Source organism: Paraburkholderia pallida (genome assembly GCF_004524855.1).
Classification (GTDB): domain Bacteria; phylum Pseudomonadota; class Gammaproteobacteria; order Burkholderiales; family Burkholderiaceae; genus Paraburkholderia; species Paraburkholderia oxyphila.
Genome location: NZ_CP038150.1, coordinates 346,030 through 403,700 on the forward strand (window position 1 = coordinate 346,030; position 57,671 = coordinate 403,700).

Annotated in this window: 48 protein-coding genes (2 of these 48 only partly in view); 20 read left to right on the forward strand and 28 right to left on the reverse strand. The window is 65.0% G+C overall.

Features of this window, described 5'->3' with window-relative positions:
• Nucleotides 1-237, reverse strand: partial view of a GNAT family N-acetyltransferase gene (locus tag E1956_RS28210; RefSeq protein ID WP_134755434.1) — the 5' end (the start) only. It extends 279 nt beyond the left edge of the window; the window shows 237 of its 516 coding nt (coding positions 1-237); its start codon is at nt 235-237; its stop codon lies beyond the left edge, outside the window.
• A 36-nt stretch (nt 238-273) separates the two neighbouring features.
• Between E1956_RS28210 and E1956_RS28215 the strand changes: the two genes are divergently transcribed.
• The 3 genes from E1956_RS28215 to modA all read left to right on the forward strand — a co-directional run bounded on the left by E1956_RS28215 (nt 274) and on the right by modA (nt 4,152).
• Nucleotides 274-843 (forward strand): helix-turn-helix domain-containing protein, encoded by a 570-nt coding sequence (locus E1956_RS28215; RefSeq protein WP_134755436.1) that lies wholly within the window; start codon nt 274-276, stop codon nt 841-843.
• Between the two features lie 335 nt (nt 844-1,178).
• Entirely contained in the window at nt 1,179-3,308 is a 2,130-nt protein-coding gene (locus E1956_RS28220) for a TonB-dependent receptor (protein WP_134755438.1), read from the forward strand.
• A gap of 1 nt (nt 3,309) precedes the next feature.
• Nucleotides 3,310-4,152, forward strand: a complete 843-nt coding sequence (gene modA, locus E1956_RS28225; RefSeq protein ID WP_197732954.1) for a molybdate ABC transporter substrate-binding protein — start codon at nt 3,310-3,312, stop codon at nt 4,150-4,152.
• An 840-nt stretch (nt 4,153-4,992) separates the two neighbouring features.
• Here the strand turns inward: modA and E1956_RS28230 are convergent.
• On the reverse strand, nt 4,993-6,228 hold the full coding sequence (locus tag E1956_RS28230; protein ID WP_134755441.1) for an NADH:flavin oxidoreductase/NADH oxidase family protein: 1,236 nt from the start codon (nt 6,226-6,228) through the stop codon (nt 4,993-4,995).
• A 68-nt stretch (nt 6,229-6,296) separates the two neighbouring features.
• Between E1956_RS28230 and E1956_RS28235 the strand changes: the two genes are divergently transcribed.
• Complete coding sequence (locus E1956_RS28235) at nt 6,297-6,761, forward strand: MerR family transcriptional regulator (RefSeq protein ID WP_134755443.1); 465 nt, start codon at nt 6,297-6,299, stop codon at nt 6,759-6,761.
• 15 nt (nt 6,762-6,776) lie between these two features.
• Here the strand turns inward: E1956_RS28235 and E1956_RS28240 are convergent, their stop codons facing one another.
• The 3 genes from E1956_RS28240 to E1956_RS28250 all read right to left on the reverse strand — a co-directional run bounded on the left by E1956_RS28240 (nt 6,777) and on the right by E1956_RS28250 (nt 8,169).
• A complete protein-coding gene (locus E1956_RS28240) occupies nt 6,777-7,025 on the reverse strand; it encodes a hypothetical protein (protein WP_134755445.1) in 249 nt (82 codons plus the stop codon).
• Nucleotides 7,026-7,312: 287 nt separating this feature from the next.
• Nucleotides 7,313-7,675: an ArsR/SmtB family transcription factor gene (locus E1956_RS28245; RefSeq protein ID WP_134755447.1), complete on the reverse strand. Its 363-nt coding sequence runs from the start codon at nt 7,673-7,675 to the stop codon at nt 7,313-7,315.
• Nucleotides 7,672-8,169 carry an SRPBCC family protein gene (locus E1956_RS28250; protein ID WP_134755449.1) on the reverse strand — a complete coding sequence of 166 codons (498 nt, stop codon included), beginning with the start codon at nt 8,167-8,169 and terminating at the stop codon, nt 7,672-7,674. The genes E1956_RS28245 and E1956_RS28250 overlap by 4 nt, the downstream gene beginning before the upstream one ends.
• Before the next feature lie 146 nt (nt 8,170-8,315).
• Between E1956_RS28250 and E1956_RS28255 the strand changes: the two genes are divergently transcribed.
• Nucleotides 8,316-8,993 carry a heavy metal response regulator transcription factor gene (locus E1956_RS28255; protein WP_134757863.1) on the forward strand — a complete coding sequence of 226 codons (678 nt, stop codon included), beginning with the start codon at nt 8,316-8,318 and terminating at the stop codon, nt 8,991-8,993.
• A complete protein-coding gene (locus tag E1956_RS28260) occupies nt 8,993-10,408 on the forward strand; it encodes a heavy metal sensor histidine kinase (RefSeq protein WP_134755451.1) in 1,416 nt (471 codons plus the stop codon). The genes E1956_RS28255 and E1956_RS28260 overlap by 1 nt, the downstream gene beginning before the upstream one ends.
• Here E1956_RS28260 and E1956_RS28265 read toward each other — a convergent pair.
• Genes E1956_RS28265 through E1956_RS28275 form a run of 3 tightly spaced genes read right to left on the reverse strand, consistent with a single transcriptional unit; the run spans nt 10,383 to nt 16,503 of the window.
• Nucleotides 10,383-11,957 (reverse strand): efflux transporter outer membrane subunit, encoded by a 1,575-nt coding sequence (locus E1956_RS28265; RefSeq protein WP_134755453.1) that lies wholly within the window; start codon nt 11,955-11,957, stop codon nt 10,383-10,385. The two genes, E1956_RS28260 and E1956_RS28265, sit on opposite strands and share 26 nt — an antisense overlap.
• Before the next feature lie 12 nt (nt 11,958-11,969).
• Entirely contained in the window at nt 11,970-13,271 is a 1,302-nt protein-coding gene (locus E1956_RS28270; RefSeq protein ID WP_134755455.1) for an efflux RND transporter periplasmic adaptor subunit, read from the reverse strand.
• Between the two features lie 13 nt (nt 13,272-13,284).
• Nucleotides 13,285-16,503: an efflux RND transporter permease subunit gene (locus E1956_RS28275; protein WP_134755457.1), complete on the reverse strand. Its 3,219-nt coding sequence runs from the start codon at nt 16,501-16,503 to the stop codon at nt 13,285-13,287.
• A gap of 313 nt (nt 16,504-16,816) precedes the next feature.
• Here E1956_RS28275 and E1956_RS28280 point away from each other — a divergent pair, with 313 nt between their 5' ends.
• The 5 genes from E1956_RS28280 (at nt 16,817) to E1956_RS28300 (ending at nt 25,304) form a co-directional block, all read left to right on the forward strand.
• Nucleotides 16,817-17,161, forward strand: coding sequence for a DUF4148 domain-containing protein (locus E1956_RS28280; protein ID WP_134755459.1), 345 nt, complete (start codon nt 16,817-16,819; stop codon nt 17,159-17,161).
• 215 nt (nt 17,162-17,376) lie between these two features.
• Nucleotides 17,377-19,260, forward strand: coding sequence for an AMP-binding protein (locus E1956_RS28285; protein WP_232072045.1), 1,884 nt, complete (start codon nt 17,377-17,379; stop codon nt 19,258-19,260).
• Nucleotides 19,261-19,418: 158 nt separating this feature from the next.
• On the forward strand, nt 19,419-22,262 hold the full coding sequence (locus E1956_RS28290) for a LuxR C-terminal-related transcriptional regulator (RefSeq protein ID WP_167760144.1): 2,844 nt from the start codon (nt 19,419-19,421) through the stop codon (nt 22,260-22,262).
• A 109-nt stretch (nt 22,263-22,371) separates the two neighbouring features.
• Nucleotides 22,372-23,940, forward strand: coding sequence for a class I adenylate-forming enzyme family protein (locus tag E1956_RS28295; RefSeq protein WP_134755461.1), 1,569 nt, complete (start codon nt 22,372-22,374; stop codon nt 23,938-23,940).
• Nucleotides 23,941-24,149: 209 nt separating this feature from the next.
• Nucleotides 24,150-25,304, forward strand: a complete 1,155-nt coding sequence (locus E1956_RS28300; RefSeq protein WP_134755463.1) for a CaiB/BaiF CoA transferase family protein — start codon at nt 24,150-24,152, stop codon at nt 25,302-25,304.
• A 99-nt stretch (nt 25,305-25,403) separates the two neighbouring features.
• Here E1956_RS28300 and E1956_RS28305 read toward each other — a convergent pair whose 3' ends face one another.
• The 6 genes from E1956_RS28305 to E1956_RS28330 all read right to left on the reverse strand — a co-directional run bounded on the left by E1956_RS28305 (nt 25,404) and on the right by E1956_RS28330 (nt 30,760).
• The gene (locus tag E1956_RS28305; RefSeq protein ID WP_134755465.1) at nt 25,404-26,465 is read right to left on the reverse strand and encodes an MBL fold metallo-hydrolase; all 1,062 of its coding nucleotides are present in this window, start codon (nt 26,463-26,465) and stop codon (nt 25,404-25,406) included.
• Nucleotides 26,466-26,637: 172 nt separating this feature from the next.
• Nucleotides 26,638-27,462: an SDR family NAD(P)-dependent oxidoreductase gene (locus E1956_RS28310; RefSeq protein ID WP_134755466.1), complete on the reverse strand. Its 825-nt coding sequence runs from the start codon at nt 27,460-27,462 to the stop codon at nt 26,638-26,640.
• Nucleotides 27,463-27,495: 33 nt separating this feature from the next.
• Nucleotides 27,496-27,915 carry a MaoC family dehydratase gene (locus E1956_RS28315; protein ID WP_134755468.1) on the reverse strand — a complete coding sequence of 140 codons (420 nt, stop codon included), beginning with the start codon at nt 27,913-27,915 and terminating at the stop codon, nt 27,496-27,498.
• Nucleotides 27,916-27,929: 14 nt separating this feature from the next.
• On the reverse strand, nt 27,930-28,370 hold the full coding sequence (locus tag E1956_RS28320) for a MaoC family dehydratase N-terminal domain-containing protein (protein ID WP_134755470.1): 441 nt from the start codon (nt 28,368-28,370) through the stop codon (nt 27,930-27,932).
• 28 nt (nt 28,371-28,398) lie between these two features.
• Nucleotides 28,399-29,589: a lipid-transfer protein gene (locus E1956_RS28325; protein ID WP_134755472.1), complete on the reverse strand. Its 1,191-nt coding sequence runs from the start codon at nt 29,587-29,589 to the stop codon at nt 28,399-28,401.
• 31 nt (nt 29,590-29,620) lie between these two features.
• On the reverse strand, nt 29,621-30,760 hold the full coding sequence (locus E1956_RS28330) for an acyl-CoA dehydrogenase family protein (protein WP_134755474.1): 1,140 nt from the start codon (nt 30,758-30,760) through the stop codon (nt 29,621-29,623).
• Between the two features lie 367 nt (nt 30,761-31,127).
• On the opposite strand from E1956_RS28330, the gene E1956_RS28335 reads away from it, so the two are divergent.
• Both E1956_RS28335 and E1956_RS28340 read left to right on the forward strand, forming a co-directional pair.
• Entirely contained in the window at nt 31,128-32,354 is a 1,227-nt protein-coding gene (locus E1956_RS28335) for a porin (protein WP_134755476.1), read from the forward strand.
• A gap of 12 nt (nt 32,355-32,366) precedes the next feature.
• Entirely contained in the window at nt 32,367-32,756 is a 390-nt protein-coding gene (locus tag E1956_RS28340) for a BON domain-containing protein (RefSeq protein WP_134755479.1), read from the forward strand.
• A gap of 137 nt (nt 32,757-32,893) precedes the next feature.
• On the opposite strand, the gene E1956_RS28345 is transcribed toward E1956_RS28340, so the two are convergent.
• The 3 genes from E1956_RS28345 to E1956_RS28355 form a co-directional block, all read right to left on the reverse strand.
• Nucleotides 32,894-33,193: a hypothetical protein gene (locus E1956_RS28345; RefSeq protein WP_134755480.1), complete on the reverse strand. Its 300-nt coding sequence runs from the start codon at nt 33,191-33,193 to the stop codon at nt 32,894-32,896.
• A 207-nt stretch (nt 33,194-33,400) separates the two neighbouring features.
• Entirely contained in the window at nt 33,401-34,699 is a 1,299-nt protein-coding gene (locus tag E1956_RS28350; RefSeq protein WP_134755482.1) for an MFS transporter, read from the reverse strand.
• 454 nt (nt 34,700-35,153) lie between these two features.
• Nucleotides 35,154-36,359, reverse strand: a complete 1,206-nt coding sequence (locus tag E1956_RS28355) for a tyrosine-type recombinase/integrase (protein ID WP_418789318.1) — start codon at nt 36,357-36,359, stop codon at nt 35,154-35,156.
• A gap of 231 nt (nt 36,360-36,590) precedes the next feature.
• On the opposite strand from E1956_RS28355, the gene E1956_RS28360 reads away from it, so the two are divergent.
• Nucleotides 36,591-38,255: an ABC-F family ATP-binding cassette domain-containing protein gene (locus E1956_RS28360; RefSeq protein ID WP_134755486.1), complete on the forward strand. Its 1,665-nt coding sequence runs from the start codon at nt 36,591-36,593 to the stop codon at nt 38,253-38,255.
• Nucleotides 38,256-38,304: 49 nt separating this feature from the next.
• Nucleotides 38,305-38,838, forward strand: coding sequence for a GNAT family N-acetyltransferase (locus tag E1956_RS28365; RefSeq protein WP_232072049.1), 534 nt, complete (start codon nt 38,305-38,307; stop codon nt 38,836-38,838).
• 272 nt (nt 38,839-39,110) lie between these two features.
• On the opposite strand, the gene E1956_RS28370 is transcribed toward E1956_RS28365, so the two are convergent.
• From E1956_RS28370 to E1956_RS28400, 7 genes are all read right to left on the reverse strand, one after another.
• Nucleotides 39,111-40,121 carry a peptide ABC transporter ATP-binding protein gene (locus E1956_RS28370; protein ID WP_134755490.1) on the reverse strand — a complete coding sequence of 337 codons (1,011 nt, stop codon included), beginning with the start codon at nt 40,119-40,121 and terminating at the stop codon, nt 39,111-39,113.
• Nucleotides 40,118-41,116: an ABC transporter ATP-binding protein gene (locus E1956_RS28375; RefSeq protein WP_134755492.1), complete on the reverse strand. Its 999-nt coding sequence runs from the start codon at nt 41,114-41,116 to the stop codon at nt 40,118-40,120. Before E1956_RS28375 ends, E1956_RS28370 begins: the two co-directional genes overlap by 4 nt.
• 2 nt (nt 41,117-41,118) lie before the next feature.
• The gene (locus E1956_RS28380) at nt 41,119-42,036 is read right to left on the reverse strand and encodes an ABC transporter permease subunit (RefSeq protein ID WP_134750333.1); all 918 of its coding nucleotides are present in this window, start codon (nt 42,034-42,036) and stop codon (nt 41,119-41,121) included.
• A 54-nt stretch (nt 42,037-42,090) separates the two neighbouring features.
• Nucleotides 42,091-43,104 carry an ABC transporter permease subunit gene (locus E1956_RS28385; RefSeq protein ID WP_134755494.1) on the reverse strand — a complete coding sequence of 338 codons (1,014 nt, stop codon included), beginning with the start codon at nt 43,102-43,104 and terminating at the stop codon, nt 42,091-42,093.
• A gap of 147 nt (nt 43,105-43,251) precedes the next feature.
• Complete coding sequence (locus tag E1956_RS28390) at nt 43,252-44,886, reverse strand: ABC transporter substrate-binding protein (protein WP_134755496.1); 1,635 nt, start codon at nt 44,884-44,886, stop codon at nt 43,252-43,254.
• A gap of 226 nt (nt 44,887-45,112) precedes the next feature.
• On the reverse strand, nt 45,113-46,279 hold the full coding sequence (locus E1956_RS28395) for a porin (RefSeq protein ID WP_134755498.1): 1,167 nt from the start codon (nt 46,277-46,279) through the stop codon (nt 45,113-45,115).
• Nucleotides 46,280-46,427: 148 nt separating this feature from the next.
• Nucleotides 46,428-47,003, reverse strand: coding sequence for a cupin domain-containing protein (locus E1956_RS28400; RefSeq protein ID WP_134757866.1), 576 nt, complete (start codon nt 47,001-47,003; stop codon nt 46,428-46,430).
• 489 nt (nt 47,004-47,492) lie between these two features.
• On the opposite strand from E1956_RS28400, the gene E1956_RS28405 reads away from it, so the two are divergent.
• On the forward strand, nt 47,493-49,337 hold the full coding sequence (locus E1956_RS28405; RefSeq protein ID WP_134757867.1) for an EAL domain-containing protein: 1,845 nt from the start codon (nt 47,493-47,495) through the stop codon (nt 49,335-49,337).
• A gap of 201 nt (nt 49,338-49,538) precedes the next feature.
• Here E1956_RS28405 and E1956_RS28410 read toward each other — a convergent pair whose 3' ends face one another.
• Together E1956_RS28410 and E1956_RS28415 are read right to left on the reverse strand one after the other, a co-directional pair.
• Nucleotides 49,539-49,805 (reverse strand): hypothetical protein, encoded by a 267-nt coding sequence (locus tag E1956_RS28410; protein WP_134755500.1) that lies wholly within the window; start codon nt 49,803-49,805, stop codon nt 49,539-49,541.
• Between the two features lie 184 nt (nt 49,806-49,989).
• Entirely contained in the window at nt 49,990-50,280 is a 291-nt protein-coding gene (locus E1956_RS28415) for a hypothetical protein (RefSeq protein WP_134755502.1), read from the reverse strand.
• A 197-nt stretch (nt 50,281-50,477) separates the two neighbouring features.
• Between E1956_RS28415 and E1956_RS46330 the strand changes: the two genes are divergently transcribed.
• The 4 genes from E1956_RS46330 to E1956_RS28430 all read left to right on the forward strand — a co-directional run bounded on the left by E1956_RS46330 (nt 50,478) and on the right by E1956_RS28430 (nt 53,581).
• A complete protein-coding gene (locus E1956_RS46330; protein ID WP_167760145.1) occupies nt 50,478-50,975 on the forward strand; it encodes an HXXEE domain-containing protein in 498 nt (165 codons plus the stop codon).
• Nucleotides 50,972-51,586 carry a TetR/AcrR family transcriptional regulator gene (locus tag E1956_RS46335; RefSeq protein WP_167760146.1) on the forward strand — a complete coding sequence of 205 codons (615 nt, stop codon included), beginning with the start codon at nt 50,972-50,974 and terminating at the stop codon, nt 51,584-51,586. Before E1956_RS46330 ends, E1956_RS46335 begins: the two co-directional genes overlap by 4 nt.
• A gap of 88 nt (nt 51,587-51,674) precedes the next feature.
• Complete coding sequence (locus E1956_RS28425; RefSeq protein ID WP_232072051.1) at nt 51,675-52,553, forward strand: SDR family NAD(P)-dependent oxidoreductase; 879 nt, start codon at nt 51,675-51,677, stop codon at nt 52,551-52,553.
• On the forward strand, nt 52,553-53,581 hold the full coding sequence (locus E1956_RS28430; protein ID WP_134755506.1) for an AraC family transcriptional regulator: 1,029 nt from the start codon (nt 52,553-52,555) through the stop codon (nt 53,579-53,581). The genes E1956_RS28425 and E1956_RS28430 overlap by 1 nt, the downstream gene beginning before the upstream one ends.
• 65 nt (nt 53,582-53,646) lie before the next feature.
• Here the strand turns inward: E1956_RS28430 and E1956_RS28435 are convergent, their stop codons facing one another.
• Nucleotides 53,647-56,466 carry an MGH1-like glycoside hydrolase domain-containing protein gene (locus E1956_RS28435; protein ID WP_232072053.1) on the reverse strand — a complete coding sequence of 940 codons (2,820 nt, stop codon included), beginning with the start codon at nt 56,464-56,466 and terminating at the stop codon, nt 53,647-53,649.
• Between the two features lie 136 nt (nt 56,467-56,602).
• A protein-coding gene (locus E1956_RS28440; protein WP_134755508.1) for an amylo-alpha-1,6-glucosidase crosses the window boundary here: on the reverse strand, nt 56,603-57,671 show its 3' portion. The gene runs 938 nt beyond the window's last position; the window shows 1,069 of its 2,007 coding nt (coding positions 939-2,007); the start codon falls outside the window, past its right edge — the gene reads right to left on this strand; its stop codon occupies nt 56,603-56,605.

The following is a 57,671-nucleotide window of genomic DNA, read 5'->3' on the forward strand; positions in this document are numbered from 1 at the left end:
CCGATAGCCGTCGAAGGCACGCCAGTCGCCGAATGAGGCATAGCCGAGCACGGGCCCGTCGCCGTCGACGGCGACCAGCACCGGGTAGCCGGCCTTTTGGCGGTCGGCGAGCCATGCCGTGCGGTTGGCCGCGTCGACCATCAAATCGTTCCAGATCGCGGTCGTGTTCAGCACGGCGTCGTTATAGATTGCCGTGATACCGTCGATGTCCGCTGGACCCGCATCGCGGATTTCCATGGCAACTCCTTCGTCTAATCCACTATAATGGATCGAGTGTACACGATATTAGACACCATAGATCAACGGATCGGTGCTCGCATTCGAGGCGAGCGCGAGGGTCGCGGCTGGTCGCTCACCGACCTCGCCGGCAAGTCCGGCGTCTCGCGGGCCATGATCCACAAGATCGAGCGCGGGGAGAGCAGCCCGACGGCGTCGCTGCTGGCGAAGCTGGCCGGGGCGTTCGGCATGAGCATGTCGGCGCTGCTTGCGCTCGCGGAGCTCGAAGAGGGGCGCTTGCTGCGCGCGGCCGACCAGCCGGTGTGGGTCGATCCGCAGAGCGGGTATGTGAGGCGCCATGTGTCGCCGAAGTCGGCGGCGCCGCTGAACCTCGTGGAGATCGACCTGCCGCCGGCCGCGGAAATCCCGATGCCGGCGTCGGCCTATTTGCAGACCCGGCAATTGATCTGGGTGCTGGCCGGCGATCTGGTGTTCATCGAAGGCGGGGAGCGTCACGAGCTGGGCGCGGGCGATTGCCTCGAACTGGGGCCGCCGAGCGATTGCGTCTTCAAGAACGAAAGCCAGCGCACGTGCAGATATGCGGTGGTCGTGTTTCAGAAAGCGTGATTTGCGTGCTCAGGCGTTTTTCGTGAAGTCGCCTTGCGGCTTGACCTGAGAGCGGTCGAGGCGGCAAGAAGAACTTGAGGTCGGCGCCGCGTGCGCTGGACCTGGCGCTGTCCCGCCTCGATAAGTTCGCGCATTTTATTTTGGAATCCTGATCGATCCGTTTTCCCTCGGGCATCTCCGTTCGCCAGTGCGACCACTATTGCGTCATTGACATAAGCAGTATTCGCCTATCCGCGCAGCATAACTGCAACAACGGCGCCTCGCGTCCTTGTCGGGGCTTGCCCCTCACGTTATATTTCGAGCGATATAACGATATGCTCCGTAAAGAAATTGCAATGACATCGCGCTCCCGCATCGCATTACCCACTCTCGCACTCGTCTCCACAGGAATCGGCACCGCCCTCCCGGCTCAGGCGCAGGACAACGAAGCCCAGCTTGCTCCAATTGTCATCACGGGCGTCATGCCCGTGACCTGGCCGTCGTATCAGGTCAAGCAGACCGTGGTCGGGCCGCTCGGCGAAAAGAAGCTGCTCGATACGCCTTATTCGATCGACGTCATTCCGCAGTCGCTGGCCCAGAATCAGCAACTGCGCAGCGTGCAGGAGGCGTTCACCTATATTCCTTCGGTGCAGGGCTGGAATATCCGGCCCCAGACGCGCGGCATGCAGGCGGGCGTCGTCCAGAACACGCGCATTGACGGCATGAACATCGCCGCGACAACCGATTATCCGATCGAGCAGTTCGACCGCATCGAGGTGCTGAACGGACTCTCTGGCGCGCTTTACGGCCCGGCGAGCCCGGCCGGCACGTTCAACTACGTGCTCAAGCGTCCGACCGATGAGCCCCTGCGTGAATTCACGCTAGGCTATGAGTCCAACGATTTGTGGACCGAGCATATCGACCTTGGCGGCCACTTCGGCAACGACGACCGCTTCGGCTACCGGCTCAATCTGCTCAACCAGGACGGCGAGGGCTATGTCTCGGACAGCCGTTTGCGCAGACGCCTCGCGAGCCTCGCCTTCGATATCCGCTTTACGCCGGACACGCGGCTCGAAACGAATTTCAGCACGTACCACTACCTGGACACGGGTTTCCCCGGGACCTTCGCGCTGGCGAAGAACGTGCTGCTTCCCGCCGCGCCGAACCCGGCAACGGTCGGGCTCGGCCAGTCATGGGCCGGTGATGACAACGTCACGAACATGATGGGCGCGACGCTGAAGCACGACTTCAATCAGGACTGGCACCTGAGCGCCGGCGTGCAGCGCGAAACGAACGACCGCGCCTCGACCGTGCCGACCCTCACGCTCACCAATAACAAAGGCGCGTACACGGAAACCACCGCGACGACGACCTACAGTCTCGACCAGATCATCAGCAACACGATCGCGTTGAACGGCCACGTCGCGCTCGCCGGCATGACGCACGACGTGTTCGTCTCGACCACCGGTTTCTACTGGAACCGCTATACGCCATACCAGACCGGTGCGATCACGCTCGGCACCGGCAACCTCAGCAATCCGGCGATCTTTGCCGAGCCGACGCTGCCGGATTTTTCGGACCGCTATCGATCGGTCGGCACGTTCCAGCAAGCGATCAGCGTGGGCGACACGATCAGCTTCAACGAGCACTGGTCGACGCTACTGGCTGCCAGCCAGAGCTGGATCCATGCCGAGAACTACAACGCGGCGGGAGCGGTCAAGAGCAAGTACAGCGCCGATGGCTTCAGCCCGACGGCTAGCCTGATGTACAAGCCGCTGAAAAACATGACCGCCTATGTCACCTACGCGGACAGTCTGCAGCAGGGCGATATTGCGCCGTCGGGCACCGTCAACGCGGGTGACGAACTCGCTCCGTACCGCAGCAAGCAGTGGGAGCTCGGCTACAAGGTCGATCTCGGCAGCGCCACGCTGGGCGCGGCGCTCTACCGGATCGAGCGGCCCTATGCCATGGTGAGCGCCGACAACGTCTATGCGGAGCAGGGCGAGCAGGTGAACCGCGGGATCGAGCTGACCGCGACGGGCGCCGTCACGCGCGACATCAACATCTACGCGGGGCTTTCGCTGCTGGATCCGCGTCTGCACGACACCGGTGTGGCCGCTACCGAGGGCACGCAGATTCTCGGGCTGTCGCGCGTCGTGTTCGACGCACTGGTCGATTACTCGGTGCCGACCGTGGCAGGCCTCGGCTTCAACGTGGACTTGAACTACGCGAGCCGCCGCGCCGCGAACTATTCGAACACCGATTACGCCGACGGCTACACGGTCGTCAACCTCGGCGCGCGCTACCTGACAAAAATCGCCGGCAAAGCCGTGGCGCTGCGAGTGGGGGTCGACAACGTCGCCAACCGCCACTACTGGGCCAACATCACACCTGCCGGCCAGAACGGCTACACCGGCACCGATAGCGGCACCGCCACACTCGGCGCACCGCGCACGGTTCGCGCATCCATCCAGGTCGATCTCTGAAATGAAAAAAACGTCTTCTTTCCTGCTTCAGGCGCTGCTGTCTTCCGTCACCGGCATGAGCGCCTGTCTCGCGGTGGCCCAGCAGGCACCCACTGTGCCAACCATCAAGGTTTACGCGGCCGGCAGCATGAGCGGGGCGCTCGGCGCCATTACGCGCCAGTACACGAGCGAGACCGGCCAGCCGGTGCAACTCGTGACCGGACCCGCGGGGACCTTGCTCGAGAAGATCGAGCACTCGGGAGGGGCGGACATTTTCGTTTCCGCGAACATGGCGCATCCGCAACGGCTTGCGTCGGAGGGGAAGGCTGCGCCCGTTGTCGTATTTGCGCGAAATCGGCTGTGTGTCGAGGCGCGTCCCGACGTCGGGCTGACCAGTGCGAACTTGCTCGACAAGCTGCTCGATCCGGCCATCAAGATTGGCACGTCGACGCCGAAGGCGGACCCTGGCGGCGATTACGCATGGGCGCTGTTTGAAAAGGCCGGCACGGTTCGGCCGGGAGCCACGCAGACGCTGGAAGCGAAGGCGCGGCAACTGGTGGGTGGGGCCGTCGCGCCGCCTGTGCCGGCCGGGCAGAGTCCGGTGAAGTACTTTCTCACGATGCACTATGTCGATGTGTTTATCGGATATTGCAGTTCGCACGAACTGAAGCGCGATACGACGTTTACGCAAGTTGAATTGCCGGGCGATCTGGATTTTCCCGTTGATTACGGGATGACTGTGGTTGAGTCGCCGCAGAATGCCGCGACGCGTAGTGCCGCTTACCGGCTTGCGATGTATCTGATGAGTCCGGCGGCGCAGGACGTGCTTTCCAGGTATGGGTTTATGCCAGTTGCGCGGCAGTAGGTGCGAGCGGCCGCCGCTCGGGGCGGTGTCTTTGCGCGTGCTCTACGCGTGCGTGTTCCAACGCTTACGGGTGTGATTTCCAGGCGTCGATCCAGGATGGCTTTGGCCTTAACTTGTTTTCGCGGCGGGCCGCAGGCGTTGCCCCTGTGCGGGGCGGCACCTACTTTTCTTTGCAGCCGCAAAGAAAAGTAGGCAAAAGAAAGCGGCTCACACCGCTAGTGTGACGCCGTCCCCCACTGCGCTTCCAATCGGAGCGGCTCCGGGGCATCCGTCGCCTCGCACACTCCGCGTAAGTGACAAAGGGCTCATCCATCCCGCCACGCGCTACGCGCGGGCGGAAGGGGATGCAAGGAAAACCGGGCGTGCTGCGTGGCGAATGCGCGAAGTTCTGCCGGGCAAACTGGCGATTGCGCAGGAATAGTTCCCGGCGAATATGCTGGAGTCCTACTGATATGCGAGAGTGCTTCCACTTGAATACACTGTAGTTCCACGAATACGTGTATATCCCAATGGTATTGGTAATGCCCCACGGCGCGCGGAGCGCCGCCGGATGAATGAGCCCTTAGTCACTCCGATAAACGGCGAGTGGTGACAGACGCTCCGGAGCCGCTCCGATATAAGGTTAGTGGTCCACTGCGTCACACTAGCGGTTTGAGCGGCTTTCTTTTGCCTACTTTTCTTTGCCGCGGCAAAGAAAAGTAGGTGCCGCCCCGCACAGGGGCAACGCCTGCGGCCTGCCGCGAATACAAGTTAAGGCCAACGCATATGGAGCCCCACCAAAACTCAGAACTCCAAACGACCTAATGAAAATCACGCGTCAACCCGCGTATCAATCCAGCATCAACCCCGCGCCTGCCGCCACTGCAAATACCGTGCAGTCAACCTCCGCGTCCGCATCTGATCAACCACAAGACTATAAACAGCCGAATAACGACTCCCCGGCAGCCCGCCTGCCGCAATCACCCGCAGCCTGCGCTTGACAAGCGCCATAGTCGCCAGCCCAGCCATGGCCTTATCTCGCCACCCCACGGCAATCACCGGCGCATCGACACTTTGCCCCTCTCGCCAGCGCCGCGGCAAATCCGGCACCGCAGCAAGCGCACTCGCCATACCCACAACAGCCACGCCTTGCTTCAGCACGGCCTGGGCCACCGATTTCCTCCGAATGCCCCCAGTCGTCATGATCGGCATCCGGGCAACCGCGGCAATCTCCTGCGCAAACGTCAAGAAATAAGCCTCGCGCGCAAGCGTCCTGCCATCCGCCGTGCGCCCCTGCATCGCAGGACTCTCATAACTCCCGCCAGACAGCTCAACGAGATCCACCGCCTCGTCATTGAGCCACAGCACGATCTGCCGCGCGTCCGCCTCGGAGAACCCGCCGCGCTGAAAGTCCGCGGAATTGATCTTGACCGCCACGCTAAACGAAGCACCAACACGTTCACGTACCGCACGCACAACCGAAAGCAGCAGCCTCGCCCGGTTCTCAAGCGAGCCGCCCCACACATCGTCACGCCGATTGGTCAGCGGCGAGAGAAACTGCGACAGCAAATAACCATGCGCAGCATGAATCTGCACCCCATCGAACCCGGCTTGCTCCGCGGCCCGCGCGGTATCCGCGAAACGCTCGATCACTTCGTGAATTTCCGCTTCCGTCATCGCGCGCGGTTCGGCAAACATCTTGCTGTGCTTCCCCATATCGAGCGGAACGGCCGAGGGCGCCCACGCATCGCGCCCCATCGCCGCAATGACCTGACGGCCCGGATGATTGATCTGCATCCAGATCCGCGCGCCGTGCTTGCGCGCGCCGGTCGCCCAGCGTCTGAACGGTTCGAGCGGCGTGCCGCGCTCCAGCACGACGCCGCCAGGTCCGGTCAGCGCCCGCGCGTCGATCATCACGTTGCCCGTGATCAGCAGGCCGGTCCCGCCCGCGCCCCATGCCTCGTAGAGGCGCCACAGCGCCGTGCCCGGCAGTTGGCCGGCATCGGCCAGGTTTTCTTCCATCGCTGCCTTGGCGAGGCGATTGGGCAGGGTGCCGCCATTGGGCAGCGTGAGCGGAGTAAACAGTGTGGTTGCCATCGAAAGACCTTTTCGGCGCTGGAGACCGGCGTATACTAAGTTTCAAGTTCACTTGAAGGTCAAGCGCGATGAAGATTGGAGAATTGGCGGCTCGCACGGGCATCGCCGCCTCGGCAATCCGCTTTTACGAGCAAAGCGGCCTGCTGCCGCCGGCAAGCCGCGGCGCGAATGGGTACCGGATCTATGACGCAGCGGCCGAGGAGCGGTTGAGGCAGATTCAGCTCGCGCAGCGGCTCGGCTTTTCGCTCGAGGACATGCGCGCGAGTGTCGAGCAATTGCAGGGCTTCTCGAAGGAAGGGCTGCTCGAGCGCATCGAGCAACGCTTGCACGAGATCGACGCGTTGCGCGTGCGGCTCGACGAGCAGCGCACGGCGCTGCTGGGCGTGCGCGAGGCGCTCGAGGCCGAATGGGCGGCGGGGCGGTGTTTCAAGGTGGACCGGCTCGAAACGCCGGCGCCGGCTGCCGAAAAGGGGCGCCGCGAGAAGCGGGCGCCGGCGCAGCGCGCCCCGGCCGCGCGGGCTCGGGGCGCGTGAGCGCGCGTCAGCATTTCAGGCTGCAAGCAGGTAGCGGTTCGACGCATGGCGTGCCAGCCTGGGCGGAAATACGCACCAGCGCCCATCGTCGTGACGAAAGAAAAAGATGGCGCGCGAGCCGTTCGCAGCGGCAACCTCTACGTGGACATAAGGCCCTCCGCCTTCGCGCAGATGGCCGAACGCGACGACGTGAACCCGCATAGGCGAAGCAGGCGCGAGCCACTTGTCCACCAGGTCATGCAGGGACGTTCCGCCGGTGTTCATGCTTGCCTCCTGTCGACGGGACTGCGCACTTCGGCGCCGGGTCCCATCCCATGCCACGCGCATTCGCGCTCCCCAGTCTGCGGCCGGTCGGGTGTTGTCGAGGGGATTGCTGTTTGCGCCTGTCTCGACCGGTGCAATTACAGCGTAGATGGGGCGATCGATTTACGACAGTTAATGTTTTTTACGGTAACGATAAATCATCATCTATGGGCAAGGCACTTAAACCCGCCGGCCGCGCCCCGAGCCCATAGCCGCTTTTGAGCGCGGCCTGAATACAGCGAGCGTGCTCAAGCCTCGTCGCGATCCTCGCGCTCCACAAGGGCCGCCAGCCGCACGAGTGCCTGATCCCAGCGCGCGGAGATCTGGCCAAGGTAGCGTTGCGCCTCCTCCAGCCGCAATGGCTCGAGCCGCCACACGCTTTCGCGGCCGCTACGCTCGCTGCATACGAGACCGGCGTCCGAGAGCGCGTGCAAATGCTTCGTCACGGCCTGGCGCGAGATGTCCGCGCCCTCGGTCAGCCGCACGATCGACAGGGGCCCCGACTCGCACAGCCTCGAGACGATCCGCAGACGCGCCGGGTCTCCGAGGGCCGCGAATACAGGCGCCGCACTGAGAAGCCTCTTGGCGGCAGTTGATGAGGAGTGCGTCACGATGAGAATCGCTCGAGGTACTTCGCGATGAGCTGCGACTGATGCGTCCAGCCGCCGTCGTTGCTCGTGAAGGCCTTGGCCCGGCGCTCGAGCGGGATCGCATCGAAGCCCGATTCCGTGATCGTCAGCAGCGTGCCTTCGCTCGCGTCCTGCAGCCGGAATTCGACTAGCGTCATGGGCTCGGCCGAATAGTCCGTGTTGCGGTCGACCGCGTTCGGATGCCAGCGAAACGAGAACAGGTTCATCGGCTCGATCCGCTCGATATGGAAATCGAACGGAATGCCGGCACAGGGCTCCTGCAGCTTCGCCACCTCGGGATCGACCTGGGTTGGGGCGATACGCCCGGTGATGCGGGCGCCGGCCGCAAATTCGCCGTCGAAGGCGACACCGAACCAGGTGCCGAATTGCCTGGCCTCGCTGATCGCGCGCCAGACGCGCTCGCGCGGCGCGCGCAGGACGATACGTTTTTCGATACGGTCAGAAACAGAGCTCATAGCGCAACCTCCAGGTTGCATGAAGACTAGCATGGGGTTTCTGGAATTGCAACCTGCGGGTTGCGTGATTTCCATGCCGTTTGAGTGAGCCTGGAGCGCGGGCGAGCGCATACAATCGAGCCATATGGATGAAAGGACGAGCGGCAATGCGGATTCTCGTGATCGAAGACGAACCCAAGACCGGTGCCTACCTGAAAAAAGGCTTCGAGGAATCGGGCTACGCCGTTGACGTGGCCGCGGACGGCGCCGAAGGCCTGATACTCGCAAGGGAAGAAGCGTACGACGTGATCGTGCTCGATGTGATGCTGCCGGCCATGGACGGCTGGTCGGTGCTCAAGGTGCTGCGCACGACGCACACCACGCCCGTACTGTTCCTCACCGCGCGCGACGACGTGAACGACCGCGTCAAGGGGCTGGAGCTGGGCGCCGATGATTATCTCGTCAAGCCGTTTGCGTTCGTCGAGCTGCTCGCGCGCGTGCGCACGCTCGCACGGCGCGGTCCGCCGCGCGAGACCGACGTGATGACGCTGGGCGACCTCGAAATCGACGTAACGCGGCGGCGCGTGCGCCGCGGCACCGCGCGCATCGACCTCACGCCGCGCGAGTTCTCGCTGCTGCAACTGCTCGTGCGCCGCCAGGGCGAAGTGCTCACGCGCACACAGATCGCCTCGTACGTGTGGGACATGAACTTCGACAGCGACACCAACGTGGTCGAAGTCGCCATCCGCCGCCTGCGCGCCAAGGTCGACGACGACTATCCCGTCAAGCTGATCCACACCGTGCGCGGCGTGGGCTACGTGGCCGAAATCAAAGAGAGCGCCTGATGGCGGCGCGCTCGCTGACCACGACGCTCGCGCTCTGTTTCGCGGGGACCACGCTCGCCGTGTTCGCGCTGGTGGGCAGCACGCTCTACTTCACGCTCGGCCGCGAAATCCGCCAGCAGGACGATCTGGACATCGTGCTGATCGCCCGCCACATGCGCCGGCTTGCCGCCGAGCTGCACAACGTGGCGGACGTGCGCGAGCACGCGCCGCGTCTCACGAGCCAGGTGCTGGGCAATTCGGCGCTGGCCATGGAAGTGCTCGGCGCCGATGGCGCGCCGCTCGTCGAGCACAACACGCAGGGCATTGCCGACGGGAAGTTTCCCGCCACGCCGCTTGCGGCGCGCCTCGATGCGGCGCAACGCATCGTCGAAGCGGACGTGCAGGAGTGGCGCAACACGCGCGACGTGCCGGTGCGCGGGCTCGCCGCCGACGCGACGCTCGGCGACGGCACGCCCGTCACCGTCGTCATCGCGCGCGACATGTCCGACCGCTGGCGCGTGCTCGACCACTATCGCGAGCGGCTCTATGCATTCGGCTTCGCGGGCATGCTGCTCGCGTTCCTGATGAGCTGGCTGCTCGTGCGCGAGTCGCTGCGTCCGCTGCGCGAGATGGCCGCGCGTGCAGCGACGGTCACGGTCGACCGGCTCGATACCGCCATCGAAGTGGACGACGCGCCGAGCGAGCTCGATGCGCTCGTGAAGTCGCTCAACGCGATGCTCGAGCGGCTGCACGGCGGCTTCGAGCGCATGTCGCAATACACGGCCGATCTCGCGCACGACATGCGCACGCCGATCGGCAATCTGCGCGGCGCGACCGAGGTGGCGCTCGCGCGCGAGCGCACGGTGCCAGAATATGAGGCGTTGCTCGAATCGAATCTGGAGGAGTGCGCGCGGCTCTCACGCATGATCGAGAGCGTGATCTTTCTCGCGCGCGCGGAACATCCGCAGTTCATCACGACGCTCGCCGAATTCGACGCCGTGGAGGCCCTCGCGCAGATCGCCGACTACTTCGAGGGCCTGGCCGACGAGGCCGGCGTGCGCATCCGCGTGACGGGCGAGGGGCGGCTGCGCGCGGACAAGGAGCTGTTCCGGCGCGCGGTCAGTAACCTGCTCGCCAACGCGCTGCGCTATACGCCGCGCGGCGGCGAGATCGTGCTGAGCGCCGCGCTCGAGCCCGCGACGCTCGACGTCACGGTGGCCAATCCGGGGCCGCCCATCGACGCCGCGCTGCTCGAACGCATCTTCGACCGCTTCTACCGCGTGGACGCCTCGCGCCACAGCGAACCGCAAGCGGCGGGCTCGGCGGGCCTTGGGCTCGCGATCGTGCGCACGATCATGACGCTGCACGGCGGCAGCGCGCGCGCGGAAAGCGACGCCGCCGGCACGCGCTTCATTCTTTCGTTTGTGCGGCGCTGAGGGACTCGCTTGCAGCCTCGCTTTTTGTCTCGCTGTTGGCGTTGCCATTGGCCTTGCTGTTCGCTTTGCTATTTGCCGCAGTGTCGGCCTTGAGCGATTCGCTATTGCCGTTCAGCGCCGCGCGGTCCCATCCGCCGCCAAGCGCTTCGAGCAGATGCACGCTCGCATCGAGCCGGCGCTGCGCGATCTGGTCCTCGTTGCGCTCGTTCTGCAGTGCGATGGTCTGCGCCGTCACCACGTCGAGATAGTTCACGGCGCCCGCCTGGTAGCGGTTGGTCGTGAGCTTGAGCGAGAGCTCTGCCGCAGCGGTTGCGCGCTGCTGGCTGTCCGCTTCGCCCGCGAGCGTGCCGAGCGCGCTGAGGTTGTCCTCGACCTGCTGGAACGCCGTGAGCACCGTTTGCCGATAGGCGGCCACCGACGCGTCGTATTGCGCATTCGCGCCCTTGAGCGTGGCCTCGCGCCGGCCGCCGTCGAACAGCGTGCCCGCGAGCTGCGAGCCGAGCGACCAGAAGAGGCTCGGCGCCGTGAGCCACGGTGCGAAGAACGTGCTTTCGAGTCCCGCCGATGCCGAGAGCGTGAGATCCGGATAGAAGGCCGCGTGCGCCTCGCCGATGCGCGCATTGGCGGCGGCCACGCGGCGCTCGGCAGCGGCGATGTCGGGGCGCCGCTCGAGCAGCGCGGAGGGCACGCTCGCGGGAATCGCCGGCACCATGGCCGGTTCGACCAGTGGCGGCAGCGTGAACGTCGAGGCCGGCTCGCCGATCAGCGTCGCGATCGCGTGCTGGAGCTGCGCGCGCTGCACGTCGATGTCCTGGTCCGCCGTGCGCGCGCTTTCGAGCTGCGTCTGTGCCTGCGCGACCGCCGAGGCGTCGATGGCGCCATCGGCGAGCTGCTGCTGGACGATGCGCAGCGCGGCGCCATAGGCGGTCACGGTGTCGTCGAGCAGCTTCTTCTGGCGATCGATCGAGCGCAGATCGAAGTAGTCCGAGGCGAGATCGCTCGCCACCGAGAGGCGCACCGATTCGAGATCGGCCTGGCTCGCCTGGGCGTTGTCGCGCGCTTCGACAGTGGCGTCCTTCACACGCCCGAACAGGTCGGGCTCCCAGCTCGCGCCCACGCCCACCGAATAGTCGGGGATCGTCTTGCCCGCGAGCGAGCGGTCCACCACGTTCTGCGAAGTCCGGTAGCGCTGTTGCGCAACGCCCGCCGTCACGACGGGCGAGTAGCCCGCGTGCTGGTAGTCGACCATCGCACGGGCGGCCTGAAGCTGCGCCACGGCCTGCTTCACGGTCTGGTTCGAAACGTCCACGCGCGCTTCGAGGCGATTCAATTCGTCATCCTGAAAGAGGGTCCACCAGGGGCCGCGCGGCTGGCCGTCGGCGGGCGCAGCGACGGCCCAGCCTGACGCCGCTGTTGGCGCGCTTGCGTAGTGCGCGGGCACGGCGACCTCGGGCACGCTGTAATGGGGTAACGTCGAGCAGGCGGTCAGCGTTGCCGCCGTGCAAACCACGACGATCCTGCGCAGCGGGGCGGAAAAAGTGTCGAGCATGATGGACCTCGCCTAAGCCTTGCCGCCGGGTGCGGACGCAGCCACAGCCGCAGCGGGCTTGGCGGCGGCATCGGTAGCGCCAGCCGCCACGCGCACGCTCTGGCCGTTCGCGATGGCGTCGCCGGGATTGTTGATCACGCGGTCGGTGGCCGCGAGCCCCGTGGCAATCTCAACGTAGGTGCCGAAGTCGCGGCCGATGCTCACCTGGCGCAACTGCACCTTGTTTTGGGCATCCACCACGGCGACGGTCACGCCGTCGGGGCGGAACAGCAGCGCGCTCACCGGCACTTCGAGCGCGGGCGTGGCCGTCGTGAGCGCGAGATGGACCTGCGCGTAGGCGCCGGGCATCAGTGCGCCGTCGGCGTTGTCGACGTCGACTTCCACATGCAGCGTGCGGCTCACCGGATCGATGGCGTTGGCGCTGCGCGCCACGGTCGCCGGGAAGCGCCGCCCGGGATACTGCTGCGTCGTGAGCCAGACGGCGGTGCCGGGCGTGACGCGGCTCGCGTCGTCCTGCGGCACGTCCACGTAGACGCGCAGCCGGTCGGTCTGCTCGATATGGAACAGCTCGCCGGGCATCGTGGCGAGACCGGGCGTGCCGCCCGCGGTCACGAGCGCGCCCACCTGCACGTTGCGCACGGTAATGACGCCGTCGAACGGCGCCGTCACGTTCTGGTAAGCGACCATCTCCTGGAGCCGCGCGACATTGGCCTGCGCGGCCTGGAGCGTGGCCAGCTTCGCGGCCGCGTCGCTCGTTTTCGCGTCGGCGTCCTGCTGGGCGACCGACTGTGTCTGCAGCATCGTCTGCCAGCGCTGCGCGGTGCTGCTCGCGAAGCGGTAGTTCGCCTGTGCCGTGGCTTCGTCGGCGCGCGCCTGCTGCAATTGCGCGTCGAGTTCGGGCGTGTCGATCTGCGCGAGCGTCTGGCCCGCCTTCACGTGTGCGCCAATGTCGGCATACCAGTGCTGCACGTAGCCGCTCGTGCGCGCGTAGATCGACGCGTCGGCCCACGGCATGACCGCGCCCGGCAGCAGCAGGTCCTGGGTCGCGGGCGCGGGCGTGGGCGCGACCGTGGCAACGGTCAGTTCGCGCTGCACGGCCACCTGCGCGGCCTGCGCCTTGCGCGCGTCGAGCTTCGGCACGATGCCGGCCGCGAGCAGGGCGAGCACGAGGCAGCCGAGGCCGAGCACGAGCGCGTGACGCTTGCGCGACGAAGGCGCGGCGGAAGACGAAGGCGGGTGAGGCCGTTCCGGACCGGTATGCACCGCCGGCGCTTGATCGGCGTCGCGATCCTCGAGTGGGGTTTGCGTGGTCATCTGGATTCCTTATTTATTCAACGTGAGTAGCAGCCGTGGCATCGGAGCCGGCATCGGCGTCCGCATCACCGGCGCGCGCCGCACGGCGCTTCGCGAGCCAGCCATGCACCATGCCGAACACGACGGGCACGAACACGAGCGTCGAGAGCGTGCCGATCGCAAGGCCGCCAATCACGGCACGACCGAGCGGGGCGTTCTGCTCGCCGCCATCACCGAGACCCAGCGCCATCGGCAGCATGCCGATCAGCATGGCCAGCGCCGTCATGACCACGGGGCGAAAGCGGTTGAAGCCGGCGTCGAGCGCGGCGGCGAGCGGCGCCATGCCGCCGGCGAGCGACTCGCGCGCGGCGTTGATCACGAGAATGCTGTTGGCCGTCGCAATCCCGATACACAGGATCGTCCCTGTGAGCGCCGGCACGGAGAGTGTCGTTTGCGTGACGAACAACATCCACGCGATGCCGGCAATCGACGAGGGCAGGCCGCTGATGATGATGAGCGGATCGAGCCACGACTGGAAATTCACGACCATCAGCAGATAGACGAGCGCGATCGCGAACACGAGACCGAGCGCGAGCCCGCTGAACGAGGCGTTCATCGACTGCACCTGGCCGCGCATCACGATCGACGAGCCCGGCGGCAACTGGGCGCGCGCGGCATTCACGAGTTTCGTCACGTCGGCGGCCACGCCACCGAGATCGCGCCCCTGCGTGGAGGCGAAGATGTCGAGCACGGGCTGCACGTTGTAGTGCGAAACCACGGCTTCCTGTTCGCTGCGCGTGACCGTGCCGAGCGTGCCCAACTGGTTCTGCGGGTTGGCGGTGACCGACTGCGTGGTGATGGGAATATTGGCGAGCGTCTGCAGCGAATGGATGTCGTACTGCGGCACCATCGCCATGAGCGGGTAGCTCACGCCGTTCTTCGGATCGAGCCAGAAGTTCGGCGTGGTCTGCGAGCTGCCCGAGAGCGCGATCAGCAGGTTCTGCGCGACGTCGCGCTGCGTGAGGCCGGCCTGCATCGCCTTGGTGCGGTCGACGTTCACATTGAGGGTGGGCTCGTCGCCGGGCTGCTGGATGCGCGCGTCCACCAGGCCGCGCACGCCGCGCATCTGGTCGAGCAGCCGGTTCGCCACCACGCGGTTCTGCGCGAGCTTGTTGCCGACGATCTGCACGTCGATGGGCGCGGGCAGGCCGAAGTTGAGGATCTGGCTCACGATGTCGGCGGGCAGGAACGAGAAGGTCACGCCCGGAAACGACGCGTTGAGCACGGTGCGCAGCTTCGCGACGTATTGCGCGGTGGGCGGGTGCTTCGGCGTGAGCGTGATGAGGATATCCGCGTCCTCGGGACCGATCGGATCGGAAGAGTCATAGGTGAGATTGATACCGCTCACCGGCAGGCCAATGTTGTCGAGCACCGAAGCCTGCTCGGCAGCCGGAATCACGGTGCGGATCTTCGCTTCCACTTCGTCGGTGATGCGCGCGGTCTGCTCGATGCGCGTGCCGGTGGGCGCGCGCAGATGCAGGCGGATCTCCCCGGAATCCACGGCGGGGAAGAAGTCGCGTCCCGTGAACGGCACGAGCACGAGCGAGCCAAGGCAGATGGCGAGCCAGATCGCGACGAAACGGCGGCGCCGGGCGATGGCCCCTTGCAGCACGGCGCGGTAGCGGTTGCGCAGCGCTTCGAAGCGCTTTTCGAAGCCGGCCTGGAAGCGGCTCAGCTTGCCCGCGAGCCCGTGCGCGGGCACGTCGTTGTGTGCACGGGCGCGCAGCAGATACATCGCCAGGGTGGGAATGAGCGTGCGCGAGAAGAAGTACGAGGCGCACATCGCGAACACCACGGCTTCGGCCATCGGCACGAACAGATAGTGCGCGACGCCCGTGAGCAGGAACATCGGCACGAACACGATGCAGATCGAGAGCGTTGAGACGAAGGTCGGCACGGCAATCTCGCCCGAGCCGTTGAGGATCGCGTCGTGCAATGGCGCGCCGCGTTCGAGGTGATGCGTGATGTTCTCGATCGCGACGGTGGCGTCGTCCACGAGGATGCCCACCGCGAGCGCGAGCCCGCCTAGCGTCATGATGTTGATGGTCTGGCCCAGCGCCGAAAGCGCGATCAGCGAGGTCAGCACGGACAGCGGAATCGTCACGGCGATGATGAGCGTGGCCCGCCAGCTACCGAGAAAGAGCAGGATCATCGCGGCCGTGAGGCACGCGGCAATGAGCGCCTCGCGCACCACGCCCGAGATGGCGGATTTGACGAACAGCGACTGGTCCGAGAGCGGCGTGATCTTGAGCGCGCTCGGCAAGCCGGCGGCAATCTTCGGCAGCATCGCTTTGACCTGCTGAATGATCGTGAGCGTGGAGGCGCTGCCGGTCTTTTGCACCGTGAGCAGGGCGGCGCGCTTGCCGTCCGCGCGCACGATATTGGTCTGCGGCGCATAGCCGTCGATCACATGCGCGACGTCGCGCACATAGACGACGCTGCCGTTCACGGTCTTGATCGGCAGATCGTTGAGCGCCGCCACCGTCTGCGTGCTGCCGTTCATCTCCACGTTGTATTCGCGCGTGCCGATCTTGGCCGTGCCGCCCGGCAGGATCAGGTTCTGCGCATTCACGGCGTTCACGACGTCGATGGGCGCGAGTCCCTTGGCCTGCAGCGCCTTGGGATCGAGCTGCACCATGATCTGGCGGACCTTGCCGCCGTAGGGCAGCGGCACGGCTGCACCCTGCACGGTGGCGAGCTGCGTGCGGATGAAGCTGTTGCCGAGGTCGTAGAGCGACTGCTCGGGCAGCGTGTCGCTGGAGAGGCCCAGTTGCAGCACCGGCACCGTCGAGGCGCTGTACGTGATGATGTTCGGCGGCAGCGTGCCGGGCGGCAGGACGCGCAGGATCGACGCGGAGTTCGAGGCCGCTTCGGCGATCGCGCGGTTGATGTCGGCGCCGGGATGGAAGAACACCTTCACGACCGACACGCCGTTGAGCGACTGCGATTCGATGTGCTCGATGTCGTCGACGTCCGAGGTGAGGGCGCGCTCGTAGTTCGAGGTGATGCGATGCGCCATGTCCTCGGCTGAAAAGCCGTTGTACGTCCACACGATGCTGACGACCGGAATGTCGATGTTCGGAAAAATATCCGTGGGCGTGCGCATGATCGCGAGCGGCCCGAGGATGAACAGCAACACGGCGAGCACGACGAACGTGTAGGGGCGCCTGAGGGCCAGTTTGACGATCCACATGACGGTGTCCGGTTTGAGCCTGAAACGCAGGCTGAGACTGAGGCTGAAACACCCGCGCCACGGGGCGGCGTGATGGGTGGCGTAATGAGGGCAAGTATGGGAATGGGGCGCTTACCCCGCGCTGACCCGCACATTACGGATTTGACATCTGCGTAGATAACAAAGCCGTAATGCGCGGGTCACCTTCGGGTCAGCACCGGAGAACCAGAATGCACTCAACCTTCGCGGGAACCGGATCAGCGGGCTTGATCGAAGGCGGGCCGAAGCTGCCTCACTTCCAGATGCAGCGGCCACTCATGCAAAGGTGAACATCATGAAAGCACTCATTTCCGCAATGCTGGTTTCCTGCGCGCTGGCTGCCCCGGTTTACGCGTTTGCCCAGTCGAACACCGCGGCCGACACGGCCAGCACCAACGGGCCGGTCACGCGCGCCGAGGTCCGCGCCGATCTCGTGCGCCTCGAGCAGGCCGGCTATCGCCCGGTGGCGAAAGACATCAACTACCCGGACGACATCCAGCACGCCGAGGCCATCGTCGCGCAACAAAATGCGCAATCCGCAGCGGGCGCCGTAGGCGGCGTGTCGATGTCGGGAAGCTCGGATTCGGGCTCACCCGCCTCGGCCGGCCCCGCTGGGCAGTCGATCTACTTCGGGCACTAAGCCGTGCTGCACCGCGGCGTCGGGCAGGGCCACCAGCCGGTGGCCTGGGAAACCACTCGCCGCGGGTGGTGTGCAGCGCGCAGACCTTGCCTACACTCCATCGTGTCCCGCCGCGGCGTCGAAGCCGCCCAGGCACCCCATAGCGCCAGCAGTCGAATCGTCGCCATCGGGCAGGCGAGCGCCGGCGGAGTGTCCATCCCCAAGGAGAGAACAGCGTGCCACAGCCCACCATCGAGCACTCACCGGCGCCGCGCTACCGTTGCGCCCGCGTCCCGGCGTGGCATACGGAAATGCAGACGCTCCCCGACGGCACCCTGGTCCTGTCGTCGGCGCCCGCCCCGGCGGTGCCGCAGAACGGCTTCGCCGATTTCGCGGCCTACTGGGCGCAGCGGCGCGGGGCGGCGCCGGCGTTCAGCGAACGCGATGCCCAGGGCGCGTGGCGCACGATCAGCTGGGCGGAACTCTGGGATCAGGTGAGGGCGGTCGCGGCGGCGCTGCTCAATCTCGGCCTCGGCCCCCAGCGCCCGCTCATGCTGCTTTCGGGCAACTCCATCGAGCAGGCGGTGCTGCTCCTCGCGGCCGAGCATGCGGGCGTGCCCACGGTGCCCGTCTCGCCGGCGTATTCGCTGGTGAGCCGCGATTTCTCCCGACTGAAAGACGTGTTCGGCCTCGTGCGCCCGGCTGCGCTCTTCGTGCAGGACCGGGCCGCATTCGAGCCTGCGCTCGCGGCGCTCGGCGTGGCCGATCTGCCCGTCATCGCCGTGAGCGGCGCCAGTGACAGCCGCCATGCGTGGTCGACGCTCGCATCGACGGAGCTGACGCCGGCCGGACTCGCCGCGCTCGCCTGTGCGCGCGCCGCCATCGAGCCGGCCGACACGGTGCGCCTGCTCCTCACCTCGGGCTCCACGGGCGTGCCGAAAGCCGTTGCCATGAGCTACGGCAATCTGAAGGCGGCGACGGCCTATCTGGACTATCTGTTCGGCCCGCTCGCCGATCCGCAACCCGTGTTCCTCGATTGGATGCCGTGGCACCACACGATGGGCGGCGTTCTGTCCTTCGGGCGCTCGATGGTGACGGGCGCCAGCCACTATCTCGACGACGGGGCGCCGGTGCCTGGGCGTTTCGAGCGCACGCTGCGCAATTTGCGCGAGGTTTCGCCGACGATCTTTACCAGCGCTCCGGTCGCGTTCGCGATGCTCGCCAACGAACTCGAACGCGACGAGGCGCTTGCGCAGACACTCTTCGCGCGGCTCATGTGCTTCGGCTACGGCGGGGCGAGTCTCGCGCGCGATGTCTGGGAGCGCATCCAGCGCGTCGCCGAACGCACGATCGGCGAGCGCATTGCGTTTCGCACCTCGCTCGGCGCCACCGAGACGAATGGCACGGGCACGTATCTGGCATCGCCCTCGGATGACCTCGGCAACGTTGGCGTGCCGGGCCCAGGCGTCGACGCCAAGCTCATCCCGCTCGCGGGCGGCGACGGACGCTACGAGTTGCGCCTGCGCGGCGGCGCGATCTTCGGCGGCTACTTCGACGCGCCCGAGCTGAGCGCCGCCGCCTTCGACAACGAGCGCTACTTCCGGCTGGGCGATACCGTGCGGCTCGCCGATCCGCGCGATCCCATGCGCGGCTTGCTGTACGCAGGGCGCATCGCGGAAGACTTCAAGCTTGCGAACGGCACGTGGGTGCGCACGGGCCAGTTGCGGCTCGCGCTGCTGGAGCGGTGCAGTCCTCTCCTCACGGACGCCGTGATCTGCGGGCACGATCGCGACTATGTCGCCGCGCTCGCGTGGCCGAACCTCGCGGCCTTGCAGCGGCTCGCGCCCGAGCTCGACGGACTCGACGCCGCCGCGCTCGTGCAGCATCCGCGCGTGGTCGCGGCGCTGACCGAATGTCTGCGCGCCCCCGCGAACACCCAACAGGGCGCGAGTCTCGTCGTCAGGCGCGTGCTGCTGATGGCCGAGCCGCCGTCGATCGACGCCGGTGAAATCGCGGACAAGGGCTATGTCAATCAGGCCGCCTGCCGCGCGCGCCGGGCGGGTCTGATCGACGCGCTGTTCCGGGGTATCCCCGAGGCGCATGTCGCCTGCGTGCGCTGAGGCGGCGCGAGTCCGCGTGCGGCCGCGCCGGCACGGCTCGCCCGCGCGGCCGGCGCCATACGCGGCGCGTTACAATCCGGTAACACCGGCCACGGGATGACCACCGTCCGCGCTGGCGTCGCCGGCGCGCGCCCCCCACCTTTCCTGTCCGCCTCAACATGGATTCTTTCCAGCCCTCGCCTGGTTTCGAGACATCCAGCGTCAATCAAAGGCTGCGCCCGCCCAGGCGCAGTACGCGTGTCGTTGGCAGAGAGCGCCTGCTCACGCAGATGACCGAAGCGCGCCGCCACAACTGCGTGGTGCTCGAAGGCGCGGCGGGCTCTGGCAAGTCCACGCTGCTCGGCGCCTGGTATCAGGCGCTGCTGCCGTTCGGCTTCGACGTGGCCTGGCTCACGCTTTCACCGGAAGACAACGATCTGGCGCGCTGGCTCGACGACCTGATCACGAGCCTCGGTCAGGTCGATCCGGAGATCGTGCGCGAGGCCGCGTTGCTCGCCGGGCGCGGCGAGGACGAGGAGGCGACCGAGCGCACCCTGATCGCGCTGGTGAGCGGCATCCGGCGCCGCACGCAACAGCTCGTACTGATCCTCGACGATCTGCACTGTGTCACCGCCCCGGGCATCCACGAGACGCTGCAGTGGCTGCTCGACTACGCGCCGGCCAATTTCCATCTCGCCATGGCTTCGCGCGCGGCGATTCCGGTCTCGCTCGGCCGGCTGCGCGACCGCGGCCTGGCGCTCGAGCTGGGTATGCGTGAGCTGCGCTTCGGCGCGGCCGAATCCGAAGCATTCCTGAAGGCCCAGCTGGGCGAGGTCAGCCGGCGCGACGCGCGCCGCATGCACGAATTGACCGATGGCTGGGTCGCCGGGCTGCAACTGCTCGCGGTGCATCTGGAGCGCAGCCGCGGCGCAAAGTGCACGCCGGGCGCCCAGAACCCCGACTCGCCGCCGCAGCTCACGCGCAGCCATCTGCTGGACGCGCGCGGCTACGCGGAGTATTTCGAGCGCGAAGTGCTGGCACAGCTCGCCGATGTCGAAGTCGATGTGCTCATCGGGCTCGCGAGTTGCACGACCTTCTGCGCATCGCTTTCGGTTGCGTTGTCGGCCAACGGCGCGCTGCCCGCGCAGCACGACCGGGTGCTCGCCCTGCTGGCGCGGCTCGAAGGCGATCATCTGTTCGTCGAGTCGATTGGCGAGGCGGGGGGCGCGACGTGGTACCGCTTCAATCCGCTCTTCAGGGAAACGCTGCTGCAGCGCTTTCGCCAGTGGGACGATGCGCGCCAGCGCGAGGTCCATCGCGCCGCATGGGTCTGGTTCCGCGAGCACGGCCGGCCCGACGACGCGGTGCGCCACGCGGTGCTCGCGGGCGAGATGACGGCGGCGGCCGATCTCGTGCTGCAGGTCGCGCCCCAGTTGCGCGTGAAGGGCGAGTTGCGCAAGCTGCTCGGGCTGATGCGCCTGTTGCCCGCGGAGGAAGTCGAGGCGCGCGTGGGCCTGCGCTTGTGGGAGGCGCAGCTGCAGCTCTTCACACGCGAATTCGACGCCTGCGCCGCCGGCATCCCGCACCTGCTCTCGGCCATCCCCGCCGAGGACCGGGCCGCGCGCTTCCGGCTCGCGATCACGCGCAGCACGCTGGCCGTGCAGCACGACGATACCGAAGCGATGTCGGCGATCGTGCCGGAGCTGCTGACGGTGTCCGATGCGGCCGACAGCATAGGCATTGGCGGGCGCAACAACCTGCTTGCCTGGCATGCGATGCACGAGGGCGAGTTCGAGCGCTCGCGTGAGATTTTGGCATCGGCGCCCACGCTTTTCGTCGACGGCATGCCACTCGTCGGGACGCCCGCCGGTGCGCTGTTCAGCCGTTGCATGATGGGCATGAGCTATGCGATCGAGGGCCGCTTCCTGCAGGTCGAGCGTATTTGCCGCGACGTGCTCGCGGAAGCCGACCGCCGCGGCAATGAAGCGGTCGAGGCCGCCTGCATCGCGAGCGCGCTGATGGGCGAGGTGCTGTATGAGTTCAACGAGCTGGACGCGGCGAAGCAGTTGCTCGAGGAACGGATCGACGTGCTCGAACGCACCTCGATTCCCGATTCCGTGCTGCGCGTGCTCAAGGTGCTTTCGGCCGTGCAATGGATGGCCGGACACCAGCTCGATGCGTTCGCCTGGCTCGAGCGCCTCGAGGAATATGGCGCGAAATACCGCCTCGACCGGCTGCTTGCGCACAGTCTGGCCGACCAGCTCCAGCGGCATCTGCAGTGCGGGCAGCATCGGCAAGCCGAGGCCGCGCTCGTGCGTCTGGAGACGCTCGGCGCTGGCATCGATCCGTCATGTCGCGGCACGCGCGCGCAAATCGCCGTTCAGGCGTCGCGCGGCCGGATCCTGTGGTCGATCGCCGAGGGCAATGACGAGCGCGCATCGGCGGAAATCGACAAGCTGGGCGATGTATGCGATGCGCACGGCTGGCAGCGCGACGCCGCGCATTTCCAGTTGCTCGGCGCCGTGGTCGACCAACGGCGCGGGCAAGCGGAGAAGGCGCGGCAGGCGGCGGTCGGCGCGCTGCGCCGCGGGCATCGGCTCGGGCTCACGCGCAGCATGCTCGACGTCGGGCCCGAGGTGCTCGACCTGATCGTCAATGCCGCACCGGCCGATCCGTCCGATGCCGTGCTGCCGTTCTACGCGAGCCGCCTGCAGTCCGCCCATCTCGCGACGCAAGCGCCTGGCAGCGAAGGCGCACAACGGCCCGGCGAGCCTCGTCAGCAGGCGAACGCGCTCGATCTTCTCAGCGAGCGGGAGACCGAGATCGTCCGGCTCCTCATGCATGCGATCCCGAACAAGCGCATCGCACGCGCGTTGTCGATCTCGCCCGAGACCGTCAAATGGCACCTGAAGAACATCTACGGCAAGCTCAGGGTGTCGAGCCGCGACGAGGCTGTCGCGCTGATCCGCAACCTCCATCCGGGGTCCGGCGAGACCCCGTGGTTCACCGACGATCCCCTCTGATCCGGCTGGGCCGCCCCCCGACGGGGGTGGCGCTTTCAGCCGGCGCGCTCGCTATGCTTCCTGGAGGTGCAGCCCCGCAGGGCGAGCACAACCGAGGAGACAGATTCACATGAAGATGAACTTCGCCCGTGTCACCCAACAGCTCGCGCTGGCGTTCGGCGACCGCGAGGCGCTCGTGAACGTCGAGCGGGGCCGGCGCTTCACCCATGTCGAGCTCGACGCGTTCACCAACCGCGTGGCCAACATGATGATCCAGCGGCTGGCGCTGCGCCGCGGCGACACCTACATGTGCATCCTCGACAACGACAACCTGTCGCTGCTGCACGTGTGGACGGCATTCAAGGGCGAGGCACGCCTGGCCATGACCAACTACCGCGACTCGCCCGACGAGCACCGCTGGCAGTTCGAGTTCATCTCGCCGAAGGTCGTCTTCATCGAGAACGCGCTGATCGACACCCACGCGCCCTTCCTGCTGGAAAAAGGCATCCGCGTGGTCTGCATGGACCCGCCGCCGCCGGGCCGCGCCGATCTGCTGTACTTCTGGGACCTGCTCGAGGGCGTCCCCGCGACCAACCCGGGCGTCGAGCATGAGGTCAACGAGGACATCATGGTCTTCCGCTTCACGGGAGGCACCACCGGCAAGAGCAAGTGCGCTCGATACACCGTCGACAACTGGCTGGCCATTCGCGATGCCGCCTATGCGCTCGAAGAGCAGGGAATTGGCGCCCATTCCCGCTTCCTGCACATGGCGCCCATCAGCCACGCTTCGGGCCTGTCGATCCTGCCCGTGCTGTTCCGCGGTGGCTGCACCGTGACGCAGAACACGCCCGACCTCCAGGCCTGGTGCCGCAACGTCGAGCAGGAGAAGATCACGACGACCCTCCTGGTGCCCACCCTGCTGTACCGGCTGCTCGAGTTGCCGGAAGCCACGCAGTACGACCTCTCGACGCTGCAAACCATCAACTACGGCGCCGCGCCCATGAGTCCGGCCAAGCTGCGCTTGCTGCTCGCGCGCTTTGGCAACGTATTCGCGCAGGGCTACGCGGCCACCGAATGCCTGCAACGCGTGGCGGCGCTCACGAAGGCCGATCATGTCGGCATCAGCGATGCGCGGCTGGCCTCGGCGGGACGCGTCACGCCCGGCGTCGAGCTGATGATCGCGGATGAAGAGGGCAGGGAATTGCCGCGTGGCACCACCGGCGAGATCTGGCTGCGCTGCCGCGCCACCATTTCGGGCTACTACAGAAATCCGGAGGGCACGGCGGCCGAATTCCAGGACGGCTTCTGGAAATCCGGCGACATGGGCTACCTGGACGAGGATGGGTTCTTGTTCATCGTCGATCGCAAGAAGGACGTCATTATCACCGGCGGCTTCAACGTCTACGCGGTCGAGGTCGAAGCCGCGCTCAACGCGCATCCGGCGGTTGCCAACTCGGCTGTGGTGGGCGTCCCTCACGAGGAGTGGGGCGAAGCGGTGCACGCGGAGGTGGAGCTGCATGACGGCCAGCAGGTCGACGAGCAGGCGCTGATCGATCATGTCAAGAGCCGCATAGGCCGCTTCAAGGCGCCCAAGTCGATCAGCTTTGTCGAACGACTGCCGGTGACGGTGGTCGGCAAGGTCGTGCGCCGCATCGTGCGCGAGAAGTACTGGAAGGACCGGGCCCGCAGCGTGTCCTGAGCACGGAGTCACGTGCTCCGGATCCCGTGTGAATTTGAACGCCCGGTGATGGGCGGTGGGCGTGACGGGCTTCATGGTCTGATTTCACCAATTCGGATGTCTAATCAATCCGTGCGGGCCGGCGCGCTCGAGGCGTGGTCACATTCGCGTGCCGCTCGGGCTTGCTGTGTCATCGATACCGGTCTGCAACTGAAAAAACGGAGGCAAAAGTGGGTGTATTAAGTGGAATTCGTGTCCTCGAATTCGAGGCAATCGGCCCCGGCCCGTTCGCCGTGATGATGCTCGCCGATATGGGCGCAGATGTCCTGCGCATCGACCGGCCGGTCGAGCCGGAGGACCTCGGCCCGAAACGCCAGGGCACGCGCGGCAATGTCGTCGGCCGTGGCCGCCGCTCCGTGACGCTCGACCTCAAGCAGCCCGAGGCCTGCGAGGCCGCGCTGGATCTGATGTCGCGCGCCGACGTCGTGATCGAAGGCTTCCGGCCGGGGACGATGGAGCGTCTCGGCCTCGGACCGCAGCAGGCGCTGGCCCGCAATCCGGGGCTCGTCTATGGCCGCATGACCGGGTGGGGGCAGACCGGCCCGCTCGCGGCGCGCGCTGGCCACGATCTGAACTACCTCGCGCTCTCCGGCGTGCTCTCTGGCATCGGCCGCGCCGAAGGCGCGCCGGTGCCGCCGCTCAATCTCGTCGGCGACTATGGCGGGGGTGGCATGCTGCTGGCGTTGGGCGTGGTCGCCGCCTTGCTGAACGTGCAGCGCGGCGGCGAAGGCCAGGTCGTGGATGCCGCGATGATCGAGGGCGCGGCGCAGCTGGGCTCGGTGATCTGGGGCCTGCTCGCCTCGGGAGACTGGCGCGAAGCCCGCGCGAGCAACCTGCTCGACGGCGGGACGCCCTGGTACGACAGCTACCGCACGCGCGACGGCGGCTACATGTCGGTGGGCGCTGTCGAAGCGCGCTTCTATGCCCAGTTGCTCGACAAGCTGGGTCTCGCCGGCGAAGACCTGCCGGGGCAGCACGATCGCAATGGGTGGCCGGTCTTGCGCCAGCGCTTCGAAGCGGTGTTCCTCACCCGCACGCGCGACGAATGGTGCGCCGTATTCGAAGGCAGCGACGCCTGTGTCGCGCCGGTCCTGAGTTTCTCGCAGGCGCCGCATCATCCGCAGCACCTTGCACGCGGCAGTTTCGTGGAGTCGGGCGGCGTGATCCAGCCGGCGCCCGCTCCGCGCTTTTCGGCCACGCCGTCGAAACTCTCGGCACCCGCGCCCGCACGCGGCGAAGGCGGCCACGCAGCGCTGCGCGCCTGGGGTTTCGACGAAGCCGCCGTGGCGCGGCTGCGCGAGAAAGGGTTGGGTTGCGCGGCTTGAAGCGCGCGTGAGTCATGTTCAAACCGTTCCAGCGCGCCCAGGCGCGCTGGCTGCGTTTGCGGGCATAAACCGCACCCGCCGTTCCGCTTATCGTGCCGTTTATCGCCCCGCGAGCGCGTACCACATCGCGCCGTCGTCGCGCAGCTCGCGGGTGAGCTCGCCACGATGCAGCAGGTAGTTCAGGCAGGCCAGGCTCTCGCCCGTGGCGAGCCCCATCTGGCTCATGTCCGTGTCGGCGATCGGCCGGGCGAACAGAAGGGTGAAAACATCGACAGCGCGCCTCGGCTCTTTCAAGCCACTGCGCAACCGCTCGAGGCTGCGCTGCTGGCCGCGCTCCAGCCGGTCCAGACGCGCGTGCAGGCCGCGGAAGCAATCGTTGTGTGAAGGCAGCACCAGGACGTCGTCAGGCACCTGCGCCCTGAGCTTGTTGATCGACGCGAGCCAGTCCGCCATCGGGTCGGCGTCGGGCTCGATCGGATAGACCGATACGTTCGACGAAATGCGCGGCAAAACCTGATCACCGGATATGAAGAGCTTCAAATCGGGACAGTAAAAGCACGCATGCTCGGGCGAATGCCCATTGCCCGTGATGACGTTCCAGTCATGCGCGCCTATCCTGATGGACTCGCCATCCTGAATGCGCCGGTAGCTTGGCGGGAGCGCATGTACGTGCTGTCCGAAGCGGCCGAAGCGCGCGCGGTAAAGGTCGATGGAAGCCGTGCTCCAGCCCGCCTGACGATAGAAGCGGATCGCGTCGTCGGGCGCCTCGAGGCCCGTGTCGGCCAGCGTCACGCGGCAATTGAAATACTCGCCGCGCGTCATCCACAAGCGGCAATCGTTCGTGCGCGTCAGCCAGCCCGCCATGCCCACATGGTCGGGGTGCATGTGCGTGACGAACACGCGCGTCACGCGGCTACGTTGGCGCTCGCGTTGCAGCCAGTCGCGCCACACGGCAGCGGCGGCATCGGTGCGCGCGCCCGTGTCGACGACGGCCCAGCCGTCCTGCTCGGCGATCGCCCATACGTTGATGTGGTCCAGCTCATAGGGCAGTGGCATGCGGATCCAATGCACGCCCGGCGCGACTTCGAGCGCACCGCGCAGAGGGGGCGGTGTCTCGAACGGGTAGGTGAGTGCGGCGGCTGAAGAGGTGTCGTCGTTCATCGCATCGATTCCTGATGATCTGGCATTCGCGGGTCAAGCCCGAAAATAGCACGAAAAGTAGACAGGCAAGCAGACAGCAAAACGGCCCGTGCAACAACGCGCTTTCGGGCGTCCCTGCACGGGCCTGGGTGTGGCCGCTCCCTTCACGCGCCCGCAAGCGCGTGCCAGGACCTTACTGCACGTTGCCGGCAACGGCGATCGTCTGGCCGGTGACGTAGTTCGACTCGGGCGTGCAGAACAAATACACGCCACCCGCCGCTTCTTCGGGCGTGCCGCCCCGGCCGAGCGGATTGCGTTGCGCGTGCATCTTGAGCATCTCCGGATTCAGACCCACGCGGATCTCGCGTCCGTCGATGTTGACCGTCGTGCCCGCGTTCGCGTCGGTCGACGTCATGCGCGTGAGGATCAGCCCGAATGCCACGGCGTTGACGTTCACGTTCAACCGGCCCCATTCGCGCGCGAGCGCGCGCGTCATGCCGATCAAGCCCGCCTTCGCGCCCGAGTAGTTGAGCTGGCCCGCGTTGCCGTTCAGCGCGGAGACCGACGAGATGTTGACGACCTTGCGATAGACCTCGCGGCCAGCTTCCTTGTCCGCGGCGTGCAGCGCCTTGATATGCGGATAGGCCGCGCGCAGGATGCGGAAGGGCGCGGTCATGTGGCAGTCGAGGATCGCGTACCACTGTTCGTCGCTCATTTTCTGGACGACGTCGTCCCACGTGTAGCCCGCGTTGTTGACGATGATGTCGATGCCCTTATAGGTGTTCATCGCCGTGCCGATCAGGCGATCGGCAAAGTCGGGCGCGGTCACGTTGCCCACGCAGGCGACGGCCTCCGCGCCCATCTTGCGCAGTTCTTCCACGGTCTCGTGCGCCGGCTCGGCGTCGAGATCGTTGATCACGAGGCGCGCGCCTTCGCTGGCGAGCTTGGTGGCGATCGCATGCCCGATGCCGCGGCCCGAACCGGTGACGAGCGCCACCTTGCCGTCGAGTTTGCCCATGTTTGTTCTCCTGATGATCCAGCCTTGATGCGTTTATTGAAGGGCGACCACCGCGTCGCCAACGACGCGCGGTTCGCCATATTGATTCGTAGTCTGAAGCTCGAGCTTCACCCGCTTCTCGCCGTCGGCCTCGAACTTTTCGACCACGCGCCCGGTGCAGGTGATGCGATGCCCGAGCTGCGTGATGCCCACGAAGCGCACGGCGAACTGGCGAAGCTGACGCTGGTCGACCCAGAGCGTGAGCAGGCGGCCCAGCCACGCCATGGACAGCATGCCGTGGGCGAACACGTCCGGCATGCCGGCCTTGCGCGCGAAGTCGATGTCGATATGAATGGCGTTATGGTCGTTCGACGCGCCGGCAAAGAGCGCCAGCGTGGTTCGATTGACCGGCTCGAGCGCGAGCGGCGGCAGCGTGTCGCCGACCTGCACCTCGTTGAATTTCAGTTGGCTCATGTCGTCTCTCCCGATCATCCGGCGCGATGGACGGTCACGCTGCGCAGATCCGCCACGTGCTCGCCGTTCTGGTTGGTCACGCGCGTATCGCGCACGATGAACTCGAGCGCACCGCCTTTCTTCTCGTAGATGTCGGTGATCTGCGTCCTGAAGTGCAGCGTGTCGCCGGCATAGGCCATGCGGTGATACGTGAACGACTGCTCACCGTGCAGGATCCGGTCGAGCCGGATGCCGGCCTCGTCGCGCCAGCCGTTGGCCGGTGCGAGCATTTCCAGCGAGAAGAGGAAGGTGGGCGGCACCGGCAAGCCGGGATGGCCCGCGTCGCGCGCGGCGGCTTCGTCGAGATACTCGGCACGGGTCTCGCCCGTCGCCTTCGCGAAGAAGCGCAGCTGGCTCGCGGGAGCCGTGGCGCTGAAGTCGGCGATGACCCGGCCGATAAACTTCTTGTCGATCATTTCGCGTCGCTCCTGTGAACCCGGCTTGTCACGCCACTTTCTTGTAGGCCGTCACGACGCACGCGCCGCCGAGGCCGACGTTATGCGAGAGGGCGCACTGCGCGCCTTCGACCTGGCGCTCGCCGGTCGTGCCGCGCAGCTGATGGGTGAGTTCGTAGCACTGGGAGAGACCCGTTGCGCCAAGCGGATGGCCCTTCGAAAGCAGACCGCCCGAGGGGTTGACGACCCATTCGCCGCCATAGGTGTTATCGCCGTCGTTGACCAGCTTTTCGGCTTCGCCTTGTGCACACAGCCCGAGCGCCTCGTAGGTGATGAGCTCGTTCTGCGCGAAGCAGTCGTGCAGCTCGATCACGTCGACGTCCTTCGGCCCAATGCCGGCCTGCTCGTACACGCTCTGCGCGGCGGCCTGGGTCATGTCGAAGCCGACCACGCGGATCATGTCGCGCGCGTCGTAAGTGCTCGGCGTATCGGTGGTGAGCGCCTGGCCGGCGATCAGCACGTCGGCGCGCAGGCCCTTTTTCTTCGCAAACGCCTCGGACACGACGATCGCCGCCGCGCCGCCGCAGGTCGGGGGGCAGGCCATCAGGCGCGTGAGCACGCCTTCCCACAGCATCGGGGCCGCCATCACGTCTTCCGTCGAGACGACGTTGCGGAACACCGCCAGCGGGTTGCGCGCCGCGTGGCGGCTCGCTTTCGCGCGGATCTTCGCGAACGTTTCGAGCTTCGTGCCGTACTTCCGCATGTGAGCCTGGCCCGCGCCGGCGAACTGGCGAATGGCGTTGCCGAGGCCGCCCGGATCGACCACGAGCTCATCGACGAGATTCAGCGCGCGCTCGAGCGCCGGGGCACGGTCGGTCCAGTTGGACTTGAGAGCGCCGGGCTGCATGAACTCGAAGCCGACGGCCAGCGCGCAGTCGACCGCGCCGCTGGCGACGGCCTGGCGCGCGAGAAACAGCGCGGAGGAGCCGGTTGCGCAGTTGTTGTTGACGTTGATGACAGGGATGCCGGTCATGCCGACGTGGTAGAGCGCCTTTTGCCCGCAGGTGGAATCGCCATAGACATAGCCGGCGTAGGCCTGCTGCACGTCGTTGTAGTCGAGGCCGGCATCGGCCAGGGCCTCGCGCACGGCGGTCGCGCCCATCACGTCATAGGTTTCGCTGGTGCCGGGCTTCTTGAAAGGGATCATGCCCACACCGGCAACGAACACGTTACGGCTCATAGTTTGTCTCCTTCGATACGGTTATCTGGAATCACAGCTTGCGTGAGATGAGGTCGCGCATCACTTCGCTCGTGCCGCCGAAGATGCGCGTGACGCGGGCGTCGGCGAATGCGCGGGCAACCGGGTATTCGAGCATGTAGCCGTAGCCGCCATGCAGCTGCACCATCTCGTCGAGCGCCTTGCCGAGCGTCTCCGTGGCGTAGAGCTTCGCCACGGCCGCTTCTTCGAGCGTGAGGCGCCGGCGCATGTGCTCGGCGAGGTAGTGATCGACCATGAGGCGCACGGCGATCGCCTGGGCCTTGATGTCCGCCAGCTTGAATTTGGTGTTCTGGAAATCCCACACGGTCTGGTTGAACGCGCGGCGATCCTTCACGTAGTTGATCGTGTGCTCGAGGCTCGCCTCGAGGCGCGCGGCCGCGCCGATCGCGATCGACAGGCGCTCCTGCGGCAGCTCGCCCATCAGATAGGCAAAGCCCATGCCTTCTTCGCCGAGACGGTTCGTTACCGGCACGCGCACGTCGTCGAAGAAAAGCTCGGCCGTGTCCTGCGCGTGCATGCCCACTTTCTCGAGCTTGCGGCCGCGCCGGAAGCCCGCGCGGCTCGCCTCCACGACGATCAGGCTCACCCCCTTCGAGCCTGCGGCGGGGTCGGTCTTGCAAACCATGATGATCAGATCGGCGCACAGGCCATTGCTGATGAAGGTCTTGCTGCCGTTGATGACGTATTCGTCGCCGTCGCGAATCGCGGTGGTGCGCACGGCCTTCAGGTCGCTGCCGGTGCCGGGCTCCGTCATGCCGATCGCGAGGATGGTCTCGCCGCTGCAGCAGCCAGGCAGCCACTTGCGCTTTTGCTCCTCGTTGCCGAGGCGGGCAATGTAAGGCGCGATGATGTCCGAATGCACGCCAAAGCCGAGTCCGGACAGGTTCATTGCGCTGACCTCTTCGCTCAGGACTGCGGCGTGCCCGAAATCGCCACCGCCGCCGCCGTATTCGGTCGGCAGCGTCGTGCAGAGCAGACCTTCGCGGCCGGCCTTGAGCCACGTTTCGCGGTCGACCTTGCCGGCCTTGTCCCATTCGGCCTGTCTCGGCAGGCATTCCTTTTCCAGAAAGCGGCGCGCGGAAGTGCGCAGCATCTCGTGATCGTCGCGAAAGACTGTGCGGGTAATGTGCATTGCGGATGTCCTGAAGGTTGGGACGGCGCCGGTCAGGGCGTGCGTCCCGGCGTTCGTTCGTGAGGGGCCGCGGCCGCATGGCTGCGAGGTCCGTGCCCCGTGAGCCAAGAATAGAGATTCGCGTGCCAGTCGGGCACCACCCTCGGGAGGGGGGCACAGCCCGTTTTCGGGGCGCGCGGGCCATCGGCTTCGAGCGCGCAAGCCGCTTCGCACAACGTCCTCGGGGTATTCCCGTCCCACTCTCGAAGGGGAGGTGTTTCGGCCCACCGTCACCGGCACCATGAGGCCAACCCGCCGATCGTGACGCATTGACCGGGCTTTGACATCCACGCCCATCGGGCGCGGCAAACATAAAGAGGAGACGTGTATGCGGTTTGTCACCAAGAGCATTTGCAGTGCAGTCCTGATACTCGCTGCGGGAGGCGCCTCGGCGCAGACAAGTGTGACGCTATACGGCGTCGTCGATGTGTTCGGTCAATATTTGCTCAACGGCAGCGGCACGAAGGGCGGTCCCGGCACCGCGTACGTGCCCGGAGCCAATTCGTTTTCCGAACGAAGCGGCGGATCGACCGGATCGATGTTCGGCTTGAAGGGCAGTGAAGATCTCGGCGGCGGCCTCAAGGCCATCTTCGACGTGGAGAACGGCTTCAACGTCAACAACGGAACGTTCTTCGCCGATTCCACCACGCTGTTCTATCGGCAATCGTGGGTGGGGCTGCGCCACGACGACTGGGGGCAACTCACGTTCGGGCGACAATATCAGCCGAGCTTCCTCGCGATCTATCCGACCGATCCGTTCCGCGGCAACGAAGTGCTTTCGCCCATTGCCGCAACCGATCTCGCAGGCGCACGCGACCGCGCGACACTTGCCACCCAGTATGTTTCGGGGCGCACCAGCAACGCGATCGCCTATCAGTCGCCGGATTGGCGCGGATTGCGCCTCTACGGCATGTACGCGTTCTCCACCACGGTCACGCAGCCCGTCCAGATGACGTCGGGCAACATGCTCGACCTCGCAGCGACCTATTCCGGATACGGCCTCTATGTCGGGCTCGCTTATCAGTTCCAGCACGCCGGCCAGGAAAGCGCGTCGCTCGGGCAATACCCGAGCGGCACACCGCTTGCCGGTCAGCCGCTGCCCGCGAGCACGTTCGACCTGGTTTCGACCGCGCACTATTCGGCAGCGCTGGCCTACCGCATCGGCATCGTGAACCTGCAGTTCAACTACAGCTATAACAGCCCGAGCGATCCGCCGCCCGGCGCGCGCGTCACGGCGCCCGGCGTGGGCACGCTCACGCCACTGGCAGCGCTGGTCCATCCGTACAGCATCATCGAGGCGGGCGCGACCATTCAGGCGACGTCCGTCGACGTGATCGAGATCGCCGGCATCTACCGCAGCGTGCGGGGTGTCGACGACAACACGCCTGGCTTCGAGATCGGTGCGGAGCACTTCCTCTCCAAGCGCACGAGCTTGTACCTGCGCGCCGGGTATATGAAGAACAACGGCATCGCCAATGTGAGCTGGCCCGGCGTCACGGCGGCGGACGGCTCAAAGCAGGTGCTGGCCGTACTCGGCATGTCACACCGGTTCTAAGGGAGGATAGGGATGAAAACGCAACACATCAGATATCTGGTAGCAGGGCTGCTGATCGCGCTGACGACGCTCGGCGCCCGTGCACAGGGAGCTAACGCGGCCGCATCGGCGGCGGACGAGACGAGGGACACGGCGCCAGGCGCGGCGGCGAATTCGGCGGCGGCAAGCAATGCAAAGGCCATCAAGGCCGCGGACCGGGCGTTGCAAAAGGCCGTGGTCCGCGCCCTGAGCAAGACCAGGGGGCTGCGGGTCTCCACGATCGGGGTGCGCGCGCACAACGGCGTCGTGACGCTGGAGGGCATGGTGCCCGACCAATCCCAGGTCGAGCTGGCCGCCAAAGTCGCCGAGGGCGTGCCGGGCGTGACGCAGGTGAAGAACGCGCTGACGCTTTCGGCAATATAGAGGCTTCCGAACGATTTCAGCATGCAGTACACAAGGGGATGAACGGCAACGTTCATCCCCTTGGCATTTGAACCGGGGAGCAGGCGGGCAGGGTGTGGGTCAATGCGACTGGCGACTCTACACCGCTGCGCCACGCCTTAGCCTTGATGCGATTCGAATTCGATCTTCTTCAAGATGCCCGAGTTCTTGTCGAAATAGAACGATGCGGTTTTGGTCGACCCGACCGGTACGCCAACGAACACGATGCCCACTGAGGCTCGTTTCGTGTACTGGTAACTCCAGATTTCGAAGTCGCCGGCATCCGACTTTCGGCTCGGTATGCCTAGCTGCAGGACGACGTCATTACGGGTCGCGACGCCCACTTCAAACTGCTTTTGCAGGGACTCCTGGGACGCGTCGGAAATCTTCTGCACGCCCTCACCAGGGGCGACGGACACGGCTCATCCGGTTAGCGAAGCAGCGAGCAGGAGCGCGAAAAATTGAGCTTTCATACCATGCATGTCTCTGAATTTGTCAGTCACGCATGATCACAGGGACGCCGGGCGGGCTCAATCGAACGAATACGAAACTTCTGACGATGCTGCAAAAAAAGCGTATGGCCACGTCTCGCGTGGCCATGAACGTCGACGGGATGCTCGCGCGCTTCAGGCAGCAACGGATTGCGCAGGGCGGTTCAGCGTGTGCTGAGCGCGCGCCGGATGGAGCCAACTCAGTGCAACCAGCGCGGCGCAGGTCATCAATATCGCGCACATGGCAATGCCAATTTCATAAGCGTGGCTATTGCCGCTGCCATGCACCTGAACGATGCGCCCCATGACGACGGGACCCATGGCCGCGCCAAGGCTCGCGACAGCCGTATTGATCGCCACCATCGATGCGCGCTGTGCCGTAGGCACCATTTCCGCCAGCAGAGCCGGCGCGATCGAAAGGCAGACCATTGGCAACGCACCGCCCACGGCATAGAGGGCGAGCTTGGCGCCCGCGGGGAGTTCGATTGCGGCGATGGCGAACATGAGCAGCGCGCCGGCAATCATCATGACGCACGTGAGATGGACGCGCGCCTGACGCGAACTCGCGCCGCCATTGAGCATCCGTTGAGAAAGGCCGCTCAAGCCGATATTGGCCAGCGCGCCCACGAGAATGACCAGCGCGAAGCAGCGGCCGGAGGTGACGCCGTCGAAACCGAGCCCTTTTTCGAACCACGTGGGCAGCCAGGTCAGGCTCTGCCCCAGCAACCAGTAGGCGGAGAAGCAGAGCAGAAAAACGCAGAGCACGGAGCGCTCGGTGAGCAGCTTGAGGTAAGGCTGCCGAAGCGAACCGGACGCTCCCGTGTCGGCTGGGGCGAGGCGCGGTGCGTTGTCGAGCGTGCCTTCGCGCCCGAAGCACAGCCACAGCGCGCACCACACCACGCCGACGGCGGCGAGCAGGAAGAAGTTCGCGCGCCAACCCCATTGCCGCGTGATGAGCGGGATGCCCACTCCGGCGAGGATCAAGCCCATGGCCGCGCCCTGATTGATGATCGCGACGGGCAGATTGCGCTCCCGGTCCGGGAACCACTTGAAGATTGCGTGGACCGAGACCGGAAACGACGGCCCCTCCGCAGCGCCCAGCACCACACGGCACACGAGCAAGCCCGCGGCGCTGCTCGCAAACGCCTGAGGCAACTGCAGCACGGCCCAACTGGCTGCCATGACAAGCAGAATCCAGCGCGCCGGAAAGCGGTTGGCGAGAAAGCCGACCACGACCGTCGAGACAGAAAACAACCAGAAAAAGCTGCCCGCCACCAAGCCAAATTCCGCCGGAGACAAGTGCAATTCGGCAGTCAACGGCACGGCGATCATGCCAAGCACGATCTTGTCGAGGAAATTGATCATGGCGAGACCGGTCAGCAGCGCGGTCATGGTCCATGCGGACTTTGGCTTGTTGCGGGTGTGGATGGTCATCGAAAGCCTCGAAGGCATCGTGTGTTATGGCGACCAAGCGCCGGAGCGTACCGCCCGAACGGCCGGATGCGATCACCATACGGCGGCCCAAAACCGCCAGGTACTACCCACACGGGGTGGTCAGGGAAATCCTGAGCGGCCGTGCGCTGCAGGTCTGCACGGCATCTATTCGTATGTTCAAACTTCCAGGAGTTTGGTATCAGATGAAAATACGTTGGTAATGTTACGTATTACGTCAAAATACCAACTTATCGAACGTCATACACGACATTAGTACTATAATGTCGTGCATTGTATGATCGACGATGTCGCAGCCTGAGCAACGCTAGCTGGAGCCTTCAAGCCGTGAAAATACCGGCCTCGTTGCCATCCAGCCTGTTGAATCACTCGTCGAGCCGTCCGTCCTCGATGGTCGCGACGGCAGCAAGAGCGCCAGGAACAAACGCACAGGCTGTCATTCGCCGTTTTCGCTGGCCTGCTCCCAGCCCATTCGATGACGCTCGACCGTTTCGCGATGGCGCTCGTCGTCTTCTGCGTGCAGATAGAGGCTGGTCGTGTTGAGCGATACGTGGCCGAGATTGTCGCGAATCGTGCGCAGGTCCACGCCACCGTCCGCCTGGTGCGATCCGGCGGTGTGCCGCAGCCAGTGCGCCGAGGCACGGTCGAGTTCATCGGCGCGATCGGCGAAATCCACACCTTTGCCCCGTAGCCATGCGGCGGCGCCCGCGAAAATGCCCTTGATGGCATCGTGAACGGCGGAACGCGACAGGCAACGCGCGGTGCCCTTGAACGGAAGAATGAGCGGCAGCTCCTCGGCGCGCGTGGGAATGGCTGGCAGGCCATTCGCGGTGCGATATCGCCGCATCTCGGCAATCAACTCGGGTGACGCGGGTACGATGCGGGCCTTGTCACCTTTACCCAACGTTTCCAGCCACCACTGATCCCGGCCGTCGGCGCCGAGGCGCCGGAAGAAGTCGCCCATGCGGCCGCCCGCCACTTCCGAAATGCGCATGCCCTGGAGATAGAACAGCGTCGTGAGCCAGCGGCAGCGTGCGTGATATCGGCGCTCGGCCTCGCTCTCCTGGGGGAGTTGCTCGACCCAGGCCTTGACCTCGTCCCATAGCGAGATCGACAGATAGCGGGTCACGCGCGGCGCCGAGCGCTTCGCGCGCTGCCTCAGGAGCGCCATGGGATTGCCGCGGAGATAGCCGGCGTTGACGAGCCACGTGAACATCGCGTTGAGGATGATGAGCGCCTGGCGCTGGCTGGCCGGAGAAAGCGGGCCGTTGAACGGGCGCCAGCGTGCGTCGCTGCGCGGATATTTGCCGCCGGTGGCCGACACCCAGCGGTCTGCCGGCTGCGGGTTCACGAGAAACGCCTTGTACAACAGCAGATCCTCGTGCGTGAGCGAGGAAAACGGCTTGCCCAACTGCACGACGGCCCACAGCAGCAGCCGCTCGGCTTCCTTGCGGTAGTTGTCGAACGTGGTCTTGGTATCGGCGTAGTTCGAGAGCCAGGCGCGCAAGGCGTCCAGGTCGTTGTCCGCCGCGAGTTGGCTGCTGCCGTCAACGCCGCGGTTGCTGCCGTCGCGGCCGTCGAGCGCGGACGGGACGACGAGCGATTCAACGGGCTCGATGGCGACGAGGTCGATATGGTTCACGACTGGAAGGCTCCGGATGGCGTCGCGCCGGCAGCGACATCGCATTTATCACAAACACGACATTATAGGCGCCGCACGATGCTCGCTGCCCCCGGAGCCGGTACGCCCGGTGCGCCAGGGCCTGCCTTGCCATGTAGCCGCTTGACGCCGCAAAACGTCAGCGGCACAGAAAAGCGACCGCCCTGCACGTCCGGTCGGCTATCATGCGAATCCTCTCCGAAGTAGCTCCTTATGATTTCCGTCCGTAATGTCACGCTGCGCCGCGGCGTTAACGTCGTGCTCGATAGCGCGTCCGTCACCCTCACCCCTGGCGAAAAGATTGGTCTTGTCGGCCGCAATGGCGCCGGCAAGTCGTCCTTCTTCGGCCTTCTTAACGGCAAGTTGCACGAAGATAGCGGCGAATTCTCGATTCCCCCTGCATGGAAAATGGGCCAGGTCGCGCAGGAGATGCCGGAGACCGAGCAGGGCGCGACCGATTTCGTAGTCGAGGGTGACACCGTGCTGCTCGCCGCGCAGGCCGAAGTCGCCGCCGCCGAAGCCAGCGACGACGGCATGCGCATGGCGCACGCCTACATGGCCCTGCACGACGCCGGTGCACACGATGCCCCCGCACGTGCCCAGGCGCTGATCCTGGGGCTGGGTTTTACGGGTGCGCAGCTCGATCAGCCCGTCAACAGTTTCTCCGGCGGCTGGCGCATGCGACTGCAACTGGCGCGCGCGCTGATGTGCCCGTCCGACCTGCTGCTGCTCGACGAGCCGACCAATCACCTGGACCTGGACGCACTGGTCTGGCTGGAAGCCTGGCTCAAGCGCTATCAAGGCACGCTGGTCGTGATCAGCCATGACCGCGAATTCCTCGACGCGGTGACGCAGGTGACGGTGCACGTCGACAACGCCAAGCTTGTGCGCTACGGCGGCAACTACAGCAAGTTCGAAGACATGCGCGCCGAGCAGCTTTTGCTGCAGCAGGCCGCGATGGCGAGGCAGGCCGACAAGATCGCCCACCTGCAGAAGTTCATCGACCGCTTCAAGGCCAAGGCCTCCAAGGCGAAGCAGGCGCAGAGCCGGGTCAAGGCACTCGAACGCATGGAGAAGATCGCGCCGGTGCTTGCGGATGCGGAGTTCAACTTCGAGTTCAAGGAGCCCCTCAACGTTCCGAACCCGCTGTTGTCGATGCTGGACGCGAGCTTCGGCTACCCCGCGCCGGCCGACGCACTGCCGGGCACGCCGCCCACGGTCATCGTGCGCGGCATCAACCGTTCGGTGCTGGCCGGGCAGCGCATCGGCATTCTCGGCGCCAACGGCCAGGGCAAGTCCACGCTGGTGAAGACGGTGGCGCACGCGCTGGCGCCGATTGCCGGCGAAATCAGCGAAGGCAAGGGCCTGAACATCGGCTACTTCGCCCAGCAGGAGCTCGACGTGCTGCGCCCGCAAGACACGCCGATGGAACACATGATCCGCCTGGCCAGGGACACGCCGGCGAACATGCGCGCCCCCGGCCAGAGTGGCACCGAACAATCGCTTCGCACCTTCCTCGGCACCTTCAACTTCAGCGGCGACACGGTCCATCAGGCAGTTAGCACGATGAGCGGCGGCGAAAAGGCGCGGCTCGTGTTGTGCATGATCGTGTGGCAGCGCCCCAACCTGCTGCTGCTCGACGAACCGACCAATCACCTCGACCTGGCCACACGCGAGGCGCTAGCCATGGCGCTCAACGAATTCGAAGGCACGGTGATGCTGGTCAGCCACGACCGGGCCCTGCTGCGCGCCGTATGCGACGAGTTCTGGCTGGTCACCAAGGGCGGCGTCGAGCCCTTCGACGGCGATCTGGACGATTACCAGCAGTTCCTGCGCGACGAAGCCCGTCGCATGCGCGAGCAGGCTGGCGCAGAGTAAAAGGTCATCGCCTGAGTTATTTTCGTCGCCGATACAAGAAAGAATGCTCATGCCCGAACTCATCGTCGAAACAACACGTCTTCTTATGCGTCCTCCGCAAATGCAGGACTTTGAAGACCTGTACGCAATGTGGTCAGATGCCGAGGTTGTCCATCACGTGACCGGTTACCCCCTTACGCGTGAAGATGTCTGGGCGCGATTGCTTCGCAGTTTCGGCCATTGGGCGGCTATGGGCTTTGGGCATTGGGTGGTTACGGAGAAGGCCAACGGATCATTCGTGGGGGAAGTCGGCTTTGTGCAGTACAGGCGGGGCATCAGCGCTGACTTTGACCGTGCTCCGGAGATAGGCTGGATGTTGGCTCGACGGGCACAACGCCTTGGCTACGCTTCGGAGGCAGTCGACGCGGCGCTGCATTGGGCCGATGTGCGATGGCCCGGAAGCGACACCGTTTGCATCATCTCGCCCGACAACGTTGAGTCGCTGCGACTTGGCAATAAATTCGGGTATCGGGTGGACCACGAGGGTATTTACAAGAACAAACCCATATTGGTCTGCCGACGTGCAACAAACCATCAGAAATAGCGAGCGGTGCGCTGGATATCGTGGTGCAAATCGAGTCCAGACGCTCGTGAGCGTCCGGCTGGGAACAAGACCTTACCCCGCTGAGTACACCATTCTGCGCTGGCGCTTCTGGCACGCGAAGCTGGAGAAGGTGAAAATCAGGATGCAGAGCATCCTGATTTTCATTCGGGCACGCCCACGCTGAAACCGAGGCTGGCGAACAAGCCGGGACCGGATTCCGCTGTCATCACATGGCAGCCCCATTGCTCCAGCAGCGCGCGTAGCGTGGACGACTAGGCATCCTCCTCCCCCACCTCCTCTGCACGATGGCAGGATACCTGACGCCCATCCACTTCGCGAAGCAGCGGCACTTCCTTGCGGCACCGCTCGATCGCATACGGACAGCGCTGATGGAACGTGCAGCCCGAAGGCGGGTTCAGCGGCGAAGGCAACTCGCCCTCGAGCTTGATCTTCACGTGCCGGTCCGCTTCGAAGATCGCGGGCGTCGCGGAAAGCAGCGAGCGCGTATACGGATGGCGCGGCCGCCCGATCACCGTCTTCTTGTCGCCCAGTTCCGCCACGCCGCCCAGGTACATCACCATCACGTCGTCGGCGATGTGCTCGACCACGGCCAGGTTGTGCGAAATGAACACGTAGCTCGTGCGAAACTGCTCCTGCAGGTCCATGAACAGATTGAGGATCTGCGCCTGGATCGAGACGTCGAGCGCCGAGACCGGCTCGTCGGCCACCACGATCTGCGGATCGAGGATCATCGCCCGCGCGATCGCCACGCGCTGGCGCTGGCCGCCCGAGAACATGTGCGGATAGCGCTTCGCATGCTCGGGCCGCAGGCCCACGATGCGCATCATGTGCGCGATGCGGTCGGCGCGCTCGCTCGCCGTGAGCTGGGTGTTGATCGCGAGCGGCTCGCCGAGCGTCTGCTCGACGGTCTTGCGCGGATTGAGCGAGGCGAACGGGTTCTGGAACACCATCTGCACGCGGCGGCGCAGCGCGGCGATCTTCTCGCCGTTCGCGTGCGCGACGTCCTCGCCATCGATGGTGAGCTTGCCCGCGGTGGGCGGCTCGATCATCGTGAGCTGGCGCGCGAGCGTGGACTTGCCGCAGCCCGACTCGCCCACCACCGCGAGCGTGCGTCCGCGCGTGAGCGAGAACGACACGCCGTTGAGCGCCTTCACGGTGCCCGTGCCGAACATGCCGCGCTTGACGCTGTAGTGCTTCTTGAGATCCTCGGCGACGAGCACCTTGTCGTCTTCATGAGCCGCGTGTTGCTGGACTGCGTTCATCGCGCGCCTCCGTGGATGGGTTGAGCCGTCGCGTTCAGCGGCTTGATGCAGCGGACCTGTGCATAACCGCTCTCATCGGCCACCGGGCCGAGCGCGGGCCTTGCCTTCATGCAGTCGTCCACCACGTACTTGCAGCGCGGCGCGAACAGGCACCCGCTGGGCCGGTCGTCGCGGCCGGGCACCATGCCGGGCAGCGCGGCCAGCCGCATCGCCCCCTTGTTGTGCTCGGGGATCGCCGCGAGCAGCGCCTCCGTGTACGGATGATGCGGCCGCGAAAAGATATCGGGCACGCGGTTCGTCTCGATGATCTCGCCCGCGTACATCACGGCCACGCGCTGCGCGACTTCGGAGACCACGGCCAGATCGTGCGAGATCAGCACGAGCGCCATGCCGCGCTCCTTCTGCAGGCGCACGAGCAGCTCCATGATCTGCGCCTGGATCGTCACGTCGAGCGCCGTGGTGGGCTCGTCAGCGATCAGCAGCTTCGGGTTGCAGGCCACGGCCATCGCGATCATCACGCGCTGGTTCATGCCGCCCGACATCTGGTGCGGGAAGTTGTCGATGCGGTTCTTCGCGTCGGGAATGCCCACCTGGTCGAGCAGCTCGAGCGCACGCGCATGCAGCGCCGAACCACGCAGCCCCTCGTGCAGCTTGAGCACTTCCTTGATCTGATAGCCGACCGTGTAGCTCGGGTTCAGGCTCGACAGCGCGTCCTGGAACACCATCGCGATGTCCTTGCCGACGATGCGGCGGCGCTCCTTGCCGGTGGCGTTGAGCAGGTCGCGGCCGTCGAACGTGATCGAGTCGGCGCTCACCTTGCCGGGGGCGTCGATGAGGCCCATCAGCGCCATCATCGTCACGCTCTTGCCCGAGCCCGATTCGCCGACGATGCCGAGCACCTCGCCCGGCGCCACCGAGAGATTCACGCGGTCCACGGCCGGCAGGCCGTTGAAGTTCACCGCCAGGTTGCGGATGGTCAGGAGTTCTTGAGTCATGATCAGGCCATCCGTTTCAGCTTGGGATCGAGTGCGTCGCGCAGCCCGTCGCCGAGCAGGTTGATGGCGAGCACCGAGATCAGGATGGACAAGCCCGGCATCGTGACGATCCACCAGGCGCTGTCGATGTAGTCGCGCGCCGAGGCGAGCATCGCGCCCCACTCCGCCTTGGGCGGCTGCACGCCAAGACCGAGGAAGCCGAGCGCGGCGGCGTCGAGAATCGCCGACGAAAAGCCGAGCGTGGCCTGCACGATGAGCGGCGCCGTGCAGTTGGGCAGCACCTGCGAGAACATCAGCCGCAGCGTGCCGGCGCCGGCCACGCGCGAGGCGGTCACGTACTCCTTGTGCAGTTCGCCCAAGGCCGAGCCACGCGTGAGACGCACGTACCCAGGCAGCGCCACGATCGCGATCGCGAACATCGTATTGGTCAGGCCCGGGCCGATGATCGCGACCACGGCCACCGCGAGCAGCAGCGAGGGCAGCGCGAGCAGCACGTCCATGAGACGCATGATGGGCGTGTCGGCCCACTTCTCGAAGAATGCGGCCACGAGCCCGAGCACGACGCCCGGAATCAGCGCGAGCAGCACCGACACGCAGCCGATCCACAGCGAGAGCCGCGCGCCGTACATCAGGCGCGAGAGGATGTCGCGGCCCGCTTCGTCGGTGCCGAGAATGAACTTCCAGTTGCCGCCGTCGAGCCAGGCGGGCGGGATCTTCACGAAGTCGCGGTATTGCTCGATGGGGCTGTGCGGCGCGATCAGCGGCGCGAAAACCGCCAGGAAAACGAGCAGCAGCACGATCACGCCGGCGCCCACGGCGCCCCGGTTGCGCGAGAAGTTCGCCCAGAATTCGCGCAGCACGAGCGCGCGGCCCGAAGGCGGCGTGACGGCGCGAGGCACGGTGTTCTGAATGTCAGCCATCATGCCTCCACGAGTCGATGAATGGATTGCGGGATTTGCATCGTCATGGCGTGATTACCTCGTATGTCGAATGCGCGGATTGAGCACGCCGTACAGCAGATCGACGAACAGGTTCACGACGATCACGAGGGTCGCGATCATGAGAATGCCGCCCTGCACCACCGGATAGTCGCGCCGGCTGATCGCGTCGATCAGCCATTTGCCGATGCCGGGCCACGAGAACAGCGTCTCGGTGAGCACGGCCCCCGCAAGCAGCGTGCCGACCTGCAGGCCGATCACGGTCACCACGGGAATGAGCGCATTGCGCAGCGCATGCACGACGATCACGCGCAGGGGCGAAAGGCCCTTGGCGCGCGCGGTGCGGATGTAATCCTCGCGCAGCACCTCGAGCATGGACGAGCGCGTCATGCGCGCGACCACGGCGAGCGGAATCGTGCCGAGCACGATCGCGGGCAGGATCAGGTGCGAGAGCACCGACCTGAACGCGCCTTCGTCGGTGCCGGGCAGGAGCGAGTCGATCAGCATGAAGCCCGTCACGTGCGGAATGTCGTACTCCACCGCGATGCGCCCCGAGACCGGCGTCCAGCCGAGCTTGGACGAGAACACCATGATGAGGATGAGCCCCCACCAGAAGATCGGCATCGAGTAGCCGGTGAGCGCGGTGCCCATCACGCCGTGATCGACGACGGTGCCGCGCCGCAAGGCCGCGAACACGCCGGCGGGCAGGCCCACGATGAGCGCGAACATGAGCGCGCACAACGAGAGCTCGACGGTGGCGGGAAAGCGCGCGAGGAACTCGCCCATCACGCTCGTGTTGGTGATGATCGAGGTGCCGAGATTGCCGTGCATCGCGTGCCAGACGTAGTGCACGTACTGCATCGGCAGGGGCTCGTCGAGCCCGAGGCGGTGCATCGCCTCGGCATGCATTTGCGGATCGACGCCGCGCTCGCCCATCATCACTTCGATGGGGTCGCCCGGAATCAGGTGGATGAGCGCGAACGCGAGCAGCGTGATGCCAATGAAGGTAGGTATCACCATGCCGACGCGGCGCAATACGAAGCGGAACATGTGGTGTTCCCCCTTAAAGCCTGGAATGAAACGCAACCGGCGACAGGGGCTCGTGACCCCGGTCGCCGGACCTTATTTCGACAGTTTTCCGTGTAGGTGCTGACTGAGCGAAAGTGAGTGAAACACTACGACACTACGCGACCAACATTACTGCATGCCGACGCCGTCGAAGCGCGCGTAGCCCAGCGGCTCGATGCGCATGTCGATCACCTTCTTGCTGACCGGCTGATAGACGGTCGAGTGGGCGATCGGCGAGAACGGCAGTTGCTGCGCGAAGATCTGCTGCGCCTGCATGTAGTACTTCGTACGTTGCGCCTGGTCCGAGGTCTGGCGACCCTTCTGGACCAGCTCGTCGAACGGCTTGTAGCACCACTTGCCGAAGTTGTTGCCGTTCACGGCCTCGCAGCCGAGCAGCGTGCCGAGCCAGTTGTCCGGGTCGCCGTTGTCGCCCGTCCAGCCGATCAGCATGGTGTCGTCCTCGCCCGCGTGCGCGCGCTTGATGTACTCGCCCCACTCGTACGTGACGATCTTGGCCTTCACGCCGATCTTGGCCCAGTCGGCCTGGATCATTTCGGCCATCAGGCGTGCGTTCGGGTTATAGGCGCGCTGCACCGGCATCGCCCAGAGCGTGATCTCGAAGCCGCTCGCGAGGCCCGCCTTCGCGAGCAGCGCCTTCGCCTTCTCGGGGTCGTACGGGTTCGCCTTCAGGCTCTTGTCGTAGGACCACTGCGTGGGCGGCATCGGGTTGGTCGCCGCCTGGCCCGCGCCCTGGTACACCGAGTCGATGATCGCCTTCTTGTTGATCGCCATGTCGAGCGCCTCGCGCACTTCGACCTTGTCGAGCGGCTTGTGCTCGACGTTGTACGACAGGTAGCCGAGGTTGAAGCCCGGCTGCGAGGGCATCGCGATGCCCGACTCGGCCTTCAGCGGCGCGATATCCGCGGGACGCGGATAGGTCATCACCTGGCACTCGTCGCGCTTGATCTTCTGCACGCGCACGCTGGCGTCCGGCGTGATCGAGAAGATCAGCTTCGAGAGCTTCACGGCGCCCGGCTTCCAGTAATCAGGATTGCCATCGAAACGGATGGTCGCGTCCTTCGTGTAGCTCTTGAAGATGAAGGGGCCCGTGCCGAGCGGATACTGGTTGATGTCGGCGGCCTTGCCGGCCTTCATCAGCTGGTCCGCGTATTCCGCCGACAAAATCGACGCGAATTCCATCGCCATGTTCTGGATGAACGGCGCGTTCGGCTCGTTCAGCGTGAACTTCACGGTGTACGGATCGACCTTCTCGACCTTGGCGATCAGCTTGTCGAGGCCCATGTCGGTGAAGTACGGGAACGACACCGGGTAGGCCTTGCGGAACGCGTTGTTCGGGTTCAGCATGCGGTCGAACGTGAACACGACGTCGTCCGCGTTGAACTCGCGCGAGGGCTTGAAGTACGAGGTGGTCTGGAACTTCACGCCATGGCGCAGGTGGAACGTGTAGGTCTTGCCGTCCGGGGAAACGTCCCACGACTGGGCGAGACCCGGTTCGACCTTGGTGCCGCCGCGCTCGAACTCGACGAGGCGGTTGTAGACGGTGAACGTGTTCGCGGTGAAGTCGGTGCCGGTCGTGTACTGGGCCGGGTCGAAGCCGGCGGGGCTGCCTTCCGAGCAGTAGACGAGTGTCTTGTTCGGGATGCTGCCCGCGGCGTGCGCGAGGGAGGCGCCTCCAATCGATGCCGCTGCGAGCGCCACGAGCGATGTCAGTCGTGCGACACGCAACAGTTTGCTTTGCTTCATGTTTTCTCCGATTCGGTGCCGGCCGGAGCCGGCGTACAGCGATCTTGCAAGCGCCAGGGCGCCCCGCAGCGACCACCGTCCGGACACGATCATCGTAGACAAACAGATCGTCGTGCCGGTGCGCCAAAGGATCCAAATGGACCACTTTGGCTTGAGATGCCGTTCACTAGCGGGGCTTTTCTTTGTCTGGGTAATGCATCCACTACCCGGGCTTCTGAACCTGCGATCAGAATCGGTGGTACATGCCAACGTTGGCTTGCACCTGGTTGCCGCCCGATGCGGTGTTGCCGAAGTCAGCAGCCGAAGCCTGAGCGCCCTGAGCATGGACGTAGGCACCCATGACATAGACCGAGGTGAGCTTCGACAGCGCGTACGTCGCGCCCAGCGACGCCTGGTTGATCGAAGCCATCGTGCGGCCCTCAGCGGCTTGCTCAGGCGTGGCTTGCGAACCGTAGACATACGTGTATCCGGCAGCCAGCGACAGCGCCGGAGTTGCCTGGTACTGCAGAAGGGCGCCGATCACGTTGAAGTGAATCGACGACTGGCCATCGTTGCCCTGGTATTGAGCGTTCGAGTACCGCAGGCCAGCCGTGTACTGACCAAACTGGTATTGGCCTGCGACTTGAGCGATGCCCGCGCTCTTGAACGCGTTGCCACCGTAGTAGCCCGAGCTCGGATAGCCCAGCGCACCACCGAACGACGGTTGCGCCGTTGCGTTCTGCCAGCCGGCCTCACCCTGGTTTGTAGCCTTGAAGTAGCCGCCAGCAACCGTCAGACCACCTTGATCGTAGTCCGCAGCCACCGACCACGATTGGCCCGAGCCCATGGCACCGGCAACGCCGCCGAACGAGTACGCGCCTTCCGCCTGGAAGCCGTGGAAAACCGGCGAAATGTACTTCACCGCGTTGTTCTGGTTCGTCGTGTTGTCGTTGTTGTCCACGTCGCCCGGGGTCGAGAATGTCGACGCCGAAATGCCGTCGCCCGTCAGGCCTTGAACCATTTCCGTCACGGCGTCGATCTGGCGACCCAGACGCACGGTACCGTACTGGTCCGAAGTGAGGCCTACGAAAGCCTGACGGTTGAACAACGAACGCGAGGAGCCAATGGGGCCCTGGCCGCCGATGCCGCCGGTCGCAATGTTGAAACCATTTTCGAGCTTGAAGACTGCCTTGAGGCCGCCGCCGAGGTCTTCCTGACCCTGGATACCCCACTTGTTCGAACCCGAGGCACCGCCAACGAGGGCGTACTGCGAGTGGCCACCCACGTTCGAGGTGTAGCTGATACCGGCGTCGAGCATGCCGTACAGGGTGACCGAAGACTGTGCCATTGCTGCCGAGGATGCTGCGAAAGCGGCAACAGCGATAACGCTGACCTTGATTTTGCTGTTTTTCATCTGTATTTCAGTGATCAAGAGTAATTTTTGGATTGATTGGAATGGGTTTTGTTTTATTCGAAGGCGGATGAAGGTCAGTAATTTCGTTATCCTTACAATTTCATATAGATAAATACCCGACGTCCCGACCTGCCAGGCACTCCCCCGATTAAAACAGCCGCGGCGTCCCTACCCAGATAACAACGGCTTCTCTGCTTCCGTTGTTGCTCCAGCTATGCGGGACCGTGGACTGATAATGCGCCGAGTCTCCCCTGTGCAGCACAAACTCCTTGCCTTCCAGCTCCAGCGACACTTCGCCGTCGATCACATAGAGGAACTCCTCCCCCGCGTGCGTGGTAACTTCCGAGCGCGGCTTGCCCACAGGCAGACGCACAAGAATCGATTCGAGCTGGCGTCCTCCGGCGGTATTCGTGAGCCGTGCGAACAGATTCGCCGAATCCGCGAAGCCGAAAAACTCCAGCTGATCGCCGCGCTTGACCGAGCGTTCCTCCGATGGCGTTTCGACGAAGTACTGCATCGTCACGCCCAACGCCCGCGCAATACCCGAGAGCGAGGTCAGCGACGGCGAAGCCAGACCACGCTCCACCTGCGATAAAAACGGCTTGGAAATACCGGCCACCGTTGCCGTCTGTTCGAGCGTCTGGTTCAGCCGCTGGCGCAGTGCACGGATCTTTTCACCGAGCGCCAACGCAGCCGGGTCCTGCCCCTCACTTCTAGAAACCATAACAGGAACATAAATTGCGGTCAAAAATTGTTTGATATAAGTAAATCTTGTTTGATGCCCTTGCGCTAGCCGGAATTTCCCTTATAGGAGCCAGCACCAAATCAGTGCATCAGCGCGATCCGTGCCGTCACTGTGATGGACGACCAGAGAAGAATGAAATTGTAAACCGGGTCCCTGCGCGATCCGCAGACCCTCCGCCGAAGGGCTCCCGATCTGGACGATCGGCCTCGTGCAGCTCAGTGGCAATGCAACGGACCTCAGCCTTCGCCGGTTGGTTGGCAAGCTCGGGAATGCTTGACGTGATGCAAGTTCGTGACAGGTGATTGCGCTCGTAAGCGTTAGCCGCTTCCATTCCGCCGCTTTCTTCCGCGCTGTCATCAAAAATTCATTGAATTCCCAGAGGCTGCTGCCGTTAAATCCGTCGTTCAAGCCTGTCTGGCTCTACCCATGTCTCCTCGCGCGTCTACGCCGCCCGCCCCGTTGGCCTCGATGGCCGCGACGGCCCCCACGGTTGCCGTCAACATCGAAGCCCTGATCGCCCAGCGCCAGTTGCGCGCCGTGTTCCAGCCGATCGTCGATTTCGGCGACGGCGCCATCCTCGGCTACGAGGGCCTCATTCGCGGGCCGGCCGGCTCGCCGCTCGAAACGCCCGCCGCGCTGTTCGCGCGCGCGAACGCGGCCGGGTGCACGACGGCCCTCGAGCGCGCCGCCGCCACCACGTGCATCGAGGCTTTCGTCCAGCTCGGCTGCACCGGCAAGCTATTTCTGAACTTCAGCGCCGACGCGCTGCGCCAGCTCACCGCCGCGGGCCGCAACGCGCTCGCGCTGTTCGACGGCATCGACGCCCGCCGCGTCGTGATCGAGCTCACCGAGCAGAGCACCATTGACGACCTGCGCAACTTCATGCCGGTGGTCGCGGCGCTGCGCGCAGCGGGCGCACAGTTCGCACTCGACGACTACGGCACCGCCAACGCGAGCATGAACCTGTGGGTGCAGTTGCATCCCGACATCGTGAAGATCGACCGTTTCTTCATCCAGGACATCGCCCACGACGCGCTCAAATTCGAGGCCGTGCGCGCCATGCAGCACTTCGCGCAGGCGAGCGGCGCGCGGCTCGTGGCCGAAGGCATCGAAACCGAGGCGGATCTGATCGTGCTGCGCGACATGGGCATTGCGAGCGGCCAGGGCTTCTTCTTTGGCCGCCCCGATGAACGAGCGCCGCGCACGCTCGGCGAGCGCGCACGCGAGGCACTGCTCGCGCACCACATCGCCGTGTTCCCCGAGGCAACGCACAGCACCGGCGCGAGCGCCGCGAACAACGCACCGGCCCGGAAGATGATGGTGCACGCGCCCGCGCTGCCGCGCCGCGCGACCAACAACGAGGTGCTCGACCTCTTCAACCGCCTGCCCGACCTGCACGCGGTGGCCGTGGTCGAAGGCGAGACGCCCGTTGCGCTCATCAACCGGCGTGCGTTCATGGACCGCTACGCGCTGCCCTATCACCGCGAGCTCTTCGGCAAGAAGCCGTGCCTGCAATTCGCCAACGCGTCGCCGGTCCTGATCGAGCAGTCGATGAGCGTCGAGCAGATGGCGACGCTGCTTGCGAGCGACGACCAGCGTTATCTCGCCGATGGTTTCGTCATCACCGACAACGGTCGCTACGCCGGACTCGGCACCGGTGAAAGCCTCGTGCGCGCCGTGACGGAGGTACGCATCCAGGCGGCGCGCTACGCCAATCCCCTCACCTTCCTGCCCGGCAACATTCCGATCAGCGCGCACATCGAGCGACTGCTCTCGAACGACGCGGGCTTTCATGCGTGCTATGTCGACTTGAACCAGTTCAAGCCGTTCAACGATCAGTATGGTTACTGGCAAGGCGACGAGGTGCTCAAGTTCGCGGCGCAGGTGCTCGCAGACGCGTGCGATCCCACCCGTGACTTCCTCGGCCACGTGGGCGGCGACGACTTCCTGATCCTGTTCCAGAGCGGGACATGGCATGATCGCGCGCGCCAGGCCATCGCGAGCTTCAACGCGGGCGCGCTGCGCTTTTACGCACCCGCGGACCGGCTCGCGGGCGGCATCCGCGGCGAGGACCGACGCGGCAACGCCACCTTCTTCAGCTTCGTGACGATGGCGATCGGCTGCGTGCATATCGCGCCGGGACGGGGCGCGCAGCACGGCAGCGAGGCGATCGCGTCGCTGGCCGCACTGGCCAAGCGGCGCGCGAAGCAGGAGGCGTCGGGGCTCGTGGTGATCGACGGCGGCGACAGCGCAGCGCTCCTGCCCGCGCTCGCGCACGGCGAAACGCATGACGCCGGGGCTGCCCAAAAATAAGTTTGTTAGACTAAACAGCCAGTCAAACAGGCACCTTCAGCTCATACTCGCGCGTGCGTCCAATTCGGTTAGCTATCCGTACGATGTGACACGCCAAAGCCGACAAACCTGTCTCAAGAATACGATTGCATTTGTCGCTGAAGACTGCCCGTTGCGCATCGCGTACCCACTCTCGCCCTATAGCGCCGCGTCCGTTCGTCGTCAGAGATCGGCCGTCGAAAGCGTGACCCGTTCGCCGGTGCCCGGCAGCACTTGGTGCTCCACAGCCTCCACAAGACGGCGCTTGCCAAGCTGGAAGGCGAGCACCAATTCTTTCGGTGTTCCGTTCGCCGCGCCGAGCTTTTCACAGACCGTTTCAGCACGGAGCGCAAAGGCACAGTATCCCCACCCGAAGCCATAGGCCGAAAATAATAGGGTTGAGTCGGCGGACAGCAGGGGGGCCGTCAGGTTCGTGCGGGATTGGTCCATAACTGTGAGCTCCTGACCCATAGGGAGAGGTGCCGATTTTTGCATGGAGACCTTACAAAAGCTCAACTACCGGGACTCGATGGCGAGCGGGTTGCATGTGCCATTTTCAGTCATGCTGACCCGCGCTTGACGCCCCGTCCCCGCGGGCGTCGCCCTCAACCGAGAAGCACGCAACGATGCGTGGTCAGGCAAATGCAACCTCTGCAAGGAACGTTGCGAAGTAGTCGTCGTCGAGCCATCCGGAAACATGCGTCGACGCCTCGATGCGCTCGATTTCCTTCTGCCCTTTGTCGGTCAGGATAGCAATCTGGAGTGTCGGGAGAAACTTCGTACTGGGGGGCGGTTTCTGGTCTATGGTCTGAATCAGACCTTGCGAGCGCAGCGACGTGAAAATTGGCGGTCGCTTGTGCCACGGTATTTGTCGATACAAAGCAAGTCGAAGAGCTTCAAGTACAGCGCGATTGTTCAATTCCATGAGCGTCCCTTGGTGATCGCCTGAAACGTCCTGCTGGCTCTGATCACGTACGGTAACACATGAAACGGTTCTTCCGATGACACAGACAGGAAACTCGTCAGCGCCGGATGCTTGACCGGCCCCAGGAATTTGGTTAGTCTACCAACCAAATTACGACGCCCTTAACCGATGTGGCTCGTACCGATACGGTGAATCAAGTGACGCTTTCAACGCTCGCCTGGCTGGGCATGGCAGCCTATGCCGCCCATATCCTCGAGGAATACACCTTCGACTGGCGCGGCTGGTCGCAATCCACGCTGGGATTGCCGGTTCAGTGGAACGACTTCTACGTCACCAATGCCGTGGTCATATCGCTAGGCATCGCGCAGGCCATGCTCGCACCAACGCTACCGCTGGCCGCGATTGCCTTCTCGGGGCTGATGTTCATCAACGGCGTTTTCATGCACATCTTTCCGTTCCTTCGCACCGGACGCTTTTCGCCAGGCGTTATCACGTCGGTTCTGCTGTTCTTGCCGCAAAGCATCGCCATGTTCCATGGCGCGCTGAAAACCGGCGCAGCGAGCATCGCGACCCTGCTTTTCGGTTTCCTTATCGGCGCCGCGGCGCTGGCCTTTCCGATCGGCATGCTGATGCTGAGATCCAGGCCGTACTTCCGGCAAACGCCGGTCGACTCAAACATGGAGCCGCTTTCTTGAGCACGGCCAAAACGATTGACCGCCGACAGCAGATTATCGAAGTCGGTCTGGCTATCCTTCAGGAAGAAGGGTTGAGAGGCTTCACCCAGCCGCGCATCGCAGCGCGTGCGGGGCTGCGTCAAAGCAATCTCACCTACTACTTCCCGACCATTTCCGATCTGCTGGCCGCAGTGGCCAGTGCCGGCGTCGAGGCCCAGCTGAAAGCCGCTTCCGGCGTAGTATCGAAAGTCACGACCTGCGCGCAGGCATCCGAAGGTATTGCGAACATGACCTCACGCCACGAGGTCACCCGAGTCCTGATGTCTCTTGCGCAAGCGGCCGACCAGGAAGCCGAAGTGCGCATGCTCTTCAACGCGTTGACGGATGGCCTCGCCGCTGAAATCCGCCAGCTTTTCGACAAGCTCGGCATCACGGCGCAGGAGTCGGGCATCGACCTTGTTCATGCGGTGGTTGTCGGCCTGTCGGTGATCGAACTGGCGACCGGCAGGCGCAACGGGAAGGATCGAACCAGGCAAGCGATGGACCTGATTTTGCGGATGCTCACGAGCGGGCCTATTCCGCCGCTAACGAAGCCAGAAGGCCAAAAGCCTCGCACACGGAAGTCCTCCTGAGCATCCACGAGGACCGATCTGGCCCACCGACAAATCGGCCCGGAATGTCCGTTTCGCGTGCTTGAAGAGCGTGTCGTGCGCAAACCGATTGGCGCGATCGGAATTATCCGTGGCGCGTTATGCTAGTGCCTCCCGTGGTTCAAGCGCCTACCATCTGGCTATCGAATCGAACCAGGAAGAAGTCATGAAACCCGCAACGGCATTGATCACTGGCGCCTCGAATGGCATCGGTCTGGAACTGGCGCGCATCCATGCGAGCAAGGGCGGCGATGTCGTACTGGTTGCGCGTTCGCGCGACAAGCTCGAATCCATCAAGCAGGAATTTCAGACGAACTATCGCGTGACAGCGTATGTCCTCGCCGAGGACCTCGCCGAACCCGCTTCGGCCGATCGAATCTTCGCCTCCACTGAGGCGCTGGGGCTTTCCATCGGGATCCTGATCAACAACGCCGGCTTTGGCGGCCACGGAAAATTCGTCGAACGCGATCTCAAGGCCGACCAGGCGATGATGCAGGTCAACATGGTGACACTGACCAACCTGACCCATCACTACCTGAAGGGCATGGTGGCCCGTCGACGCGGACGCATCCTCAATGTCTCGTCGACCGCATCGTTCATGCCGGGCCCACTGCAGGCCGTGTACTACGCGACCAAGGCCTATGTCACCTCGTTCACCCAGGCGATCGCCGAAGAAGTGCGCGAGTACGGCGTGACCGCCACGGCGCTATGTCCGGGCGCGGTGGCTACGGGTTTCGTCGCCGCCGGCGATCTGCAAGGCGTGAATGTCTGGAAGAACGCCAAATCGGCAGGGTCAGTGGCGCACTGCGGCTACGAGGCCATGGAGCGCGGCGAACTGGCGGCCTTCAACGAGCGCAAGCTGCAACTCACGGTCGACTGGATCGTGCCGCTGCTGCCGCGCAAAACGGTGTTGAAGATGTCGCGTCAGGCGATGGAAAAGGCGGCTTGATGAAGCAGGCCACACGCTTTTCCGTGCATCCCGGCTGGAAACTGATCGTCGTCGATATGGGAATCGCGCCCGGCGATTTGCTGGCGCTGGCCGAACTGCCCGCCGACCTGTTCAGCCGCAAGGACGCCTCGCTGACGCCTGCCGAATACTTTCGTATCTTTCACAGTCTCGAAACCATGGCCGGGGAAGCGCAGTTGCCGGTACGGCTCGGCAACAGCATCTCGGTCGAGGCCTTCGATCCGTCGCTCTTTGCCTGCCTGTGCAGCCCGAATCTGAATGTCGCGCTCACCCGGCTCGCCGAATACAAGCGCCTTTGCGGACCATTAACGCTGGAGATTGCCGTCGGTAGCACCTGCACTGAGGTGTTCATCGAATGCTACGGCTACGACCGTCCGCTACCGCGCAGCCTGTGCGCGATGGAAGTGGTTTTCTTCACGCAACTGGCGCGCCTTGCCACGCGGCACGCGATTAGCCCGATCGAGGCGGAGTTGGTGACGCTGCCGAGCCAGACCGGGCCGTGCGAAGACTTTCTCGGCTGCCGCTTGCAGCAAGGCAGCCACAATCGCATCCGCTTCGCGGCAGAGGACGCCGCGCGACCGTTCCTGACCGAGAACGTGGCCATGTGGCAGTTCTTCAAGCCGGCGCTTCAGGCGCGGCTCTCGAAGCTCGACGACGAGGCAAGCGCGCGCGAACGCGTACGCAGCGCGCTGCTCGACATGCTGCCGAGCGGCCAGAGCAGCATCGACGATATTTCGAGCCGCCTGGCAATGAGCAAGCGATCGCTCCAGCGCCATCTCGCCGACGAGGCGGTCAGCTATCAGGACGTGCTCAACGGCACCCGACAGGAACTGGCCAGCTATTACCTTGCCCGCTCGGCCATCTCGCCTGGCGAGATTGCCTTCCTGATTGGCTTTCAAGACACCAACTCGTTCCTGCGTGCCTTCAAGGGCTGGACGGGAGTGACGCCAGGGGAATACCGCAATTTGCACGCTCGTCCGGCCAGACGCGGACGCAGTCCGAATAATTGAATCGGCTGGTGTATTCAGCGAATGTCACGCGGGTCCAGCCAAGCCGCGCCAATGCGCATGAGAGGTCAGCGGGTTGCATCGCGAATTGACAAAAAGTCCCGCGTTATCGAAGCCTCGTGGGACATTTTGTCATGACTGGCGGCAACTTCGCCCGTGGCCCCCTCCTCTTCGAGCTCGCCCGCGACGGGGACGTTGCCCGATGGACTCATCACGCGCGGCTGCAGCATCAGGGCGACGAGCGCGGTCCACCCTGTCTGGTGCGATGCGCCGACGCCGCGCCCGCTGTCGCCGTGGAAGTACTCGTGAAACAGCACGAGGTCGCGGCAACGCGGATCGGCCTGCAACAGCGGGTAGGCGCCCATCACCGGACGCTCGCCGTCGCGGTCGAGCAGAAAGAGTGTCGTGACGCGGCGCGCAAGCTCGTCGGCGATCTGCGCGAGCGACAGCTTCGTGCCCGAGCCCGTCGGATACTCGACGAGAAAGTCGTCGCCGTAGTAGCGGTGGAATTCGTACAGCGACTCGATCAGCAAATAGTTGACCGGCATCCACACCGGGCCGCGCCAGTTCGAATTGCCGCCGAACACACGCGAGTCCGATTCGGCGGGCAGGTATTTGACGCCGAAATGGCAGCCGTTGTAGCCGTAGACGAAAGGCTCGTCGAGGTGGGTGCGCGATAGCGCGCGTATGCCATGGTCCGAGAGGAACTCGCTTTCGTCGAGGACGCGCCGCAGCAATGCCTTCATCCGGTGCCCGCGCAAGAGTGACAGCAGCAGCGAATTGCCCTTGCCCGGCTCGTTCCAGCGCGACACGAGCCGGGCAAGGTCGGGCCGGTGCTCGAGAAACCAGACGAGCCGGTCGCGCAGGCCTGGCAGGCCGCCGTGCACCCGCTCCTCGAGCACTCGCACCGCAAAGAACGGAATCAATCCGACGATCGAGCGCATCCGCAACGGCACGGCGGTGCCGTCGGGCAGCCGCAGCTTGTCGTAGAAGAATTCGTCGACGCTATCCCACAGCCCGGTCTCACAGCCGTCATCGCAGCTCACGGCGCCCGCGATGTACAAAAAGTGCTCGAAGAACTTCACGCCGATGTCGACGAACACGTGATTCTCGAACGCGAGCTCGAGGGCGATGCGCATCAGGTCCAGCGCATACGCAGCCATCCACGCGGTGCCGTCCGCCTGATCGAGACGGCCGCCCGTTGGCAGCGGCGACGAGCGGTCGAAGATGCCGATATTGTCGAGCCCGAGGAAGCCGCCCTGAAAGATGTTGTGGCCGTCCGCATCCTTGCGGTTCACCCACCAGGAAAAATTCAGCAGCAGTTTATGGAAGATCAGCTCGAGAAATGCCCGATCGCCCTTTCCCGTGAGCGAGCGATCGATCTCATAGACACGCCACGCGGCCCACGCATGCACCGGCGGATTCGCGTCGCCGAATGCCCACTCGTACGCGGGTAGCTGGCCGTTCGGATGCTGGTAGCGGTCCTTCACGAGCAGCAGCATCTGCTTCTTCGCGAACATCGGATCGACCAGCGCGAACGCGACCGCCTGGAAGGCGAGGTCCCAGGATGCGTACCACGGGTACTCCCACTTGTCCGGCATCGAGAGAATGTCCGCATTGGACAGATGCTGCCAATCCGCATTGCGCCCGTGCCGGCGGCCCGCGGGCGGCGGCGGCTGCAGCGGATCGCCTTCAATCCAGCGGTGCACGTCGTACTGGTAGTACTGCTTCGACCACAGCATGCCCGCGAGTGCCTGGCGCTGCACGAGCCGTGCGTCGGCATGCTCGATGTCACGCTGCAGTGCGCCGTAGAACGCATCCGCTTCGTCGATGCGATGCGCGAAAAGCGTGTCGATGTCGAGCGGCACCTCGTCCCTGGGCGCGCAAAGCGGCCGCCAGCGGAACGTGAGCACGGCGCGGCCGTGCGCCGCGAGTTCGAGATGAACCCGCGCGGCAGCCTTTGTGCCGGCGTCGCGCCGGATCGCGTCCGCGTGGCCATGCACGACATAGTCGTGGAGGCCGTCCTTGAACGGGCCGCCGCCGTCCATCCCAAACAGGCGCTTCACGTTGGTGTCGTTCTCGCAAAACAGCCACTCGACGCGCTCTCCCCCCTTCGACGCCGCCGTCACGACGAGCGGCTCGTGCGAATTGTCACCACTGCACTGCGCGAGAACGTGTTCGCCCTCCGCCGACGAGACGAGCGTGAGCGACGGCTTGTCGGCTGTGGCCTTCCACGACCACGTGTTGCGTGCCCAGATCTGCGGCAGCACGTCGAGCGATGCGTGCTGCTCCGCGCGATTCTCGACCGTCACGCGCATCACCATGTCTTCCGGCGTGTGCTTCGCGTATTCGATCTGCACGTCGAAATAACGTTCGTCGTCGAATACGCCGGTATCGAGGATTTCGTACTCGGGCAAGTCGGCGCCGCGCCGTGCGTTCTCGTCGATCAGGTCCTGGTACGGAAACGCGATCTGCGGGTACTTGTAAAGCATGCGCATATACGAATGCGTCGGCGTGCTGTCGAGGTAGAAGTACAGCTCCTTCACGTCCTCGCCATGATTGCCCTCCTGGTTCGTGAGACCGAACAGCCGCTCCTTCAGGATCGGGTCGTGGCCGTTCCAGAGCGCAACAGAAAAGCACCAGGCGAGCCGCTCGTCGGCAAAACCTGCCAGGCCGTCCTCGCCCCAGCGATAGGCGCGCATGCGCGCCTGGTCGTGCGGAAAGTAATCCCACGCGGTGCCGTGCTCGCTGTAGTCTTCGCGCACCGTGCCCCACTGGCGCTCGCTCAGGTACGGCCCCCAGCGTTGCCAGCGGGCATAGTCGCTCGAGTACAGGCGTTGGCCTTCAATCGTCTGAATCAGGCCGGCGGCACGCTGCAGCATGGGCATCTCCCTCTCGTGGGGCCGCCGAGGTCGTCCATCGGGCGCACCGCGTCGGACGGCGCGCGAACGCGTCGAGAGTCACATGCTAGCGCGCTTTTTGCGCTGCGGCTCGCAGGCAGGTGGCGCAGCGTACCGAGCCGGGTTAGCCAGGGTCACCAAGCCGTTTGAGCATGCGCAGCAACTCACCGAGCGACCACGCCTGGAACGGTGCGCCGCCCGGCGTGTGCGGCGCGTCTCCATCGGCGACCTCGGAAATGTGATCGAGCCCGGCGCGGTCAAGATGCGCGAGCAGCGGCGCGACAAAGCGCTCGTGCGCGAGCGCGCGTTGTCCCGCGGTATCGCCATTGACGCGCAGCCATGCCTCCACGAAGGGGCCAAGCAGCCAGGGCCAGACCGTGCCCTGATGATACGCGCCATCGCGCTCCAGCACGCCGCCACCGTAACGCCCGCGATATGCGGGGTCCGACGGCGCCAGCGTACGCAGCCCCATCGGCGTGAGCAGCTGCGTTTGAACCACCGTGACGACCGCGCGTGCCGCATCGCCTTCGAGCAGCGCGAACGGCAGACCGCCTGCCGCGAAGATCTGATTCGGCCGGATCGAGCGATCGACCTTGCCCTCGACATGATCGACGTCGATCACGTCGAATAGCGCGCCCGTCGACGGATCGACGAAGCGCTCCGCGAACGAGGCGCTGGCGCGCGCTTCGAGTTCGCGCCAGCGGGCATCCCACGCGCCCGCAATGCGTAGCGCGTTGATCCACAGCGCCTCGACTTCGACCGGCTTGCCGATGCGTGGCGTGACGACCCAATCGGCGGCCTTCGCGTCCATCCAGGTGAGTTGTACGCCCGGCACGCCGGCGCGCAGCAGGCCGTCACGCGGATCGGCTGCGATCCCATAGCGCGTGCCGCGCGCATAGCCGTCGAGGATCGCGTCGACCGCGCCTTGCAGCACGCGCCGCGTTGCGCCCGGCACGTTCGCCGCTTCGAAATAGTCATGCACCGCAATCACGAACCACAGCGATGCATCGACCGAGTTGTATTCGGGCACACTGCCGGCGTCGGGAAAACGATTCGGCAGCATGCCTTCGGAGATTGTCGCCGCCCATTCGAGCAGGATCGCACCCGCGTCCTCGTGGCGGCCGTTTGCGATCAGCAGGCCACGCATGGCGATGAAGGTGTCGCGGCCCCAGTCGGTGAACCACGGGTAGCCT

Bases quoted from the DNA above. Each gene is read 5' to 3' on its own strand.
- E1956_RS28385 (WP_134755494.1), bottom strand. From the start codon at position 43,104: ATGTTCCGCTTCGTATTGCGCCGCGTCGGCATGGTGATACCTACCTTC.
- E1956_RS28350 (WP_134755482.1), bottom strand. From the start codon at position 34,699: ATGACCATCCACACCCGCAACAAGCCAAAGTCCGCATGGACCATGACC.
- E1956_RS28360 (WP_134755486.1), top strand. From the start codon at position 36,591: ATGATTTCCGTCCGTAATGTCACGCTGCGCCGCGGCGTTAACGTCGTG.
- E1956_RS28280 (WP_134755459.1), top strand. From the start codon at position 16,817: ATGAAAGCACTCATTTCCGCAATGCTGGTTTCCTGCGCGCTGGCTGCC.
- E1956_RS28230 (WP_134755441.1), bottom strand. From the start codon at position 6,228: ATGGCAACCACACTGTTTACTCCGCTCACGCTGCCCAATGGCGGCACC.
- E1956_RS28320 (WP_134755470.1), bottom strand. From the start codon at position 28,370: ATGATCGACAAGAAGTTTATCGGCCGGGTCATCGCCGACTTCAGCGCC.
- E1956_RS28330 (WP_134755474.1), bottom strand. From the start codon at position 30,760: ATGCACATTACCCGCACAGTCTTTCGCGACGATCACGAGATGCTGCGC.
- E1956_RS28415 (WP_134755502.1), bottom strand. From the start codon at position 50,280: ATGGAATTGAACAATCGCGCTGTACTTGAAGCTCTTCGACTTGCTTTG.
- E1956_RS28410 (WP_134755500.1), bottom strand. From the start codon at position 49,805: ATGGACCAATCCCGCACGAACCTGACGGCCCCCCTGCTGTCCGCCGAC.
- E1956_RS28370 (WP_134755490.1), bottom strand. From the start codon at position 40,121: ATGAACGCAGTCCAGCAACACGCGGCTCATGAAGACGACAAGGTGCTC.
- E1956_RS28340 (WP_134755479.1), top strand. From the start codon at position 32,367: ATGAAAACGCAACACATCAGATATCTGGTAGCAGGGCTGCTGATCGCG.
- E1956_RS28430 (WP_134755506.1), top strand. From the start codon at position 52,553: ATGAAGCAGGCCACACGCTTTTCCGTGCATCCCGGCTGGAAACTGATC.
- E1956_RS28275 (WP_134755457.1), bottom strand. From the start codon at position 16,503: ATGTGGATCGTCAAACTGGCCCTCAGGCGCCCCTACACGTTCGTCGTG.
- E1956_RS28315 (WP_134755468.1), bottom strand. From the start codon at position 27,915: ATGAGCCAACTGAAATTCAACGAGGTGCAGGTCGGCGACACGCTGCCG.
- E1956_RS28325 (WP_134755472.1), bottom strand. From the start codon at position 29,589: ATGAGCCGTAACGTGTTCGTTGCCGGTGTGGGCATGATCCCTTTCAAG.
- E1956_RS28260 (WP_134755451.1), top strand. From the start codon at position 8,993: ATGGCGGCGCGCTCGCTGACCACGACGCTCGCGCTCTGTTTCGCGGGG.
- E1956_RS28240 (WP_134755445.1), bottom strand. From the start codon at position 7,025: ATGAACACCGGCGGAACGTCCCTGCATGACCTGGTGGACAAGTGGCTC.
- E1956_RS28375 (WP_134755492.1), bottom strand. From the start codon at position 41,116: ATGACTCAAGAACTCCTGACCATCCGCAACCTGGCGGTGAACTTCAAC.
- E1956_RS28380 (WP_134750333.1), bottom strand. From the start codon at position 42,036: ATGGCTGACATTCAGAACACCGTGCCTCGCGCCGTCACGCCGCCTTCG.
- E1956_RS28290 (WP_167760144.1), top strand. From the start codon at position 19,419: ATGGATTCTTTCCAGCCCTCGCCTGGTTTCGAGACATCCAGCGTCAAT.
- E1956_RS28390 (WP_134755496.1), bottom strand. From the start codon at position 44,886: ATGAAGCAAAGCAAACTGTTGCGTGTCGCACGACTGACATCGCTCGTG.
- E1956_RS28295 (WP_134755461.1), top strand. From the start codon at position 22,372: ATGAAGATGAACTTCGCCCGTGTCACCCAACAGCTCGCGCTGGCGTTC.
- E1956_RS28365 (WP_232072049.1), top strand. From the start codon at position 38,305: ATGCCCGAACTCATCGTCGAAACAACACGTCTTCTTATGCGTCCTCCG.
- E1956_RS28270 (WP_134755455.1), bottom strand. From the start codon at position 13,271: ATGACCACGCAAACCCCACTCGAGGATCGCGACGCCGATCAAGCGCCG.
- E1956_RS28220 (WP_134755438.1), top strand. From the start codon at position 1,179: ATGACATCGCGCTCCCGCATCGCATTACCCACTCTCGCACTCGTCTCC.
- E1956_RS28435 (WP_232072053.1), bottom strand. From the start codon at position 56,466: ATGCCCATGCTGCAGCGTGCCGCCGGCCTGATTCAGACGATTGAAGGC.
- E1956_RS28265 (WP_134755453.1), bottom strand. From the start codon at position 11,957: ATGCTCGACACTTTTTCCGCCCCGCTGCGCAGGATCGTCGTGGTTTGC.
- E1956_RS28405 (WP_134757867.1), top strand. From the start codon at position 47,493: ATGGCCGCGACGGCCCCCACGGTTGCCGTCAACATCGAAGCCCTGATC.
- E1956_RS28400 (WP_134757866.1), bottom strand. From the start codon at position 47,003: ATGGTTTCTAGAAGTGAGGGGCAGGACCCGGCTGCGTTGGCGCTCGGT.
- E1956_RS28235 (WP_134755443.1), top strand. From the start codon at position 6,297: ATGAAGATTGGAGAATTGGCGGCTCGCACGGGCATCGCCGCCTCGGCA.
- E1956_RS28250 (WP_134755449.1), bottom strand. From the start codon at position 8,169: ATGAGCTCTGTTTCTGACCGTATCGAAAAACGTATCGTCCTGCGCGCG.
- modA (WP_197732954.1), top strand. From the start codon at position 3,310: ATGAAAAAAACGTCTTCTTTCCTGCTTCAGGCGCTGCTGTCTTCCGTC.
- E1956_RS28305 (WP_134755465.1), bottom strand. From the start codon at position 26,465: ATGAACGACGACACCTCTTCAGCCGCCGCACTCACCTACCCGTTCGAG.
- E1956_RS28310 (WP_134755466.1), bottom strand. From the start codon at position 27,462: ATGGGCAAACTCGACGGCAAGGTGGCGCTCGTCACCGGTTCGGGCCGC.
- E1956_RS28395 (WP_134755498.1), bottom strand. From the start codon at position 46,279: ATGAAAAACAGCAAAATCAAGGTCAGCGTTATCGCTGTTGCCGCTTTC.
- E1956_RS28255 (WP_134757863.1), top strand. From the start codon at position 8,316: ATGCGGATTCTCGTGATCGAAGACGAACCCAAGACCGGTGCCTACCTG.
- E1956_RS28335 (WP_134755476.1), top strand. From the start codon at position 31,128: ATGCGGTTTGTCACCAAGAGCATTTGCAGTGCAGTCCTGATACTCGCT.